This window comes from Pantoea sp. Ae19-2 (assembly GCF_059801205.1).
This window is the reverse complement of sequence record NZ_JBCHWE010000005.1, coordinates 1-54,759: the sequence shown is the minus strand read 5'-3', so window position 1 is coordinate 54,759 and position 54,759 is coordinate 1. Positions and strand designations below refer to the sequence as shown.

Here is a 54,759-nt window from a genome sequence, read left to right as displayed (position 1 = left end):
TCTCGACGCAAACGCCTTCAACCTGCAGAACGCTTTGATCCTCCCAAAAACGATCTACTGAAATAACGTTGTCACCAATCGTTTTTTGATTTTTGAGCTCAAGCATGGCGACGACAGCGTGCCGGCGATCTTTTTCATTTCCTTCAGGCTCGGCCTTAATGATTGCAGCCCTCGGGGTCGACCTGTCAAAAATGATAAGGAAATGCTGACCTGCAAACGTCAGTTCTTCAATCACCTCGAACGAGCGTTTTATCGACGTCGTGCTATAGGAAAAAGGCATCACAACCATATTCGAATCTCCTGGTATCAATACCGGCATAAACTTTAACTCCCTTAAAGTCATTCAGTCATGCATAAATTAACACCAGGGCGTTCGTTTTTTAAACGCTAACCGCGTTGCGATATGAAAACCAGGAGCCGGCTCGAGAAAACTATTTCTCGCTGTTTTCTAACGCATATTTGTACAAGGCATTCTTTTTCACCCCGTGAATTTCAGCGGCAAGCGCTGCAGCCTTTTTCAGCGGTAACTCCGTCTGCAGCAACGCCAGCGTACGCAGCGCTTCGGCGGGGAGTTCATCATCGCTTTGGACTTTAAAGCCCTCAACAATCAGCACCATTTCGCCTTTGCGGCGGTTTTCATCTTCCTTCACCCATGCCAGCAGCTCGCCTACGGGCGCGCCATGAATCGACTCCCAGGTTTTGGTCAACTCGCGCGCCAGCACTACGTAGCGGGATTCGCCCAGCACCGTGCAGATATCATCGAGACTGTCGAGCAGGCGGTGGGTGGATTCATAGAAAATCAGCGTTCTCGGTTCCTGTTCAATCGCCTTCAGCGCGTCGCGACGGCCTTTGGATTTTGCAGGCAGAAAACCTTCATAGCAAAAGCGGTCAGACGGCAAGCCAGCTGCGCTGAGTGCAGCAATAGCGGCGCAAGGGCCAGGCAACGGCACGACGCGAATCCCCGCTTCGCGGCAGGTGCGCACGAGGTGGTAGCCAGGGTCGTTAATCAGCGGCGTACCGGCATCGGACACCAGCGCAATGCTTTGGCCTTCCTGCAGCTTCGCCAATAGCGTTTCAGATTTTTGTTGCTCATTGTGATCGTGAAGTGCGAAGAGTCGCGCATTAATCGCAAAATGCTGCAGCAAAAGTCCGGTATGACGGGTATCTTCTGCGGCAATCAGATCAACGCTTTGCAACACTGAGAGGGCCCGTTGGGTGATATCCCCGAGGTTGCCGATAGGCGTCGGAACGATGTAAAGCGTACTGGCTGAAATCGCCGCCGTTTCGTGTTGTTTCATTGTTTCATCCGTATTGCCGATTTAATATTGTACATTGGGAAATAAAACCACTGGATACAGAATGCTACCCTCAACCTTGAATCGTTCAAAAGCCGGGCGCTGCCTGCCTGTGTTGCTCGCGGCGCTGATTTTTGCCGGCTGTTCAACCCAGGCGCCAGATCAGTCCGCCACGCTGCTGCAGGGCGACACCACCGCCGGGTCCGCTTATTATCTGCAGCAAATGCAGCAAAGTGCAGATGATAGCAAGACCAACTGGCAATTACTCGCCATTCGTTCCCTGCTAAAGGAAGGCAAACCTCAGCAGGCTGTGGCGTTGTATAACCAACTGCCGCAGCAGCTCAACGATGCTCAAGTGCGTGAACAACAGCTGCTGGTGCCGGAAGTGAAGATTGCGCAGAAAGATTTCAGCGCCGCCTCTGCCCTGCTGGAAAAGATTGACCCGAGCGCACTCGACAAGGGCCAACAGAGCCGTTATTACCAGGCTGTGATTGACGCTTCTCAGGGACGCCCGTCTTTAGCGCTGCTGCGCGCGTACATTGCTCAGGAACCGCTGCTGAAAGGCGATGCACATCAAAAGAATATTGATGGCACCTGGCAGGTTCTGTCGCAGTTCTCCCCAGAGCAAATGAACAGCCTGGTGATTAACGCCGACGAAAATACCCTGCAGGGTTGGCTGGACCTGCAGCACGTCTGGAGCGATAACCGTAACGATCCTAACATGCTGAAAGCCGGGATTCAGGACTGGCAAACGCGCTACCCGAATAATCCGGGTTCAAAAACGCTGCCGACTCAGTTGGCGAATGTTCAAAACTTCAAACCGGCCTCAACCGGTAAAATCGCTCTCCTGCTGCCGCTCAACGGCCAGGCTGCGGTGTTTGGCCGCGCGATTGAGCAAGGGTTTGAAGCGGCGAAAAACAACGGCGTCGCGCCGGTTGCAGCCGTTCAGCCTGCCGCCCAGCCCGGAGATCCTAATGCGCAACCACAGGCTGCGCCGCCTCAAGAAGTGCCTCAGCCGCAAGCGTCCCAGGCCCCTGCAGATCCTAATGCTGCAGTGAGCCCGGCAAGTGCGTCCGTCAGCGATTTAACAGACCAGAAGGCACAGGCCGCAACGCCGCAAACCGCAGCCCCAGCAACGCCGTCTGCCCAGCCAGACGCACAAACCGCGCCATCTGTTGCCGCGAACCCTTCGGCAGACATTAAGATTTACGACACCAGCAGCCAGCCGCTCTCTCAGGTTCTGGCTCAGGCGCAGCAGGACGGCGCCACGCTTGTCGTTGGTCCGCTGCTAAAAAACAATGTTGACCAGTTGGCCAATACCAACAGCCCGTTAAATATTCTGGCGCTTAACCAGCCTGAAAACGTGCAGAATCGCCCTAACATCTGCTATTTCGCACTTTCTCCAGAAGACGAAGCCCGTGACGCCGCGGATCACATCTGGCAGCAAAGCCACCGCAATCCGCTGATGCTGATCCCTTCTAACGCCTTAGGCGACCGAGTGGCGAAAGCCTTTGCCACCGAATGGCAGAAACTCGGCGGCGGTCTGGTACTGCAGCAGAAATTTGGTTCAGTGAGCGACCTGAAACGCGGGATTAACAGCGGCTCCGGCATCGCCCTGACCGGCACCCCGGTAAGTACGCCGTCCAATACGCCGCCAGGCGTCACCATTGGCGGACTGACTATTCCGGCAGCACCTACGGATGCGCAAATTACCGCAGGCAGCAGCGGCAACGTAGACGCGGTCTACATCATTGCGACCTCCGAAGAAGTGGCGCTGATCAAACCGATGATTGCGATGCGCACCGGCAGCCGCGGCAGCGCTCAGCTGTATGCCAGCTCGCGCAGCTCGCAGGGCGTGAACGGCCCGGACTACCGACTGGAAATGGAAGGCCTGCAGTTTAGCGAAATCCCGATGCTTTCCGGCGGTAATCCACAGCTGATGCAGCAGGCCTTAAGCAGCGTCAATAATGACTACTCGCTGGCGCGTCTGTATGCCATGGGCGTTGATGCCTGGACGCTGGCAAGCCACTTCTCGCAGATACGCCAGGTGCCGGGTTATCAGGTAAACGGCAACACCGGGCAGCTGACCGCCAGCCAGGACTGCGTCATTAACAGGAAGTTAAATTGGCTGCAATTCAGTCAGGGCCAGATCGTTCCGGTATCCTGAACCGCAAGCAACGCGGCGCGCGCTATGAACAGCAGGCGCGTCGTTATCTTGAGCGCGAGGGAATGCGCTTCGTAGCCGCGAACGTGCATGTTCGCGGCGGCGAAATCGACCTTATTATGCAACAGCAGCAGGTTATCGTTTTTGTGGAAGTGCGTTTTCGGCGTAACGATAAGTTCGGCGGAGCCGCCGCCAGCGTGACGCGCAGCAAGCAGCTGCGCCTGCTGCATGCCGCTCAGGTTTGGCTTAGCGGCAAAGGTCAAAGTTTTGATACTGTAGATTGCCGTTTCGATGTGTTAGCTTTCACCGGCAATGAAATAGCGTGGCTGACCAACGCGTTTGCCGCCGATATCTAAAAAACTCCAGGTAGAATCAACGTGCTCGAAAGAATCAAAGTCTGCTTCACGGAAAGTATTCAAACTCAGATTGCCGCAGCGGAAGCCCTGCCGGACGCCATCTCCCGTGCAGCGATGACGCTGGTTCAGTCTTTACTGAACGGCAACAAAATCCTCTGTTGTGGCAACGGCACCTCCGCCGCCAACGCACAGCATTTTGCTGCCAGCATGATCAACCGTTTTGAAACAGAGCGCCCTAGTTTACCGGCCATTGCACTTAATGCAGATAATGTGGTCTTAACCGCGATCGCTAACGACCGTCTGCATGAAGAAGTTTATGCCAAACAGGTTCGTGCGCTGGGCCACGCCGGGGACGTTTTGCTGGCGATTTCCACCCGAGGCAATAGCCGTGATATTGTCAAAGCGGTTGAGGCCGCTGTCACCCGCGACATGACCATCGTCGCGCTGACGGGCTATGACGGCGGCGAACTGGCAGGACTGTTGGGGCCACAGGATGTTGAAATCCGAATCCCTTCTCATCGCAGCGCCCGCATCCAGGAGATGCATATGCTGACGGTGAACTGTTTATGCGATCTGATCGACAATACGCTATTTCCCCACCAGGATGGCTAATAGCTAATTTTGAGAAAGGAGAAGGAATGAACATGAAGGCCATTACGCCAGTCGCAGTTCTTATTTCCGCGCTGTTGCTGCAGGGCTGCGTCGGTGCCGTTGTTGTGGGAAGCGCCGCCGTAGCGACAAAAACTGCGACAGACCCACGCACAGTCGGGACGCAGGTTGATGACGGCACGCTTGAATTACGCGTGAACAGCGCGCTCAACAAGGATGAGCAGATCAAGAAAGAAGCGCGTATTAACGTGACGGCTTACCAGGGCAAAGTGCTGCTGGCTGGTCAGTCTCCTAACCCAGACCTCGCCTCTCGTGCGAAGCAAATTGCGTTGGGCGTAGACGGCGCAACCGAAGTCTATAACGAGATTCGAATTATGGCTCCGGTCGGCCTGGGTGTCGCATCGAGCGATACGTGGATCACCACAAAAGTTCGATCTCAGTTGCTCACCAGCGACCAGGTAAAATCGTCTAACGTGAAAGTCACCACCGAGAATGGCGAGGTATTTCTGCTCGGCCTGGTAACCGAACGTGAAGGTAAAGCCGCGGCGGATATTGCCAGCCGGGTTAGCGGCGTGAAGCACGTCACCACCGCGTTCACGATCCTGAAATAACGGCCCCTCACCCTAACCCTCTCCCCACAAGGGAGAGGGGATAACACCAGCCAGTCGATTGAATTTCCGCCAGTTTTCATTCTGGCGAAGTAAACGTTGCCCACAGAATTCTCCCTCTCCCTTCCTGGATGAGGGTCAACTGTGATTACAGCTTACTCAGGCACTCCATCGCCACGGCTTTAAAACTGTCAAAATCCTTACTCTCGCGCAGCCGAACCATCGCTCGCTCACGCAGGAAGGTCACAAACAGGTCGTAAATCGCCATCGCCTCTTCGTATTCGCTTTTGCTAATCGCCAACAGGAAGATCACGTACGCCGTCTCATCCCCCCAGCTAATACCGTGCGGCGCCAGCACGGTGTAAACCACCGTTTTTTTCGCCAGCAGGCCCAGCGAGTGCGGCAGCGCAATGCCTTCGCCCAGCATGGTGCTGACAATGGCCTCACGCTCCACCACCGACGGGTGAAAGTCTGCATCAACCACGCCTTCCCGCTCCAGCTGCTCGCAGAGCGTCAGGAACAACTGCTGCTGAGTCATAGGTTGATCGATAATGCGGAAATGGCTGGCATCGAAGAATTTCTCCAGCATGTAAGGCCTTGTTCTGTCCACCAGCACCAGCTTACCAAGCTGCTCGAGCTGATAATCCGTCGGGAACGGCGCCATCACCACCACCGGCTTTTCTTTCTCATTTATGCGCGCCGTGCTGATTACAAAGTCCTCATCCACGGTTTCAAGCTGCTCATAATCGCGCAGAGAGATAATGTTGGTCACTTCCACCTGCGGATATTTACGCAGCAGCATGGCCTGCAGCATACGCACCGTCGAATTCCCTGTATCGCAAACCAGCAGCACGCGAGGATGGCGCTGGTAGCCAATGTTGTAATGGCGCTCCAGACCCACACCGATGTGCAACACCAGAAAACCAATTTCGTTTTCGCTGATAGCGTAAGGGGTATATTTTCCCCAGCTTGAGACCGCTGCCAGCGTCATGTCGTAAGCCAACGGGTAATGCTGTTTGATGTTAGCCAGCAGAGGATTCGGGATGTTTATCTGGTAGCGCACCCGGGTGATCATTGTCTTGATATGGGTCAGCAGGTCGGCGTGCAGCTGCTCGTCGCTGAGAAGATTGTAGTTATAGTGGGTGTTGATGTAGCGCAGAATGTAGTTAACCAGCGCCTCATCATCGTCGGCGCTGATCGCGCTCGGCGCCACTTCCTGCACCTGCCGCGAGGCGATGTGCACCTGCAGCCACTGCTCTTCAGCTTCGGAAAGCGGCTTCCCCGCCAGTTGCTGAAGAAGAGCGGCAATCTGTCTGGCTGCCTCTTTCACCTGGACATCAACGCTATCCGCCGTAAATTCCGGTAGCGGATAGCCTTCGCTGATGCGACGAACCGCCACCGAACAATAGAGGCGAATAAACTGCTCGCCTTCATCGGTCAGGCGGATGTGGCAACGGGTAAAACAATCGTGCAGCGAACCGGCGAGCAACTCCGGGACACCCGCGTTCAGCGCTTCTTCCGTCAATAACGGATTTTCGCTGTCCTCTAAGGTTAACTGCCACAGCAGGTCAGTCAGGCAGGCGCGTATAGCCGTTTCGCTGCCGAACAGCTTCATGCCGTGGCGCGGGCGTGTCTCAATGGTCAGATGATAGCGGTTAAACCACTCCCGTACTTCGGCCATATCGCTTTGCAGCGTGGCCCGGCTGACAAACCACTCTTCGGCCAGATCTTCCAGCTTCAGTGAAAACGCCGCCGTCAAAAAACGCACCACAAGGTAATGCACGCGTTCTGGCGAAGTACGAGGAATACGAAGCTGACGCGGACGATGCTGCACCAGCTCGCCGTAACGCTCAGTATCCTCGATATTCAGTTGATATCCCGCACCGCGGGTAAGCGTAAATTGAGCCCCGAAGCCTGACATCAGCGCATTAAGCGCCGTGATATCGGCCCGAACCGTACGAGTAGAAACGGACAAACGCCGCGCCAGTTCATCCTGGGGCAGCGTTTCGTTTTGCAGCATCTCAAAAAGCTGAGCCAGCCGTTGATTGGGGAATCTCACTACCGCTTCCTTTGGTTATCGGGGCGTTTAAGCGCCCCGTCCTGCTTTACTTAAACGGGGTGAAGACCATCTGTGACGGACTTCCCACCGCCGTATAATCCTCGATAAAAGTTAATTTACCGCTGCCCGGGGCCACGCTAAAACGAGTAATGTTGTCGCTGCGCTGGTTCAGGGCATAAAGATGTTTGCCGGTATTATCCAGCGTCAGGCCTCGTGGATAGTCGCCTCTGGTCCAGATGTCGTCCTGATGCGTAAGCTCGCCGTTAGCGCCCACGCTAAAATGCGCGATGCTGTTATGCAGGCGGTTGGCCACATACAGTTGCTTGCCGTCGTGGCTGAGCACCAGGCCCGCGGCAAAGCTTGTGCCCTTATAGCCTTTTGGCAGGGAAGAAATCGTCTTTCCTTCGGTCAGCGTGCCTTTCTCACGGTCGAGCTTGTAATGGGTAAGCGTAGAAGCTTCTTCGTTAATCAACCACAGGCTCGCGCCGTCTGCGGCAAAGACAAAATGGCGTGGCCCCGCGCCTTTTGAGGAGGCGGCGATAAACGGCGGATCGTTTGGCTCCAGCACGCCTTTGCTTTGATCGAAGCGATACTGGTAGATCCGATCCAGGCCAAGATCGGTGGAGAAGACAAACTTGCCGCTCGGATCGGCGGCAATCATATGGGCATGCGGGCCGTTATGGTCGCTGGCGGCAAAGCTACCTTCTACCGCAGCTTCTGGTTTTGCCGCGCCCGGCTCACCGCTGTCCTGATGCTTGTCGCTGGCTTCCTGCAGGCTACCGTCTGCATTAATCGGCAATACGGCGATTGAACCGCTCACATAGTTAGCCACCAGCAGGTGCTTACCCTGTGGCGTCAGGGACAGATAGACCGGGCCAGCGCCCCCGGAAGAGACCTGATTCAGTTCGGTCACACTTCCGTTATCACCCACACGCAATGCCGATACCACGCCTTTCTCGGCTTCGCTGGCTACGTATAGCGTTTTTCCATCCGGCGACGCGGTGAGCTGTGCGGCATTCGGCAGCGAGCTGACCAGCGTTTTCTCGCTAAGCGCGCCGGTTTTGGCGTCAACCTGGAAGCGGTAAAGCCCTTCGCCGTTGGGGTTGTAGGTGCCAACCCAGGCATAGTGGCTTTGCGCCGCGCTGTTGCCGGCGGCGAGTAAGGCAAATGAAGCAACAAGCAGAGTGCGTGCAGACATGCGTTTGTCCTCGAAGTGTGGTTGATGAGGATTATACCCTCACCCTAACCCTCTCCCTAAAAGGGAGAGGGGATCTTTCTTTTTCACATCAGTCCTTCTCTCTCCCTAAAAGGGAATTTTTACATCAGTCTTTCTCCCTGGAAGGCAGAGGGGACTTTTCTTTTTCGCATCAATGTTTCTCTCTCCCTCGAAGAAGAACCGGCCTTTCTTTTCCCCCTCTCCCCTTTGGGGAGAGGGCCGGGGTGAGGTGAAACAGCGAGCACTTTACCCCACCAGCTTCTTCGTCATCGCCAACAGAGTGGCAACATCCGCCGGGTGCGTATTGCCACTGGCCTTGTCGATAATTGAGCTGTAAATATGCGGAATCACTTTGCTGACGCCGGCATCCAGCGCAATCTTCAGGATCTCCTCGTAGTTCTCAAGATCGATACCGCCTGTCGGCTCCAGCCAGAAGTCATGCTTCGCACAGGCTTCCGCTACCGCCTGGTACTCTTCACGGCAGTCCAGCCCGCCCATCGGGAAATATTTGATTGAGCTGCCGCCCATATCCTTCAGCAGCGCAATGGCCGTTTCGACAGGTACGATGCCGTCCGGCGCGCCAGAGCTTAACGGGCCAGTGGAGATTTTTACCCTCCCGACGGTGCCGGTCGGCGAAACCAGGCCGTTAACTACGCTGTCAGTCTGGCCCAGCAGCGCGCGGCTGGTGCCCACGCCGGTAAACACCTGATTGACGTGCTGGGGCTGAATCTGGCCGGAGATTTCGCTCACCATGGCAGATTGATTGGGATCGCCTGCACCAAGGCCAACGGACAGCGCGTTGTCGATCAGCGCCGCGTAATCACGCATGTCGGCGACCGCGCTTGCTACATCCGGGTAGTTTTTGGATAACACACCGACCAGCACGTGACCTTCCGCCGCCTGGTAAATCTCTTTGGCGTTTTCTTTGGAGCCAGCCAGGACGTTCAGGCACACGCGATCGCGGTAAAAATTCGGGGTCAGTTTCATGCTTATTTCTCCTTGCTTACCAGCGCTTTGATGCAGCGGTAAATAATCTCCAGCTGTGCCGCGCTTACGCTGCGCACATCCGCTTCAATAATGCCTTCGTTGGCCTTGTAGCCACGGAAGTAGATGGCGTATTCGCCCTGCTTCAGCTTACCGACCAGCTCTCCGGTGCTGATGCCAACGGTCGCTTCATCGAACTTGATTTCGCTGCGGGCGATATCGCGGCCAGCGGCGTCCCACACCACGCGCGCGGTAACGCCATTCAGCGTGTTCAGGCTGTCGATAAACGGCGTCATTTTGGCGACCATTTCGGCCCCACTCTCTTTGGCTGCGCTCAGGTAATGTTCAATCGCGCAGGTCAGACCGAGAATGCCTTCTTTGCCAACTTTCATCGCACGTCCGATACCGCCAGTTTGCAGCTTAACCCACTCGACGTACTGCTCTTTGCCGATCACCAGCCCGCTGGTTGGGCCTTCAATAGCTTTCGCCCCGCTGTAAATCACCAGGTCTGCCCCGGCGCGGTAGTAGCACTGCAAATCTTCTTCCGCCGCAGCGTCAACAATCAGCGGCAGATTGTGCTTACGCGCCACGACAACGGCCTGCTCAACGCTGAGCATGCTTTTTTGCACCGAATGGTGGGATTTGATGTACAGAATGGCCGCCGTGCGCGGAGAAATAGCTGCGGCCAACTGGTCCGCCGAACATTCGTTGGCGTAGCCCGCTTCAACGATTTTGCCGCCGCCCAGGTTCACCATCGTGCCGACCGGCGCGCCGAAGTTAACGTTGTGGCCCTTCGGCAGCACGATCTCGTTGTTCTCCAGTGGGGCCGCATGTAGGTTCTCGATCAGCCATTGATTGTCTTTAACCAGCACCGCAGCTACGGACTGGGCAATACCGGCAGAAGCGCAGGACACCACGGTCGCCGCTTCAACATCGAGCAGTCCGGCAATGTAGGCGCCGGTCTTGTTGACCAGATCCTTCATTTCGAAGTAGTGATTCATGCCGGTGGTGACCGCATCCACCACTTCCGGGCGAGGCGTAGACACACCAAGAGCGGTCATGCGGCCAGATGCGTTAATCACCTGTTTTAAATTGTATTTTTCATAGATCGAAGACATGTTCAGCTTTCCCTTGTTCGGTAGTAAACCATTTCCCGGCGCGCACTGCGGCCAGCGCCACCAGCGCCTGGTCACCCGTCAGCGTTTGCTGCTCTGCGTCGGTAAATACCGTTGGCTGGCGGCGCAGTTCAAAGACGGTCAGATCGCCATCCAGCCCCACGGCCAGGCGGCCTTTATTTTTCAGACGTAATCCATCCGCAGCGTGCGCGGTTACACAGTCGATCACCTGAGGCAATGACAGGCCAATGGAGAGGAATTTCGACATCACTGCGCCGAGTGAATGCACCGGGCCGCTGATGCGGTTGCGGCAGTAGATGTCCGAGCTGATGCTGTGCGGCAGAATGCCCTGCTGGATAGCGACACGCGCCACGTCAAAACTAAAGCTGGCGGTGCCGTGCCCGACATCCAGGCGCACCCCACGTTGGATAGCCTGCGCCACGGAGGCTCGCAGTTGCCCGGCCGGATTGAGAATGCGGTTCGGCTTGCCGTTGTAGCAGTGGGTGATGATATCGCCGCTGGTCAGCAGCTCAGCCACTTCATCGAGATCCGGCGGGTTATTGCCGATATGCACCATCAGCGGCAAATCACCGTTTTCTTTCTGGATAGCCTTGGCGCGCACCAGCGGCGTAATGCCGTTGTCACCTACCACGCTGCTGCTCATGCGCGCTTTTAAGCCCACGATAAAGTCCGGGTGGCGCTTCACCGCGCCGCGCACGGCGTCAGCGTCAATATTCGCCATATTGGACAGTTCGTTTTGGGCAATCAGGCCCACGCGGGAGATGTTCAGCAGCGCATAAACTTCGGTCGCTGCGCTGCGGGTGATTTGATAGAAATCGTCGACGTCATCGGCCCCGGTGCTTCCGGCATCAACGACGGTTGTCACGCCGGTATGAATCCCTACGCTGTCAGGTTCGTCATGGTAAATAGGGGACTTGGGGTAACAGTGAACGTGGGAGTCAATCCAGCCGGCGCTGACGTAGTATTCGCCGTTCAGCTGGCGCTCTTCAGTTGCCTCGCCGGTTATTTTGCCTAAGGCGGCAATTTTGCCGTCCTTCAGGGCGATATCGATTACGGTATCGTCCACCAGCCGCGCCTGGCGCAGGATCAGGTCAAACATATCTTTCTCCTTAACTGGCGGGCGAGCCACAGCCCGTCCGCCCTGGAAATACTGCTTACAACGCTACCGGGAAAATGGAACCTAAAATCATTGCGCCCAGGATCGCCCCGCCGGTAATCGGTTTGCCCCAGAGGTAAAACAGCAGAGAGCCGATCAACGAGCCGATGCCGATGGGAATCGAAGCCGTCATGGCGCTGAGGATAATCAACGGCCCAAGGAAGCGGCCGGAGGCGTTACCCGCGCCCATCATGACGTCCGCCCCGTAGGTCGAGTCGCTCTGATTGATGGTGAACTTACGTGCCAGGATGATGATGTAGCCAATGGCGAGACCAATCACCAGGCCAGTCACCAGCGATGCGGCAAAGTTTGCCACCGGGAAGACAAAGCCCGCGCCCAGCAGCAGCGCCGGAACGCCGAGGCCTACGCCGGTTTGAATCGCCCCACCGATATCCAGGATCCCGACCAGAGAGCCTTCGATGATGCGGGCAAACAGGAAGCTGGCGCCAAACGCCGCCACCGCGCCGTAAACGCCGGTATCAATCCCGGACTTCAGCATCGCCACGAAGGCGACTTCGTTAAACGCGCCGATGCCGTACAGGTAGTACATGTGTGTCCCGGCAAACACGCCGGAGGAGAGCAGGCCGACAAAGATCGGGAATGACCAGTCCGCGTACCAAAAGCCTTTATTCTGTTCCATGCGTTATCCCCTTATTTGCCGCTCAGCGAGTTATGCAGCAGATCCAGCCAGTTCGGCACGGTCATGTGGAAAGACTCAATCATCTTCATGTCGAACCCGCGGAAGAAGGCGCTCAGCACAAACAGGGCCACGATAGCCGTCATCATCACTTTGGTGACACGGTGCCAGCCGCTTTCTTCAACGCCTTTACCGATCAGGATACCCAGCACCAGTCCCGGCACGGCGTTGCCCATGATCAGCTGCGCTGCGCCGCCGAAAATGGTTGCCCAGAAGCCGGATTTTTTGCCCGCGTCGATAGCCGCCAGCCAGAAAATGACCGGCATCACGGTGTTCACCAGCAGGTTAGCCGCAGGGACCAGCACTTTGACTGCCGTGACCTGAAGTGCCGCCGGCACCGCAGAGGCCGTAGAGTTCAGGAACGCCACCACGATCATGCCGATGATGCCGCAGGCGATAGCCATTTTTTTCGGGTCGTGGAGGGTTTCCGCCACGTTACGGTTCTTCACCATCAGAGCAGCCGCGCCCCAGTTAGGGATGATGCGGTGGTCAACGTCCTGGGTGAATGCCCCCGCCGCGACGGAAGATGCCCAGGCGTTAAAGAAGAAGCCAAGCCCAAAGGAGAAGTGAGAAGCCGGGTCCCCTTCACAGGAGTTCAGCTCGCCGAGTGTACGAAATGCGCCCATGCCCTGGGAGGTCGGCGCATGGAACATACGCGCGGCCCCGGCACCAACGCCCACACCGACGAGGCCGCCGATAATGAGTGATTTGAATAATATGATTAAGAACATGAGTCTGCCCTTGTTAGTGTTATTTTATTGTGCGACGAAATCCACCTCATCGAGGTTAAGAGCCGTCACGTTGACGGAAACATCCAGCTCCACGCTGTAGCTCCGCCTTTCCCGGCGCAGGAAGAAGAACAGAAAAGCTTCTTTGCGCACCCTGACCTGCGCCTGAACAACCTGCACGTCCTGTGGCTCAATGCGCAGAAGAATGTGGTTGGTGGATTTAAGCACCGTGCCCTGAACGTGATTCAGGGCGTCGGAAAAGGCTTTGGCTTTGGTATCGCCGCGCCCGCTAACTCGCACCGTGGTAGCGAATTTTTCTTTCATACTTAACTGCCGTACTTCTTGTTCCACGCCTGTACCAGGCGCTCACCCAGCTCTTCTTTGTCCATAAAGCCAAAGCCAAGCACGTTGTTGCCTTCGTTAATCGCCGTCACGCCTTCATCAACGGAGCGCATGCCGTACTTAGCTTTGTAGCCGTGTTTGGTTTGTGCGGTGATAGCACCTGCGCCGCCGCTGCCGCAGAAGGAGATACCAAAGGTGGCATTCTCCGCTTTCATCACGTCGCCCAGCTTCATGTCGGCGGCGACGCCTGGAATAACCACGGCGCGACCGCCCGCTTTTTCGATCCCTGCTGCAACTTTCTGGCCTTTGCCCAGACGGTCACCAATGACTACGGTAATTTGTTCCATTGTTTTCTCCTGATTATTCAAAGATTGTCTTTCGCCACTTCGAAATGCACTGACAGCAACCACGCTTCTTCTACCGGCAGATTTCCGAACTGATCGACCACCGCCTGCGCCATTTCCATCGACTCCGCAGAGATCTCCTCGAACAAGCTCTCTTCCACTTCTGGTAACGGCTCTCCGGTCAGAGAGCGATGAATCATCGCCTTCACGTGAGAGGCCAGCATTTGTTCCTGTACCCCGTTAGGCGTGATGTGCTTACTTTTGAACAGCGCGTCAATAAAACCCTGAATACGCGCCGTTAACTCCTCGGCTTCATTAACCATTACCGCTCCGTTATTCACCTTGGGTACCTCGTTAACTAATCTGTTTTTTAAGCTACCTGGCGGGGGGAAAGGTTTGTAGCGAGTTGTTTTCCACTTCGAAGTGGAAATCGCGGCGGCAATAGTGATCTGTTCCACATAAAGAGCCGGAATAGCGCTTTTCCGCTGGCTTACCGTGAATTGGCTCACATAACCGAGTGATAAAAGGCCGTTTTTCCAGCGGCGCTTTTTGTTTGAAAGTGTGATGAAAGGACCGTTTTAGCGCCATCATTGGCGTTGCTTATGATGGATACGTTCGTGGCGCAACGGTAAATCCTGCTGCTTATTGCGGCTCATCAGTGCCGTCTGGTCTCGTTTGCTATACCTTAATGGCATAATTTTTCCGACTGGGGTTATCGCCGGGTAATGAAAATCGACGCTGAAATCACTTTCCGCAAGCTTGAGATATTCATGGAGTTTATGGAGAAAGGGAACATTGCGCGCACCGCCGAAGCGCTGGGTATTAGCGGGGTTAGCGTGCACCGCGCGTTGCATACCCTGGAGGAAGGTGTGCGCTGCCCGCTGTTTATTCATAAAGGGCGCAACCTGGTACCGCTCGAATCGGCATTTACCCTGCTGGAGCACAGCAAAGAAGTGGTTGCGCTGATGGCGCGCGGCATCGATGAAACCCGCCAGACGGCAGGCGTAGGCCAGGGGCGACTGCGTATCGGCACCCTCTATTCCCTGACGCTCGAAACCGTTCCGAAACTTATCATGGGCATGAAGCTCAGGCGGCCGGAGCTGGAAATGGATCTCACCATGGGCTCAAACCAGGTGCTGCTAAATATGCTGGAAGACGGCGTACTGGACGCTATTTTGATTTCCATTTCTGAAGGTGAAGTGGATCGCTTGAGGCTGGAAGTCCTGCCCATGTTTAGAGACGATATTTTCCTGGCAGCACCGGCCAGCTTCCCGCTGGACACCTCACACCCGGCAGATCTGCGTGAGTTCCACGCGGAGAAATTCGTTTCTCTGGCGGAAGGCTTTGCCACCTATGCGGGATTTCAGGAAGCCTTTAACGTCGCCGGTTTCGAGCCGGAAATCGTTACTCGGGTAAACGACATTTTCTCAATGGTCAGCCTGGTACAGGCGGGTGTAGGGCTAACCTTGATGCCCGGAAGAATGAAGAAGGTGTATGAAAATTCAGTGCAGCTGCTGAGGCTGGCCGAGCAATATCAGATGAAACAAACCATCGCTATCGTCTTTGCCCGCAACCGTGAACATGACCCGAACCTACTGGCGCTGGCCGCCGAGGGGCGAATGTACGCCCGCACGTTCATCGATACGCCTAACGCGCCGCCCTAGTTTTTTCCACAAGGTGGACAATGGCCGCCACGCTGTTTTGTTCGCGACAAACGGTGATCCCCTCACGAAACGCCTGCCGCGTCAGACCTGAAAGCACGCTACCCGGCGGCATTTCAATCGCCAGCCGCACGTCTCGCTCGTTGGCAGCAATCATCGCCTCTCGCCACCGCACCGTGCGGGCCATATTCAGCGCCAGATCTTCCGCAATTAGCTCTGGTAGCCAAAGTACCCGGCCCGTGCTGCCGCTGAGATAAGCGCAGTTGGGACGACTTAGCGCCACATCAGCAAATGCTTGTTTTAACTTCTGCGCAGGCGCATTCAGCAAGGCACAGTGAGAGGGCACGCTAACCGCCAGCTGCCGGGCTTTTTGAGCCCCCTGCTCAAGCGCCCTACCCGCAACCTTCGCCATAGCCTCCTCGCTACCGGCGATGACGATTTGCTGTTCAGCATTAATATTCGCGATGTAAGTGCCGCTGCCCGCCACCAGGAGTTCCACCTGTTCCAGACGCAGCCCGACGATAGCCGTTAAGCCGTAGCCTTCAGGATAAGCCTGCTCCATCAGATCGCCGCGAAGCGCCACCAGCCGCAGCGCATCTGAAAAGGGAATAACGCCGGCGACTACGGCTGCCGGAAACGCGCCGATAGACAGTCCGCTGACCATGTCTGGTTTTACGCCGCTACGCTCAAGCTCCTGCGCCCAGGCGACACCTGCGATTAGCAGGCAAAGCTGTACGGCACGAGTATGCCTCAGCGCAGCAGCACTATCTAACTGGCCTGCTTCGTCCCCTAAGACCGCCCTGACCTGCGTCAGGATGGCGTCGCGCTCGGGTAGATCCTGTAGCATGCCCACACGCTGGGTTCCCTGCCCGGGAAAAGTAAAAAGTATTTTCATCCGTTTTTCTCCGGCAACCAGGGGTCGATCACAAGCAGCGGCCCCTGATTCGTTTTCAGCAACACGCGTTTTTCTCTTAGCCATTCCGCCAGCGCAAAAGCGCCGTAAGGCGTTTCGATTTGCGTATCAACCCTGCACAGCAGTCGCCCGGTCAGGCTCTGCCACTCTGTCAGCGCCTCTTTTGATATCGGCTGTGGGCTGCGAATCAGCACATCCAGATCGCTCTCGGCATGCATCACCGGCATTTCTGTTGCCAGCGCGTAACCTACGCTCCCGGTAATACCCCAGCACCATGCCCACGGGCGGCTCGCCAGCTGAATAGCGCCCTGCACCGGCGGCATGGAAACAAACGGGGAATTGAGCAGCAGCTCACGGCTGGATAACGCTTCAGGGCTAACAACGCGTTTAACGCTCGCCGTACTTACCCAGCCCGCCGCTCGCTGGTCGCGTCGCATCCCCCGCACGCCTACCGGCACACGTCCGTCACGTTCGACATCACGCCGTACCACTACCGGCAGCGCAGGACGCCACTGGCTGGCTATCCACTCCTCGCGAACCCTCTCCAGTGCTTCGCGGTCGGTGAGCCAAAGGAGATCGTGGGGGCGCAATGTCGGCATAGGTTAAATTCCTGAAGTCAGCGTAATAAACAGCGGTAGCGACAGGATAGAGAGTACCGAGCTCAGCAACAACACGGCTTCCGCATCCGGCGATTGCACACCAAACCGGTTGCCAAAAACTACGCCAAAGAAGCCGGCGGCCAGGGCAATCATCAGAATGGAGGTAATGGCCACCGGGCCAGTCAGGCCGAGCGCCAGCACGATGCCCCAGGCGATAAACGGCTGGATAAGCAGTTTGGTAACGGTCGCGGTGATAACCATAGTGTTGATCTGCAGCTTACGCGCAGACAGGATCACGCCGGTCAGGAACAATGCGGCTGCGGTAGCGGCCAGGCCCAGCGGTTTAATAGAAGCCAGCAGCAAGTCAGGCATCCGGACACCGACAGCCGACAGTACAACCCCCAGCAACGGTCCCCACACGATAGGTTTTTTCACCGAACGCCACATCAGTACAGGCAACATTGTCAGCGTTGAGCCAGTGTTTTCCCCTGCCGCACGTGCTTTTTCACGTTCAAGAATCAGCAGGCAGAACGGCGTCATCAGGACGGAGCCGCAGGCAATCGACACCGCGACGGAAAGCGAAGTCGAGGAGCCTTCCCCGAGCACGCTGCCTAAAATCGGCAGGCCAAGCGCGGCATAGTTAGGCAGCGCCACGGTAAGCGTCAACACGGCGGCATCCTGCGGCGACTTTTTAAATACGCTGGTCGCCAGGAAGTAAATCGCCGCATAGGTAATCCACATCGAAAGCACCAGTACCACGATTAGCGGTGACTGCTGAACAATGCCAAGCCACGGCGTTTGTACTGTCGCGCTAAACAGCGCGGCGGGTAGAGCAAAGTCCATGACAAAAATATTAAGCAGCGAGACATTTTTGTTATCGACCATTTTCGCTTTGCCGGCGAAAAATCCCAGCAGCATGATGACAAAAATAGGGGCCAGAGCATGAACGATCACGTAAGTCATAACTTCACCTTGAGTCAATAAAGAGAGTTAGCACGGTCGCGATATTTATTATTTTTTTCGGACGTCTTTTTATTCAGACACGGCGCGCCGTGTCTGGTTATAGCATCCGGCAGGTCTGTCTTTTTTCTTACCAGCTGGCGCGCATGCGTTCACGAACCAGCGCCGAACTGTGGCGATTTTTCGCCAACAGACGACATTTCAGCGAAGTATCGCTCCGAGCCTCTTTCACTGCCGAACTCAGGGCAGCCTGTACTTTTGTCACATCGTCACTCTTCGGCTCATCCGGATTATGGATATCCAGCAGCATCGAGAGCAGACCCAGGGTTTCGTAATTGCTGATGTCATAGGCCATTGGAGGAATGGTCGCGGCCAGTTTTTCCAGCGCCTCGACGGTGCGTAAGGTGATCCGCGCGGCGGACTCTTTCCCCATCGCGTGAATCATTACTCCCTGGTCGTTAAAAGCGATCAGTCGGTTAGCCTGGTAGCCGTGAGCGAGAAATGCCCCGGACATCGCCTTGCCGACAATCAGGCCCACAACAGGGTGCCCGGCCAGACGAGCGTTGGCGTAAGCGCCTGCGGCACCTGCCAGCGCCTGGTGAATACCGAATGCCTCTTCGCGGCGACCATAGGCCTGACTAGGGACATCAATAACGGCGATGATGGCTCGCTTTTCAGCCTTGTCGGCATCTTCAGCGATGGTTTCGCTGACCACTTTTGCCAGCGTCCAGCCTTCTAACAGCCCGACTTCGCCGCCAGCAGCCCGGGGGTAGTGGTTATTGGCATCGGGCACCACAGCGATAAAGCGTGCAGGTGTCCCGTCAACGTTACCGTCGGCGACCTGTACGGAGGCGCACAGCCCCGCCATACGTGGTGCATCCGGGACCAGAGTGTCCAGCCAAACGGCGGCACGATTCAGTTTCTGGCTCATTAGCGTTTCTCCCCAAAAAGCTGTTTGATTTGTTCGGCATCAGCCTGTTGACTGGTGTCGAAATGGGTCAGGCGATCCAGATACCACGCGTAGTTATCGGTGCGATGCAGTGCCGGAACGCCTTTGGCGATGGCTTTGTTGACCGCCTGCTTGACTGCGTGAACGCCGTCCCCAACCAGCGCGTCCACCAGCCCGCTCTGGTAGCGAACTTCGCCACCGGTCATGCTCCAGATAAACGGCCGATCCCGGGAATCATATTCCTCAATGCCCGCTTCTTGCTCGATAACCTGAGGACCATTGAGGCCCAGGCGCGCTTCGCGAGTTACAATCAGATAGCTGCAAAGTGCAGCGGCAATCGACATCCCCCCAAAGCAACCCACGGTTCCAGCGACAACGCCAATCACCGGGGTATAGCGACGCAGATCGACAATCGCCGCGTGAATATCGGCAATCGCCGCCAGGCCGAGGTTAGCCTCCTGCAGGCGCACGCCGCCGGTTTCCAGGCAAAGCACCGCCTGCGTCGGAATACCGTTGCGGTTGTCTTCCGCCGCCAGCTCAAGCGCGGCGGCCATTTTCGCCCCGGAGACTTCACCCATACTGCCGCCCTGGAATGCGCCTTCGATGGCAATCACCACAGCCGGACCACCGTTGATCGTACCTTTGGCCACGACCATACCGTCGTCGGACTGAGGCACAATGCCCTGAGGCCCCAGCCATGGCGAAATAATGCCCTCAAAAGGATCGAGCAGTTCGCGGTAGCTGCCTTCATCAAGCAGCAGACGGGCACGCTCGCGTGCTCTTAATTCAATAAAACTGCTGTCGTCACGCATGAGCCACCTCCTCAAAAACCTGTTCAATGCGGATACGCGCCACGCCCGGCGTCGCGCCAAAATCATGAATGTGCATTTGCCCGGCAGGCAGTTGACTCAGCGCGGCCAGGCGCTCGAAAAGCGCTTTCCAGCGTTTTTCGCTGTTATCGACGGAGGTGGTAATGTCGATGGTCAGAATCTGCCCCTGTGCGGCAGTAAACAGGACTTCCATATCGCCGGAGCCCACCACGCCAGCCAGAGCTTTGCCTGTGGCCGTGCGGGTTGCCGGAAATGACAACGTAATGTGTTCCATAACGCCCTCGTTAATTAAGTGAGTGAAGCGGAGTGGCATCGTTATCGATGCGGTCCAGCAGGAGCGTGGCGGCGAGCAAATCAGCCGCGCCGCCCGGAGAGGCATTCAGCGCCAGCATATTGCGGTCGAGCAAATCCAGTGCATCACGGCCTTCTTTGCGCGAAATCCCCCCGTTCATCAGCACGCTGCGGGCACCGTTCTGCATTGTTTCCAGGCCAGGTAAACCGGCACGAGAAAGTACACAGGTATCTGAAAGTGAAGTCATAATCGCCATCAAAGCGTCAATCCTGGCCTCGCCTTCCGTTGCCCCGGACTGGCGGCTACGGCGAAGCTGGGGCAGCGCAAGGCGCATCACGTGAGGGAAACCCTGCTGGGCCTCTTCTCGTGCACCCGGCACGCGATAGCGTCTTGTGGCTCTTAACCCTTTGCTGAAGCTTTTTGGCGCGGCTTCATCAGGAAGTGCTGCAAGTCGCGCTGCCGTAGCGGCGATCTCCACGCTGCTGCCATTCATACCGTGCATAGCGGCGGCGGAAATCAGCAGGCCGAGCGCCCAGATGGCTCCCCGGTGGGTATTCACTCCCCCGGTCGCCGCCATCATCTGTTGCTCACCTTCGCGACCCAGGCGCCCTATCAGCTGGCGCAGCGCGATGTCTGCCGGACGTTCCCAGCTTTGTAATGCCAGAGCATGAAATGTCGGGGTCAGGCTGAGGGCCGATCGCTCCATCAGCGCCAGGCTGAGGTCGTGATGGGCGCCATTCCCCCGGCTGTCCACCAGACCGGGTTTCGGGCTCAGGCGGGCTTCTTCGATCAGGCTTTGGGTCGCAGCCCTTGCCAGCCAGCCCGCTTCGGCCTCGACGCCTTTCTGTGGATGTAATTTCATTACCAGCTCCGGAATTTCGCTGGCGGGTTGTAAAGACCGCCGGACCATTCGACGAGATCGGCCACGCTGCTTGCCGCCAGGAGAGAACGGGTCGCCTCGCTGCGGCGGATCCCCATATCTTCCGGGTAAGCCACTTTGCCGCTCTGGCGAAGTGCGGCGACACGTTTAGCGTCCACGCCCAGGCCGATGTCGGTGATGCCGGCGACCGCCGCTACCATCGCACGGCGTTCTTCCAGACTCTCCGCACGGTAGAGATACGCAATGCCTTCCTCGGTGAGCACGTGGGTGACGTCGTCGCCATAAATCATTACCGGGGCCAGCGGCATCCCGGAGGTTTTGGCCACCTCTACAGCATCCAGGGTTTCCACAAAGGTGGGCTTCACGCCCGCCTGGAAGGTTTCGACCATCTGCACCACCAGCTTTTTACCGCGCTGCATCGGATCGGGCTCGGTGATCATATTCAGCCAAGCCGGCGTGGCGTGGCGACGACCGTGCGGATCGTGCCCCATATTTGGCGCGCCGCCGAAGCCCGATAAGCGGCCACGCGTCACGGTTGAAGAGTTAGCCAGGCCATCAACCTGCAGGGTGGAACCAATAAACATATCCACAGCGTATTGCCCGGCCAGTTGGCACATCGCTCGGTTGGAGCGCATAGAGCCGTCGGCACCGGTAAAGAAGATATCCGGGCGGGCGCGAATGTACTCTTCCATGCCCAGCTCGCCGCCGAAGCAGTGCACGCTCTCGACCCAGCCGCTTTCAATCGCCGGGATCAGCGTCGGGTGCGGGTTCAGGGTCCAGTGTTTGCAGATTTTACCTTTCAGACCAAGCTGTTCGCCGTAAGTCGGCAGCAGCAGCTCAATGGCGGCGGTGTTAAAGCCGATCCCATGGTTCAGCGACTGAACCTGGTGTTCGGCGTAAATGCCTTTGATGGCCATCATCGCCATCAGGATGTGTTCCTGCTTGATCAGGCGCGGGTCACGGGTAAACAGCGGTTCGATAAAGAAGGGTTTGTCGGCAACCACCACGTAGTCAATCCAGGATCCGGGAATGTCCACGCGCGGCAAATCGCAGTCATCGTCCACCAGTTCATTAACCTGGGCGATAACAATCCCGTCATGGAAGGTGGCAGCTTCAACCAATGCAGGCGTATCTTCAGTGCTCGGCCCGGTGTACAGGTTTCCTTTGCGGTCGGCTTTATAACCGGCGATGAGCGCGACGTTAGGCGCAAGATCGACGTACAAGCGCGCATAAAGCTCGATGTAGGTGTGAATCGAGCCAATTTCTAACAGCCCGTCTTCAAGCAGTTGAGAAATACGCAGGCTTTGGGTGCCGGAGAAAGAGAAGTCAAGCTTGCGGGCGATACCTTTTTCAAAAATATCAAGGTGTTCACTGCGGCCGACGCTCGGCATGATCATATGCAGATCGTGTACTTTTTGCGGGCTGACTTCTGCCAGCATGCGGGAGAGAAAATCGGCCTGTTTTTGGTTATTTCCTTCCAGCACTACCCGGTCGCCCGGTGCAATCAGCTTTTCCATCACTTCGACGAGGTCCCCGGTCGGGATCACCTTGCCCTGTACGTTACTGGACGCCATACGTCGCTGCTTCTCGGTGCGACGCGTGTTCCAGACGCGGGCAGGCGTTTGGCTAGCACTCATTATTAACCTCCTGATTCAGCTCATCATTTTGATTGGCTTTAGTCTGGTTAAAAGTGTGCGCCACGCGGGGTTGGCTATCAATTAAGCTCAGGCGTTAATCATTAGCCTTAGAGTAATAATGGATTTATCGTTTTGTGATCGGCGTAGAAGGCGAAGATGGCCAGGGTGCGCTACGCGGATGAAGGAGGAAAAAGGTGTACTTCGCTGCCCCCGATGTTAAGGTTGGCGAGTCTTAAATACAGGTTTTAACGTCATGCTGATCGTCGCCGTACTCAACAATCCTCTGCTAAAACAGCCGCGCATCGCTTAGCGCGCTCACACATTCCCGTCTGCAATTTGAAACGGAACCTTGTTCCGTGGGCACACTTTTGTTGTGAGAAAAAACATGTCAAAGACTGAAAAGCACTGGTCTCAGGTCGAGCACCTGCACGAAACGGTGACCAACCCCAATATTCATATTAAAGGCCAGCACAGTTATTACAGCGACTGCTGGGATAGCGGTTTTGAGCGAAGCGTGGTGCGCTACCTGCAGGGTGACGCGGTTAGCCGGGAGTGGGAGCCCATTGGCGAGCTTGACCAGCTGTGGATAGGGGATTACGTCTGTATCGCCGCCGAGGCGGTGATCCTGATGGGCGGCAACCACACGCACCGAGGCAATTGGTTCTCTCTTTACCCCTTTATCGAAACCATCAAAGACGCCTACCGCGCCAAAGGCGACACGACGCTCGGAGACGGATGCTGGATAGGCATGAGGGCAATCATCATGCCCGGCGTAACCATCGGTGAAGGCGCAATTATTGCCGCTGGCAGCGTGGTGACGAAAGACGTCGCGCCTTACAGCGTCGTCGGCGGTAACCCGGCCAAACCAATCGCCCTGCGTTTCGAACCCGAGGTGATTGAGCGGCTGCTGAAGCTGCACATTTACCAGCTAAGCGACGAGCACTTTCAGGCTATTCGGCCCCTGTTGAGCAATAACGATATTGCTGCGCTGGAGCAGGCGGTGGGAGCACTGCGGTAAAGAAAGCGGGCGGGAATATCCCGCCCGTTGTTAAATCTTAGCGAAACTTCTTGTGGTAGGTATCGCGAGTGGTTTTGAAGTCTGCGGCAGCAGCCTGAGCTTCTGTCACTTTGCCTTCGTTGGCCAGCTTCAGCGCACCGTCAATCTGGCCCACGAGAATATCAAACCCGTGGCGGTACTCTTTCATGTTGGCGCTGTCGGCAGCCTCATTTTCCAGCTTAGGCGGGGTGCCTTTCTGCGCATCCAGAGCCGCTTCACGCATATTACCCAGTGAGGTTTTCAGCTCGGCGGCATCTTTGGTGCTCAGCACAGTCTTGTAGTTTTTTGCGATAATGTCCATGTCGTCACCGACATCTTTGGCAAACGCAGCGCCGGACAGTAACACGGATGATACGGCTAACATTGCAATCAGTTGCTTACGCATTTACTCACCTTATCTTTTTTATATGAGAAACGGGCGCGGCAGGACGCGCCACATTGCTTTACTGACCGGCTATCTTCATCTCCGGAAGTAAGACTGAACCACACTGAATGTTGCTACGTGTTTCTATATCGTTGCCAATAGTAACTATCTCGCGCCACATGTCTTTCAGGTTGCCGGCGATGGTGATTTCGCTCACCGGATACTGGATCTCGCCATTTTCAACCCAGAAGCCCGCCGCACCGCGAGAATAGTCGCCGGTAATGCCGCTCACGCCCTGCCCCATCAGCTCGGTCACCACCAGTCCGGTGCCCATCTGTTTCAGCATTTCCTCAAAGCCCAGGCCCTGGCCAGCAATGCGCCAGTTGTGGATCCCGCCCGCGTGGCCGGTGCTTTTCAGCCCCAGCTTACGTGCGGAATAGTTGGTCAGCAGCCACTGCTGTAGCACACCGTCCTTGATGATATCGCGGCGTTCGGTACGCACGCCTTCGCTGTCAAACGGCGTGGAAGCCAGGCCTTTCAGCAGGTGCGGATGCTCTTCAATGGTCAGCCAGTCCGGCAGAATTTGCTTGCCGAGGGAATCCAGCAGGAAAGTTGATTTGCGGTACACCGCGCCGCCCGCGATCGCGCCGACCAGGTGACCAAACAGCCCGGTCGCCACTTCATTAGCGAAAATCACCGGGGCTTTCATGGTGGAGAGTTTACGCGGAGACAGGCGAGACAGCGTGCGGCGCGCGCAGTCGGCCCCGACCCATTCAGGTGATTTCAGGTCTTCCATCGCGCGACCGATGGTGTAGGCATAATCCCGCTCCATATCACCGTTTTCTTCGGCAATGACGCAGCTCGAAAGAGAATGGCGGGTGGAGCAGTAGCTCTGCAGCATACCGTGGCTGTTGCCGAAAACTTTGATGCCGTAATGGCTGTTAAAGCTGCCGCCTTCGGTATTGGTAATGCGTTTGTCCACGTTCAGGGACGCGTTTTCCGCTCGCGCGGCAAGCTCAATGGCGCGCTCCGGGTCAATTTCCGTTGGGTGGAAGAGATCCAGATCGGGGGCATCAAAGGCCAGCAATTCTTTATCCGCCACGCCAGCATAAGGGTCCGGTGAGGTATAGCGAGCGATGTCCAGCGCGGCCTGTACGGTACGGGCAATGGCGTCCGGGCTCAGATCCGTGGACGAAGCGCTGCCTTTGCGGTTTTGGTGATAAACGGTGATGCCCAACGCACCATCGCTGTTGAATTCGACGTTCTCCACCTCACCGTAGCGGGTGCTGACGCTGATACCGGTGGTTTTACTGACCGCCACTTCCGCGCCGTCTGACTTGCCCTTTGCCAGCTCCAGCGCCTGTGAAACCGCCTGCTCCAGAACCTGACGTTGTTGTGCTACTTGCGTGTTTACTTTCATCGCTACTGCCATAATGTAAGGTGAGTCGTTCAAGTCTAACAGGATCAGAACAATTTCGCAGTGCAGGCCCATTGCTGGTAATATCCGCGTCAACTTTTTAAGGAGCCTAATATGACCAAGCAGCCCGAAGACTGGCTCGACGACGTGCCCGATGATGAAAATGAAGACGAAGATGATGAAATTATCTGGGTCAGTAAAAGTGAGATTAAGCGCGACGCCGAAGAGCTAAAACGCCTGGGCGTTGAGCTGATGGAACTGGGCAAAAATGCCCTGGAAAAAATCCCGCTCGACGATGATTTACGTGCCGCCATTGAGCTGGCGCAGCGCATCAAGAAAGAAGGCCGCCGCCGCCAGGTGCAGCTGATCGGCAAGATGATGCGTTCCCGCGACATGGATCCAATCCGTCAGGCGCTCGACAAGCTGAAGAACCGCCACAACCAGCAGGTTTCGCTGTTCCACAAGCTGGAAGCCCTGCGCGACCGCTTGGTTGAAGAAGGCGATGACGCGATGAGCGAAGTCCTGAGACTTTATCCGCAGGCGGACCGCCAGCAGCTGCGCGTGTTGATCCGTAACGCGCAAAAAGAAAAAGCGGCCAATAAGCCGCCTAAGTCATACCGTCAGATCTTCTCTTACCTTCGCGAACTCGCCGAAGAGCAGGAAAGCTAAGACGTTAGCGCTGGCCTGTTTTCCCCCCGGCCAGCGCTCAATTTCCTCTGACCTTTCTCAGGTCAAATTACTGCGTCGATACAGCGCCACGCCCACCGCCAGCACGGCGAGCATACCCGCACAGCTGCGGTTCACCCAGCGCATCACGTTGGCGGAGAATTTACGCATCGCGTGGCGGCCACCCCAGGCGTAAATCGTCATCATGATGCAGTCAATAATCGCGCTGACCAGCGCCAGAATCATGTACTGCATCGCCACCGGCTCCTGCGGGCGGATGAACTGCGGTAAAAATGCCGAGAAGAACAGCAGCCCTTTGGGGTTGGATAAGCCGACCATCAGCGATCGCAGAAACGCCGTTTTGCCCGTGGCCACTGCCGCCGAAGCGCTCACGCTTAGCGCCTTAGCAGGTGCGCGCCACAGCACGTAAGCCAGATAGACCAGGTAAAGCGCGCCGCCCCATTTCACCACTGCAAACAGCTGTTCAGAAGCCTGCAACAACGCGCCCAGGCCGCAGCCCACCGCGCCAATAAGCAGCAGGTCCGCCAGCACCGCACCGAGGAAGCCGTAGCCCGCAATGCGCATTCCGTAGGTGGCTCCGTTATTAAGCGCTAAAAGCATCGACGGGCCTGGCGTCACCATAACCGCGCTAACGGCGATGACGTAAAGAAACAGCGTGGTGATATCCATCTATTAAGTCCTGGTAAAAAATAGATTAGCGCCCAGCGGCGACTGCCTGCCGGGTACTTTAAAAACGTTTAGATTAAAGCGGGCGTTCCATCACGATGTGGCAGAGATCGTCAAAAAAGCGGCCATACTGAGCGTCACCGATGGGCTGCGGATAACTCAGCACAATCAGCTGATGATCGGGGGTATCCGCATGGTAAGTCGGATGGTGATGCACATAGTCGTTTTCGCAGAAGCCGAGGCTTTGGTAAAAACGCAGCCGCTTATGAGCGATCTCAGTGGTGAGCGGATCGATTTCGAGGATAGTTTGCGGGTAAAGCCGCAAAAACTGGCTCAGCATTCGCTTGCCGTAGCCCTGCGCACGCAGCTGGCCGTTCACGGCGAGGTGCTCAATATAGGCATAATCGCCAAAATCCCACGCGCCGATCATGCCGACAAACTGCTCGCCGTCGAACCAGGCCTGCAGGCTGTAATTCGGGTGAGAAAGCGCGCTAATTTTTGCGGCGGGCTGGCGTTTCTCATGGCGCGGAAAGGCGCTTTCATACAGCTCGTCCACGCATTCAAAATACGGGGAGCTGCGGTCGGTAATTCGTTTTATCGTTAGCATGAGCGCAGTTTACCAAATGTATACACTTTACGATCGCCATTTCGGGTAGCTTATTCACATTGCGCTAATGCCCTACGTTCCCCTTTGACTTAACCCGTCCAGATAGAGGTTCTCTGCTTTGATGCCAGATATCGATGCCCAACGACGCGCTCTTAAGCTTGCCTGTAAAACCGAGCTGAGAGGATTTAAAGAAATGACACCTGCGGAGCAATTCCAGGAGATGGCCGACTGGGCCAGGGAAAATGAAGTCGCCCATGACAGCTACGGCGTGGGGGATTTTATCGCGGGTTTTGAGACCAAAATCGCTCAGCTACTGGGTAAACCAGCGGCAATATTTATTCCTACCGGAGTGATGGCGCAGCTGATAGCGGTCATTATCTGGAGCGAACGTAACCGCCTGCCTCGCTTTGGCGCGCACGCGACATCGCACCTGCTGATTCATGAACAGCAAACTTTTCAGGCCCTGGTGAAGATGCATGGCGTCGTCGTAGGTCATAAACTACGGCCTATCCTTGCCAGTGATTTTACCGCCATAGCGGAGCCTTTAAGCTGCCTTGTGGTTGAACTTCCCGCGCGTGAGATTGGCGGACAACTCCCGGAGTGGGACGAGCTGGAAGCCCTGAAAGCCGCAGCCGCAGAAGCTGGCACGCCGCTGCATATGGACGGGGCTCGCCTCTGGGAGAGCCGGGCGTATTACCAGCGCACCTGGGCTGAAATTGCTGAGGGGTTTTTCTTCAGTCTATGTTTCCGTCTACAAGGGCCTCGGGGGTATTTCAGGTTCGTTACTCGCTGGCGATGAAGACTTTATCCGCCAGGCTCGCGTCTGGCTCAGACGATTAGGCGGTAACGTGGTGACGCAAAATCCCGCGGTGGTTTCCACGGCAATGCGCTTAGAAAAACGGCTGGCCATCCTTGAGAGCTGCTATCAGCGCACCCTCAGTCTCGCCGCCAGCCTGGAGGCCGTGCCGGGCATTCGTATCCTGCCCCGCAGACCTCAGGTCAACATGCTGCATGTTTATTTCGATGCGGATAAAGAAACATTACTCAGCGCCAGGGATGAAATAGCCAGGCAGGAGGGATACTGGCTGTTCAATGCGCTGGAAGAGGCCGAAGTACCGGGCTGGTGTAAAACGGAATGGTATGTAGGTGACAACATGCTGCCGATAGGCAACGAGACCGTTTTAAACTTGTTCCACCAACTGATGGCTAAAGCGAGCCGCTAACCGTTCGCCAGCAGATAAAAAAATGGCCCCGCATAGGGGCCAGTTTTCTTCGGGCGTTAAGCGCGGTCCACCGTAAAGGCTAAGACCTCGGCAAGGCTTTCCGCCCCCAGCGCCAGCATAATCAGGCGGTCAACGCCCAGCGCTACGCCGGAGCTGTCCGGCATGCCCGCTTCCAGCGCCGCCAGCAGGTTCATGTCCACCGGCTGCTGCGGCAGGCCAAGCGCCGCGCGTTTGCGGTTATCCTGCTCGAAACGCTGCTGCTGTTCGCGGGCATCTGTCAGCTCATGGAAGCCATTCGCCAGCTCGATACCTTTGAAGTAAACCTCAAAGCGCTCCGCCACGCGGTGATCTTCGGTGCTGATCTGCGCCAGAGAGGCCTGGCTTGCCGGGAAGTGATACACGAAGGTCGGCTTGTCTTTACCAATCTGTGGCTCGACGCCCATCGCGAACAACAGCTGCAACAGCGTGTCCCGGTCTTCTTCTTTGTCGGCAATGTTGCTCAGGTCGAGCTTCGCCGCCGCTTCACGCAGCTGCGCTTTGTCTGCAGACAGTGGGTCGATATCCAGATGGCGCTGGAAGGCCTGCTGGTAAGACAAACTTTCTGCGGCGCCGCATTCCAACACCTGCTGCAGGAGATCGTCCACCTCATTCATCAGGCGGTACATGTCGTAATGCGGGCGATACCACTCCAGCATGGTGAATTCCGGGTTGTGGTGGCGCCCCATCTCTTCATTACGGAAACTGCGACACAGCTGGAACACCGGGCCACAGCCAGCCGCCAGCAGGCGTTTCATGTGGTATTCCGGGCTGGTCATCAGGTACAAATTCATGCCCTGAGAGTGACCTGGGCCGACGAAACGGGTTTCAAACGGCACCAGATGAATATCGGTTACCGTCGCCTGGCTCATGCAGGGTGTTTCCACCTCCAGAACGCCTCGGTCGGCGAAGAAGCGCCGAATCTCCGCCATAATGGCGGCGCGTTTTAACAAATTGGGGATGGATGCGCTCGGCTGCCAGGTGGCCGTTTCGCTCATGAGAAAGTCTCCGTATTTATGCAAGGCCGAGAAGTCTACCCGCATCACAGAAAGGAGACAAATTTTGTGCAGAGAATTTTGTTCTGAGCGTTTTATGGCCCGCGTTACGCAAACTTTTTCTCGTGCTCAAGCAGCCATTTTTTTCGTGCAATGCCGCCACCGTATCCCGTCATAGTCCCGTTTTTACCGATGATTCTGTGGCACGGAATGACGATGGCAACCCGGTTCGCGCCGTTGGCTCCGGCCACCGCACGCACGGCATCTGGATTCTCCATTTTTATCGCCAGCGCCTGATAGTGGGACGTTTCGCCATAAGGCACGGTCCCAAGCTGCTGCCAGACTTTTTGCTGAAACGCGCTGCCCGGCGTCTGCAGTGCAAGGGTGAACTGCTGCCTTTTTCCAGCAAAGTATTCCCCGATCTCTTTTTCCGCCTGCCGCGTATGATCATTTTCCCCGGCGATGATACGGGCATTGAGCCGCGACTGCAGATCGTCAAATTCCCGCTCCAGCGCACGTCGGTCAACAAATTCCAGCAGGCAGACGCCCATCTCGGTGGCGCACACAAACATCGGCCCGATGGGCGTGGTAAAACGGTGAATAACGATGATATCTGCCGCCCGACTGGGGACATCGCCAGTGAGCTTTTTGCAGGTATAGCCAAACCCACTCAGCGAGTCGTAGCCGCTGCTAAACGCCGCATCCGTCGCACTTTTCCCACGCCTGAGCTCCTGCAACGCCACATTCACACGCAGCATTCTCTGCCAGGCCTGAAAAGTCATCCCGTGGTGTTGCACAAACCAGCGCCGGAGACGTTCAGGGCTGATGTTGTGCTCACGCAGCTCACCATCGCTGACCCGGTTCTCACTGCTCGTCCTGAAAAGGGCAATGGCCTGCTCGACTATGGGCGGCGCAGAGAAGGCATTTTCAGTGGGGCGGCAGATCTTGCAGGGACGAAAGCCCGCGTGAAGCGCGGATTTGAAGTCGTCATAAAACTCAACGTTGCCCCGCTTAGGCTTACGGGCGCGGCAGTTGGAAATGCAGAACACGCCGGTGGTTTTCACGCCCACGAAAAAAACGCCGACATGCTCGGAAGAGCGCGCCACCAGCGCCTCGTACCAGGTATTGCACTGCTCGATATCAAGGATTTTCATCGGCAAAGATCTCGTCAAATGCGCCCCGTTGGCGGAGGCTAAACAACAGATGCTGTAACTTACGGTTCAGCGCGGCGTGCACGAAATTCCCCATTGAAATACGTTTCACCCCCAGCGCCGCCAGTTGATCAAAATCGGGCAGACCCGGCATGCACATCACATTCAGCGGCAGATCAACTGCGCCGGCAATCGCCTGAATATCTTCAGGTGAGATCACGCAGGGCACAAAGAAGCCGTCAGCCCCCGCCTGTTGATACAGCCTGCCGCGGGCGATCGTTTGATTCAGCGCATCCAACTCACCAAGCAAGAAGCCATCGGTTCTGGCATTGATAAAGAGCGGCGTTTTCGCGGCATCCAGCCCTGCTTTGATCGCGTTCAGGCGGACAGCGAAGTGTGTTGCATCCAGTAAACGACGCGTTCCCTGTTCAACTTTGCTGTCTTCAAGGTTAATGCCGACAACGCCCAGCTGTGCCAGCTGAATGGCCTGGCTCACAACCATTTCGGTCTCAGCCCCATATCCGGCTTCCATATCGACGGAAAGCGGCAAGCTGACGCGCTCACGTATGCGGGCCACCAGGGCAAGAAGTACAGAAAATGGCAGCGCTTCGCCATCCTTGTAGCCCAACATATCGGCGATTGCCGCGCTTGAGGTGCCCAGCGCCTGATAACCCGCGTCCTGTGCCGCCTGAGCGCTGCTGACATCCCAAACGTTAGCCAGCAGCAATGGCGTGCTCTGATAATGCATCTGACTGAAGCTCATTTTTATCCCCTGCTTTTATAGAATGGAAAAGATTCTGAGCTCCAGCTGGGGCGGCAACAACCGAAAAACAGACGACTATTTTTCGCCGCTTTTTGTTCGCATTACACCATTTAAACATTCATTTTTGTGACGCAATTCATTAAGAGCGGTAATTAATCGCCCTGTAGAACAGCAAAAAAATCGAACAAATCAAATTTCCCTAAAATCCCTCCGGTTATACTTTCCCTACCTAAAAAGGAGCAGGGATACACCTTTCACAGCCACCGCCTTTCAGGCAGTGAATACCCTTTGGTCGTATAGCTTTGCGAATTACTAAAATCTGGAGGAATGTCGTGCAAACCTTTCAAGCCGATCTCGCCATTATAGGCGCCGGCGGAGCAGGCCTACGAGCAGCCATTGCGGCGGCCCAGGCTAATCCACAGGCAAAAATCGCTCTGATTTCCAAAGTCTACCCGATGCGCAGCCACACGGTTGCTGCCGAAGGGGGTTCCGCAGCCGTCGCGCAGGATCACGACAGCTTCGACTACCATTTTCACGACACCGTTGCCGGAGGCGACTGGCTGTGTGAGCAGGATGTGGTTGACTACTTCGTTCACCATTGCCCTACCGAAATGACCCAGCTTGAGCAGTGGGGCTGCCCGTGGAGCCGCCGCCCGGACGGCAGCGTCAACGTCAGGCGCTTCGGCGGGATGAAGATCGAACGGACCTGGTTCGCCGCCGACAAAACCGGCTTCCATATGCTCCACACACTCTTCCAGACCTCCCTTCAGTTCCCGCAAATTCAACGCTTCGACGAGCATTTCGTGCTCGATATTCTGGTCGATGACGGCCAGGCGCGCGGCGTCGTCGCTATGAATATGATGGAAGGCGAGCTGGTGCAGATCCGTGCCAATGCGGTGGTGATGGCCACCGGCGGTGCAGGGCGAGTCTATCGCTACAATACCAACGGCGGCATCGTCACCGGGGACGGCATGGGCATGGCGCTGAGCCACGGCGTGCCGCTGCGCGACATGGAGTTTGTGCAATACCATCCAACCGGGCTGCCGGGTTCCGGCATCCTGATGACCGAAGGCTGCCGCGGTGAAGGCGGCATTCTGGTGAACAAAAACGGCTATCGCTACCTGCAGGATTACGGCATGGGGCCGGAAACCCCGCTCGGCGAGCCGAAGAACAAATACATGGAACTCGGCCCGCGCGACAAAGTCTCTCAGGCCTTCTGGCACGAATGGCGCAAAGGCAACACGATCTCCACCCCACGCGGCGACGTGGTGTACCTCGACCTGCGCCACCTCGGCGAGAAAAAACTGCTCGAGCGCCTGCCGTTCATCTGCGAACTGGCCAAAGCCTACGTGGGCGTTGACCCGGTCAAAGAGCCGATCCCGGTTCGCCCAACGGCGCACTACACCATGGGCGGCATCGAGACCGATACCCAATGCGAAACCCGCATCAAAGGGCTGTTCGCAGTGGGCGAATGCTCCTCCGTTGGCCTGCACGGTGCCAACCGGCTGGGCTCTAACTCGCTGGCAGAACTGGTGGTCTTTGGCCGCCTGGCGGGCGAGCAGGCAATGGAGCGCGCCGCACAAGCGCAACCGGCTAACGATGCCGCGCTGAACGCCCAGGCCGCCGATGTTGAAGGCCGCCTGAAGCAGCTAGTCAACCAGGAAGGCAACGAAAACTGGTCAAAAATCCGCGACGAAATGGGGCTTTCTATGGAGGAAGGCTGCGGGATTTACCGTACCCCGGAATTGATGCAGAAAACCGTCGACAAGCTGGCAGAGCTGCAGGAGCGCTTCAAGCGCGTGCGCATCACCGATACCTCCAGCGTCTTCAATACCGACCTGCTGTACACCATTGAACTGGGCCACGGCCTGAACGTTGCCGAATGTATGGCGCACTCCGCCCTTGCACGTAAAGAATCCCGCGGCGCCCACCAGCGTCTGGATGAAGGCTGCACCGAACGCGATGACGTCAACTTCCTGAAGCACACTCTGGCCTTCCGCGACGCCGACGGCACAACTCGCCTCGACTACAGCGATGTGAAGATCACCACGCTGCCGCCAGCAAAACGCGTATACGGCGCTGAAGCGGAAGATGCTGAGAAGAAAAAGGAGAAGGCAAATGGCTGAGATGCAAACCCTGAAGATTGAGATTGTGCGCTACAACCCGGAAACGGACAGCCAGCCGCATAGCGCAATCTACGAGGTGCCGTTTGACGAGCAAACCTCGCTGCTGGACGGGCTGGGTTATATCAAAGATAACCTCGCACCGGACCTCAGCTACCGCTGGTCATGCCGCATGGCGATTTGCGGCTCCTGCGGCATGATGGTCAACAAAGTGCCGAAGCTGGCCTGTAAAACGTTCCTGCGCGAATACACCAACGGCATCAAGGTCGAAGCGCTGGCAAACTTCCCGATTGAGCGCGATTTGGTGGTCGACATGACCCACTTTATCGAAAGCCTGGAGTCGATTAAGCCTTATATCATCGGCAACCCGCGCACGCCGGATCAGGGGCCAAACACGCAGACGCCCGCGCAGATGGCGAAATACCATCAGTTCTCCGGCTGCATCAACTGTGGGCTGTGCTATGCCGCCTGCCCGCAGTTTGGCCTGAACCCTGAGTTTATCGGCCCGGCGGCGATTACCCTCGCCCATCGTTACAACCTGGACAGCCGTGACCACGGCAAGAAACAGCGTATGCCGCAGCTCAACGGGCAAAACGGCGTGTGGAGCTGCACCTTTGTTGGCTACTGCTCCGAAGTTTGTCCAAAACACGTCGATCCGGCCGCGGCCATCCAGCAGGGCAAAGTCGAAAGTTCGAAAGACTTTTTGATTGCCACCCTGAAACCACGCTAAGGAGTGCACCATGACCACGAAACGTAAGCCTTATGTCCGTCCCATGGCGCCAACCTGGTGGCGGCAGCTGGGCTTCTACCGTTTTTATATGCTGCGTGAAGGCACCTCGGTTCCGACAGTCTGGTTCAGCATCGTGCTGATTTATGGTCTTTTCTCGCTGAAACACGGCGTAGAAGGCTGGGCGGGCTTTGTCGGTTTCCTGCAAAACCCGGTGGTTGTCATCCTCAATCTCATTACGCTTGCCGCCGCCGTGCTGCACACCAAAACCTGGTTTGAGCTGGCGCCAAAGGCCGCTAACGTCATCGTTAAGGGCGAGAAAATGGGGCCGGAGCCGGTCATCAAGGGATTGTGGGTTGTCACTGCACTGGTGACTGTCGTTGTGCTGCTTGTAGCACTGTTCTGGTAAGGAGGCTGAGGTGATTAACCAAAATCCAAAACGTTCCGACGAGCCGGTATTCTGGGGCCTGTTTGGCGCAGGTGGCATGTGGGGGGCGATTTTCGCGCCGGTTATCGTGCTGCTGGTTGGTATTATGCTGCCGCTCGGCCTGTTCCCCGGCGATGCGCTGAGCTTTGACCGCGTGTATGCCTTCGCCCACAGCTGGATTGGCCGCCTGTTCCTGCTGCTGATGATTGTGCTGCCGCTGTGGTGTGGCCTGCACCGTATCCACCATGCGATGCATGACCTGAAGATCCACGTGCCGGCCGGAAAATGGGTGTTCTACGGTCTGGCCGCTATTCTGACGGTGGTGACCATTATTGGCCTACTGACGCTCTAAGTACTCAGCACACACCAAGGCTCGCCATCGCGCGGGCCTTTTTTATTCCATGGCCAACGCCTTCACCCGCTTTCTGTATTCCCCAGGCGAACAGCCAAACTCCCGCATAAAAGCCTTATGGAATGACGATTCGCTGGCGTAGCCCACGGCATCAGCGATAGTGATAATCGAACTTGCTTCACGCGAGAGTTGCTGTGCGGCAATTTGCAGCCTGATTCGGGTCAGCACCGCCAGCGGGGTGGTGCCGCTCACCTCGCGGAACAGCAACGCAAAACTGGCGCGAGACATATGCACTTGTTCAGCCAGCGAGGCGACGGTCCACGGCGTATGCGGTGCATTCAGCATGCTTTGGATTGCCACGCCCAGTCGTGGATGCAGCAGCAGGTTCAACTGACTTTTATCCTGAATATTCACCCGTAGCCACTGCCGCAAGCCCAGGGCAATCATCGTGGCACATTGCTGGCTACATACCGCCGCCATACCAGGCTGTGGCACTTCCGCTTCCTGTTGCAGCAGCGCAACGGCCGCCAGCAGCCATGTATGTTCGGGGCTGTCTTGTTCGGGCGCCATCAGCAGGGCCTCCGGCAGCGCCGTCAAAAAATGACGGGAAGCCGAAGATAAATGCAGGCTCCCACAAACGATCCAGGTCTCTTCCTGCCCCTTCTGCCGCAGTCGGTGCGCAGAGTTTTGCGTCAGCACAACCACCTGCCCAGGCAGTAGCGTCAGCTTTTCGCCGGCAGGCAGCTCCAGCCATGCGGCACCTTGCGTAACGGTGTGCCAGCGAATGGTCGCCAGCGATCCCGCCGCATGGGGCAGGCTCCAGCCCGAGCTGAGCAGGCAATTTTTATCAATCGAACCCTGCGGGGCGCTGAACGCCATCAACTGGCTGAGGGGATCCATCGCTCACTCCAAAAAAATCAGACGATAAGACAGGATTTAAAGATACCTGAAGAAATCACATTGACGCCATGCATACACAATGATTGCCATTAACTTAACGGCTGGCTCACTGACGGAGAACCTCCATGCAGACCTATCAGGCAATCATTATTGGCTTTGGTAAAGCAGGTAAAACCCTGGCGGCAACCCTGGCAAAACAAAACTGGAAAGTCGCCATTATCGAGCAATCCGCCGAAATGTACGGCGGTACCTGCATTAACATTGGCTGCATTCCCACCAAAGCGCTGGTCCACGATGCAGAACAGCATCAGGACTTTACGACAGCCATCGCACGTAAGTCTTCAATTGTCAGTTTCCTGCGGGACAAGAATTACCACTTGCTGGCCGACCTGAATAATGTGGACGTTATCAACGGCCATGCAGAGTTTATCGACCGGCATACTGTTCGCGTGATGCAGAACGGTGAAACTATTGAACTGCAGGGGGAGAAAATCCTTATCAACACCGGTGCGCAGTCCGTTCTGCCGCCGATTGACGGGCTGACGGCTACGCCTGGGGTGTATGACAGCACCGGGCTGCTTAATCTGACCACGCTCCCAACGCACCTCGGTATTTTGGGCGGCGGCTACATCGGGGTTGAGTTTGCCTCAATGTTTGTCGGTTTCGGCAGCAAGGTCACCATTTTTGAAGCCGCCGAAGATTTTTTGCCGCGTGAGGACCGTGACGTAGCCGCAGCGGTCGCCAACATACTTCAGCAGCAGGGCGTGGAGCTGATCCTAAACGCTAAAGTTCAGCACGTTGAATCCCATGACAACAGGGTGCATTTGCAGACGAACGATAGTGTCTACACGGTTGACGCGCTGCTTGTTGCCTCAGGGCGAAAACCCGCTACGGATACCCTGAACCTGAAAAACGCCGGGATTGATGTCGATGCTCGTGGGGCCATCATGGTGAATAAATACCTGCGTACCTCTGCAGACAACATCTGGGCAATGGGAGATGTAACCGGCGGGCTACAGTTTACCTATATCTCGCTCGATGACTTCCGTATCGTGCGTGACAGCCTGTTGGGCGAAGGTAAACGCCATACCGGGGACAGAAAAAATGTGCCTTATTCCGTGTTTATGACCCCTCCGCTGTCTCGCATTGGCATGACTGAAGAACAGGCCCAGGCCAGCGGTAAACCCATTCAGATCGTTACGCTTCCCGTGGCGGCAATTCCAAGGGCCAGAGTCATGGGCGACACGCGCGGCTTGCTCAAAGCTATCGTGGATACATCAACGCAGGAGGTCCTCGGCGCATCGCTGCTCTGCCCTGACTCCCATGAGATCATTAACCTGGTTAAAACCGTCATGGATGCCGGGCTGCCCTACACCACGCTGCGCGACCAAATTTTCACGCACCCTACCATGAGCGAAGCGCTTAATGACCTGTTTGGGCTGGTAAAATAACCCGCCCTGGTTCTGGCAATCAGGCCCTACGCTTTCTCACACTCTCCGGCTAACCAGCCGGAGAAGTCTCGCATGGCGGGCGTTTCCGTCCTGGACTGGAGCTTTGTCAGCCAGTAACTGCCGAGACTGATTTCAGCCTCAAACGGGCGAACAATCCGCTCGCTGTTCAGCAAGTGGGTAAACATATTCACCGGGGCAAGGGCAACACCCGCGCCAGCCTGTGCGGCTTCAAGCATCGTTACCGAAGAATCAAAAACCATCACCAGATGCGTTGGCGACGGTGGCGCCTCGCCCGCCGCCTGCAGCCATGCCGCCCATTCGTCACGCCGGTAGGAACGCAGTAGCGTATGATTCAGCACGTCCTGCGGGCGCTGGAGTTCAGAAGCCAGCGCAGGAGAACAAAGCGGTGACAGCGGGGCATCACACAGATAAATCGCGTCTGTTCCGTGCCAGGCTCCGCTACCAAATCGCACCGTATAGTCCAACCCCTCCGCCGCCGGATCCACCCGGTTGTTGTGCGTCGAAAGCTGAAGATCGATATGCGGATAGCGACGCCGAAACGCCTCAAGGCGCGGCAGCAGAAAGCCTGTTGCAAAAGTGCCCACCACACCTAGCTTAAGTTTTTCTCTCGCTTGCGCGCCGGAAAACCGATCCAGTACCCCGGCAATGCGGTCAAAGGAATCGTTTAGCACAGGTAACAGGTTTTCACCTTCCGTGGTCAACATCAATCCACGAGAAACGCGCACAAACAGCTGGCAACGCAGATGTTCTTCCAGGGCTTTCACCTGCTGGCTGATGGCAGAATGAGTGACATTCAGCTCGATGGCAGCATGGGTAAAGCTAAGATGCCTGGCTGCGGCTTCAAAAGCGCGCAGGGAGTTGAGCGGGATATAGCTGCGGGTCATGACATTACCTGTTAGAAAATCTTAAGCCTAATGCCAAATTTAATCGTTTGTCATCGGGTGTCAAATCCAACAAACTTGCCTCGTCTGACGGGCCCGGACTGCTATCATCTCTCTAAGGAAGGTTATCCATCATGAAAAAAACCCTTTGCCTGACGCTGCTGCTTGCCGCCTCATGCTCCAGCTTTGCTGCACAAAAAGAACTGACTGCACCGCAGATTGAAAAGCTGGTGAACCGCACCGTTGCCCCGCTAATGAAAGAGCAGGCGATCCCCGGCATGGCGGTGGCCGTTATCTACAAAGGCTACCCGCTGTATTTCACCTGGGGAAAAGCCGATGTGCAGCGCAACGTGCCGGTAACGCAGCAAACGTTATTTGAACTGGGCTCGGTCAGTAAAACCTTTACCGGCGTGCTGGGCGGCGATGCTTTGGCTCGCGGCGAAGTTAGCCTTAGCGACCCGGCGCAGAAATACTGGCCTGAGCTGAACGGCAAGCAGTGGAAAGGGATCACCCTGCTGCAGCTTGCCACCTATACCGCCGGTGGCCTGCCGCTGCAGGTGCCGGACGAGGTAACCAACAGCGATGCCCTGCTGAAGTTTTACCAGAACTGGCAGCCGAAGTGGGCACCTGGCACACAGCGCCTCTACGCCAACGCAAGTATTGGACTATTCGGAGCCTTGATGGTGAAACCGTCAGGCATGAGCTTTGAACAGGCGATGTTAAAACGCGTCTTTGAGCCACTGAATCTTCAACACACCTGGATTAACGTGCCGGCGACGGAAGACAGCCACTACGCCTGGGGCTACCGGGACGGCAAAGCCGTGCGCGTCTCGCCGGGCATGCTGGATGCAGAAGCCTACGGCGTGAAATCCAGCATCGAAGATATGGCCCATTGGGTGCAGGCTAATATGGCCCCCGATCGTCTGGGAGACAAAACGTTAGCTCAGGGTATCCAGCTCGCGCAGTCACGTTACTGGCGCGTGGGTAGCATGTATCAGGGGCTTGGCTGGGAAATGCTGAACTGGCCGGTGAAGGGGAAAACGATTATTGATGGCAGTGACAACAAGATCGCCCTTGCGCCGCACCCGGCAACGCTGATTGAGCCTCCAGCACCTGCGGTGAAAGCCTCATGGGTACATAAAACCGGGTCGACAGGCGGCTTTGGCAGCTACGTGGCCTTTATCCCAGAAAAACAGCTGGGTATCGTGATGCTGGCCAACAAAAGCTACCCAAACACCGAGCGAGTAAAAGCCGCTTACGCCATTCTTGAAGCACTGCAATAAAAATGACCACGGCCTGTTGAACACAGGCCGTATTATTTCCGGCTTCGCTCACACTTTATTTCCTGTCGCCATCTACACTTAGCTAAAAAACCTCGGAAGGAATCTGCTATGCGCATTTGGCCCGCTTTCACCGCGCTTGCGGTCGCATTATTCGTTGTCTCCTGTAGCTCACCAACTCCTCCCCCCAGCGTCACGGTCGTGCAAAACTTCGAGGCAAAACGCTTTATCGGCACCTGGTATGAAATTGCGCGAATGGACCACAGCTTTGAAAGCGGCCTGAATCAGGTCACGGCCACCTACAGTTTTATGGATGACGGCGGCCTGCGCGTGATAAACCGGGGATTCAACCCGGACAGGCAGATGTGGCAGCAGGCAGAAGGGAAGGCTTATTTCACCGGAGACCCGAGCGTCGCTGCGCTGAAAGTCTCCTTTTTTGGCCCGTTTTACGGCGGCTATAACGTGATTGCGCTGGATAAAGACTATCGCCATGCGCTGGTATGCGGGCCGGACCTCAGCTATCTGTGGATCCTGTCCCGCACACCAACCATCAGCCACGATCTCAAGCAACAGCTATTGGCTATCGCCGCTCGCCAGGGCTTTGCGGTGGATAAATTGATTTGGGTGAAACAACCAGGCAGTTAATGCGTGGAAATTTTCAAGCCAATGATCCCGACCACAATCAGAGCCAGGCTAGCCAGACGCATCGGGTTAGCCGACTCTCCCAGCAGCAGAATGCCGGTAATCGCCGCGCCGACGGCACCGATCCCGGTCCACACAGCGTAGGCCGTGCCGGTGGGCAGGGTTTTCATCGCCCAGGCGAGCAAAGCCATGCTGACAACCATCGCGACGATGGTGATAACGCTAGGCCACAGGCGGCTAAAGCCGTGGGTATATTTCAGTCCTACCGCCCAAACAACTTCCAGTAATCCGGCAATTAACAGTACGATCCAGGCCATAACAGCTCCAGTAGAAATGGGGCCGTCCCCGGTGTGAGATGCGCTTGCGGGTCGTCCCGTAAGGCTTAGGTGAGAAGCTGATTTTAGCACCCAAACGGCTGCCTGAAAATCCGTATCCAAATGCTACGCAATGAAATAATCGTTTCACTCGCTGGGCCTTGCTAAGCCTGGAATTGACAGCGAATTCGCGCGTATTTCCGTGATTCATTTTGGCAAATTTATTCATATGATAAAACGTGGTTTGCCAGCCTGCAAACGCCGCAGTAATGATTAACGTGAAGCGTGAAAATGTATAAAATATTATTGGTTGATAGGTGTTACTTCAGCCGTCAGGGACTGACGCACTTGCTCAATCAGAAAAATAATCTGGCTACGGCAGTGAGTATTTCAGAGACAGACAGTTTACTTCTCGCCCGGGAAAAAATTATTAAATGGCAGCCGAATATGGTGATCGCCGACTTCAACAGTTTCTCAACCGCATTGCATAATATCCAACAGCTTTCGACTATTTATTCTGCCTGTGGCGATACGACGCGCCTGCTGCTGCTGCAAAGCGGGCAACACCCCACCATTGCTGAGTACTGCGCGGCGCAAGGCACTAACGATATTTGGGATAAGTCAGTATCATTGTCGGCATTAACGGCATTGATTCAGCAGACTATTGCGACCCGCCCGCCATTCCGTGAAGTGAAACGACATATTACGCCATTACTGACCTTACGCGAAGAGAGAATATTAAAACTCTGGAAGGAAGAGGCGAATAACGAATATATTGCCAGAGTGATGGAAATAAGCGTAAAAACGGTTTACACCTATAAGCGAAACATTCGATTAAAGCTGGGAGCCGACAATAGATTATCGCTTTTTTTAAATAATCCGGAGGCTGTTTTAGAATAACGGTACGGCACTAGCACCGTACCGAACAGTATTATTCCTGCGCTTTTGTTGCCGCACCAGAAATAGCCTTACCGCCGCTTTGTATATCCTCGCCCACGCCGCGGGTGGTGTTACAGGCGGTCAACAAGGATGAAAGAACGACGAGAGAGAAAAACGCAGCAATGGTTTTCTTAATCATGAGCTTTTCCTTATAACTATGTTGTTTGTGTATAGCTTGTTAAGCATAGCTAAAAAAATGAACAACGAAGGAAAAGCGAGGCGATTTCGGATAACTGGCAGGGACTATTTATTGGCTACGCGCTCAATGGCGCCGCCGAGATGTTGCAAGTCTTCGCCAAACCCACGCGTGGTATTACAACCCGACAGCGCAGCGGCCAGCAGCGAGATAAAAAGAATCTGTTTCAACAAACGGTTCATCTTCCCTGCCCTGACAAAGCGGCGGCGCGAGCCTCAGGCACCGCGCCGCGAACCTTCACGAGAATTACTTCACGCGAGAAACGTATTCACCAGAACGGGTGTCAACTTTGATGACTTCGCCGATCTGGACGAACAGCGGAACTTTAACCACAGCGCCGGTGCTCAGGGTTGCTGGCTTGCCGCCGGTCCCTGCAGTGTCACCTTTCAGACCTGGATCGGTTTCAACGATTTCCAGCTCAACAAAGTTCGGTGGGGTAACGGAGATTGGCTGACCGTTCCACAGGGTCACGATGCACTCAGCCTGGTCCAGCAGCCATTTAGCGTTTTCGCCAACGGCTTTTTCGTCTGCAGCCAGCTGCTCGAAGGTTTGGTTGTTCATGAAGTGATAGAACTCACCGTCGTTGTACAGGTAAGTCAGGTTCATATCGACAACGTCAGCGCCTTCTGCAGAGTCAGTAGACTTGAAGGTTTTCTCAACGCGGGTACCGGTCAGCAGACGACGCAGCTTAACGCGCGCGAATGCCTGGCCCTTGCCCGGTTTTACGAATTCGCTGGCTTCAACCGCGTACGGTTCGCCATCCATCATGATTTTAAGACCGGCACGGAAATCGTTGCTAGAATAAGTCGCCATAAGGCCCTCTGAATTTGTTAACTGGTAGCTTAGCCAAAAAAATGGCACACATTGTAACCCTAAATCCCCCTCACAGAGAAGATTGGTTAACGCAACTTGCCGATGTTATAACCGATCCTGATGAACTGCTGCACATTTTAAATGTAGCTGACGATGAAGAACTGCTTGCCGGGCGTGAAGCAAGGCGTCTTTTTGCCCTGCGCGTCCCTCGCGCTTTCGTCGCGCGCATGGAAAAAGGTAACCCCAACGACCCGTTACTGCGTCAGGTTTTGACGGCAAAACAGGAGTTCGTTGCCGCGCCCGGTTTCACCACCGATCCGCTGGAAGAGCAACACAGCGTTGTCCCAGGGCTGCTGCATAAGTACCGCAACCGCGCCTTGCTGCTGGTGAAAGGTGGCTGCGCCGTAAACTGCCGCTACTGTTTCCGCCGCCACTTCCCGTATGCCGACAACCAGGGCAACAAACGCAACTGGCAAACGGCGCTGGCGTATATCAGCGAACATCCTGAGCTGGACGAAATTATTTTCTCCGGCGGCGACCCGCTGATGGCCAAAGATCATGAACTGGACTGGCTGATGAGCGAGCTGGAGGCCATTCCTCATATCAAACGCCTGCGTATTCACAGCCGCCTGCCGATTGTCATCCCGGCGCGTATTACCGATGGGCTGGCAGCAAGAATCGCCCGCTCATCGCTTCAGGTGCTGCTGGTTAATCATATTAACCACGCCCAGGAAATTGGCGACGATTTCCGCTCGGCGATGGCAAAGCTACGCCTGGCGGGCGTCACGCTGCTGAATCAAAGCGTGCTACTGCGCGGCGTGAACGACAACGCACAAACCCTGGCCGACCTTAGTAATGCGTTGTTTAATGCGGGCGTGATGCCGTATTACCTGCACGTGCTCGACAGAGTGCAAGGTGCGGCGCACTTTATGGTAGAAGACGAAGAGGCCCGGGCGATTATGCGTGAGCTGCTGACGCTGGTTTCTGGCTATATGGTGCCGAAGCTGGCGAGAGAAATAGGCGGGGAGCCAAGTAAGACGCCGCTGGATTTGCAGCTACGGCAAAAGTGAGAGCTTAACGCCCTCATCCTAACCCTCTCCCCCAGGAGAGGGAACCGCTTAGTGCCGCCTTCGACTGTAGAAAAAGCCCCACGACTTTATCCCTTACCAGTGACAGGGAACCGCAAGTCCTTCCTCGATCTATCAGTAAAAGCACGTCCATTTTTCTCCCTCTCCCTGAAGGAGAGGGCCGGGGTGAGGGTAATACTTACCGAATCAGTTCGGGCACTTATAAACCTGACCCGTCATTTGGCTGGCCGTTGGCGCAAAGCTCGAGAGCAGCGTCTGGGTTGGGCTGCTCACGCCGTACAGCACGTTGCCGCCCATTTCGGCCGCATTGTTACGCAGTGCGTTTGCCGCGCCGCGCATAGACCCGCCTTCATCGCCGTGCTGGCCAGACAGCCAGTTGCTCTGTTCCCCGGTCGCGGTGCCTAATAGACGGCATTCGCTTCCTGGTTTGTCTTCAACAAAACGAACGCTCTGGCCGCTGGAGCTAAGCTGATTGCCCGTGCTACATCCTGCCAGCAGCAGCGCTGCCAGAACCACTCCTGATGAGACTTTCATGCGCATGTTATTCCCCGTAATCAAGGTATTGAGCCGTTATTGCCCGGTAAGCACTTATACCAGAGTGTGAACAAAAGAAAAAACCCCCAGACATTTCTGACTGAGGGTTTCTTTAACACAAGGTGCTAAGGCGAATTACATCATGCCGCCCATGCCACCCATGCCGCCCATACCACCAGCAGCGCCTAAGTCAGGAGCATCGCCTTTAGGCAGGTCGGTGACCATGCACTCGGTAGTGATCATCAGGCCCGCCACGGAAGCCGCGTACTGCAGAGCAGAACGGGTAACTTTGGTTGGGTCCAGGATACCGAAATCGATCATGTTGCCGTATTCTTCGGTCGCGGCGTTGTAACCGTAGTTACCTTCGCCCGCTTTCACCGCGTTGGTGACAACGGATGGCTCTTCACCGGCGTTAGAAACGATCTGACGCAGAGGAGCTTCCATCGCGCGCAGCGCAACTTTGATACCCACGTTCTGGTCTTCGTTCTGAGCGGTCAGGCCAGCCAGTTTAGCGGCAACGCGAACCAGCGCTACACCACCACCAGCAACCACGCCTTCTTCAACCGCAGCACGGGTAGCGTGCAGGGCATCGTCGACGCGAGCTTTTTTCTCTTTCATTTCAACTTCGGTAGCAGCACCAACTTTGATTACCGCTACGCCGCCTGCCAGTTTCGCTACGCGCTCCTGCAGTTTTTCGCGGTCATAGTCAGAAGTTGCTTCTTCGATCTGCTTACGGATCTGACCAACGCGGCCCTGAATAGCGGCTTCTTCACCCACGCCATCGATGATGGTGGTGGTGTCTTTGTTGATCACAACGCGTTTAGCCTGGCCGAGGTCTTCCAGGGTCGCTTTTTCCAGCTCCATACCGATCTCTTCAGAGATAACGGTACCGCCGGTCAGGGTAGCGATGTCCTGCAGCATAGCTTTACGGCGGTCGCCGAAGCCAGGTGCTTTAACCGCAGCCACTTTCACGATGCCACGCATGGTGTTAACCACCAGGGTAGCCAGCGCTTCGCCTTCAACATCTTCAGCGATGATAACCAGCGGTTTGCCTGCTTTCGCAACGGCTTCCAGCACTGGCAGCATTTCACGGATGTTGGAGATTTTTTTGTCAGCCAGCAGGATGAACGGGCTTTCCAGCTCAACAGCGCCAGTTTCTGGCTTGTTGATGAAGTATGGGGACAGGTAGCCGCGGTCGAACTGCATACCTTCAACCACGTCCAGTTCGTCTTCCAGACCGGTACCGTCTTCAACGGTGATCACGCCTTCTTTACCAACTTTATCCATCGCTTCAGCGATCAGTTTACCTACGGTTTCGTCGGAGTTAGCGGAGATAGTACCAACCTGAGCAATCGCTTTAGAGTCAGAGCACGGCACGGACAGCGCTTTCAGCTCTTCAACAGCGGCAACAACGGCTTTATCGATACCGCGTTTCAGGTCCATTGGGTTCATGCCCGCAGCAACGGCTTTCAGACCTTCGGTGATGATAGCCTGAGCCAGTACGGTTGCGGTGGTGGTACCGTCGCCTGCAGCGTCGTTCGCTTTAGAGGCAACTTCTTTCACCATCTGTGCGCCCATGTTTTCGAACTTGTCTTCCAGCTCGATTTCACGCGCTACGGAAACGCCATCTTTGGTGATGGTCGGTGCACCGAAAGATTTATCCAGAACCACGTTACGGCCTTTAGGACCGAGGGTAACTTTCACTGCATCTGCCAGTACGTTAACGCCGCGCAGCATTTTTACACGAGCGTCGTTACCGAATTTTACGTCTTTAGCTGCCATTTCTTCTATTCCTCAAATTCGTTCAGGTTCGTGCGTCAAATTACGCTTCAACAATTGCCAGGATGTCGCTTTCGGACATGATCAGCACTTCTTCGTTGTCGATTTTCTCGGACTTCACGCCGTAGCCATCGTTGAAGATAACGATGTCACCCACTTTCACGTCCAGCGGCTGCACGCTACCGTTTTCCAGGATGCGGCCTTTACCGACAGCGATGATCTCGCCACGAGTTGATTTGCCCGCTGCGGAGCCAGTCAGAACGATGCCGCCCGCAGATTTGGACTCAACTTCTTTACGCTTGACGATGACACGATCATGTAATGGACGAATGCTCATTGATAGCTCTCCTTTGAGAAAGTCAGTATCAGATAGTTAGGTAACGCCGTCCCACAGGGGTAATCGGCTGGTGACCTGATTAATGGGGATGCGCTTTCCCCCCTTCAAGGGGGGAAAACAAAAAAAACTAAAATTTAACGATCATCCCGGTGCTGGTCGTCGAGGCGCTTTGGCGCGTCGTCTTTACGCTGGAACTCACCGTCGAATGTATTGCCCCCTTCACTACCGGCGCTAAAACCGCCGCCAGGCATGCGGGAGAAGCGCAAATGCGGCATCAGCTTGAGCGTGAGGTGCTTTTGCACCGGCGGCAACAGCAGCAGCAGACCGAGGAAGTCGGTAAAAAAGCCCGGCAACAGCAGCAAAATACCGGCCATGATCAGCGAGACGCTTTTGATCATCTCCGCCGCAGGGCTTTCGCCTGCCGCCATCTTCTGCTGCATCAGCATCAGGTTTTTAAAGCCCTGGTTACGCACCAGAGAAAGGCCAATCACCGAAGTGAAAATGACCAGAATCAGGGTCATAAAGACCCCCAAAACGTGTGCCACCTGTATGAACAGCGAAATTTCGATGTAAACATAAAGGAAAACGGCAATAAACGGGATCCAGCGCACTATACGCTCCTGTCATCGGGCGAGCCCGTTAATGGTCTCGCGAAAAATAGATTAGCAATTACGCGTAGGAGGGAGATGGCGACGCTGTAGACAAAGATCAATGTTTATTGCGTGAATTTTTTCTGGAAATTTTCAACTGTTGACCTATATCACATATTAATAATTGTTATGCGTGGCGGCTTTTAATAAGTGATCCAGGTTACTGCTTTTCGCTATCATCAGCATATCATCACGTCAACGCGGTCGAATATGGACATAATCGTCGGCCTATTAAGCTCACAACCACATTTCGTGTGTGTGAATAAAACAGTGCATTTATCTGCAGCTTTACTAAGAAGGTTCACATGTTAAATAACATTCGTATCGAAGAAGATTTGTTGGGTACCAGGGAAGTGCCAGCGGATGCCTACTACGGCGTTCATACTCTGAGAGCGATTGAAAACTTCTACATTAGCAACAGTAAAATCAGTGACATACCGGAATTTGTACGCGGTATGGTGATGGTAAAAAAAGCGGCGGCAATGGCGAACAAGGAACTGCAAACCATTCCTAAGAGCATCGCGAACACCATCATTCAGGCCTGTGATGAAGTCCTGAACAACGGCAAATGCATGGATCAATTCCCGGTAGACGTCTACCAGGGCGGCGCCGGTACTTCCGTCAACATGAACACCAACGAAGTCCTCGCTAACATCGGTCTGGAACTGATGGGCCACCAGAAAGGTGAATACCAGTTCCTGAACCCGAACGACCACGTCAACAAATGCCAGTCCACTAACGACGCCTACCCAACCGGCTTCCGCATCGCAGTTTACGCTTCCATCGTGAAACTGATCGATGCCATTAATCAGCTGGGCGAAGGCTTCCAGCGTAAAGCGGTTGAGTTTTCTGAGATCCTGAAAATGGGCCGCACCCAGCTTCAGGACGCTGTTCCGATGACCCTCGGTCAGGAGTTCCACGCGTTCAACGTGCTGCTGACTGAAGAGACTAAAAACCTGCTGCGCACCGCTGAACTGCTGTTGGAAGTGAACCTTGGCGCAACCGCCATCGGTACCCGCCTCAACACGCCAGATGGCTACCAGCAGCTGGCCGTACAGAAACTGGCAGAAGTCAGCGGCCTGGCCTGCGTACCAGCAGAAGACCTGATTGAAGCCACTTCCGACTGCGGCGCATACGTAATGGTGCACAGCTCCCTGAAGCGCCTGGCCGTGAAAATGTCCAAAATCTGTAACGACCTGCGCCTGCTCTCTTCCGGCCCGCGCGCTGGCCTGAACGAAATCAACCTGCCAGAACTGCAGGCGGGTTCTTCTATTATGCCGGCCAAAGTGAACCCGGTTGTCCCGGAAGTGGTGAATCAGGTTTGCTTCAAAGTCATCGGCAACGACACCACGGTGACCATGGCATCCGAAGCAGGTCAGCTGCAGCTGAACGTGATGGAGCCGGTGATTGGCCAGGCAATGTTCGAATCCATTCATATCCTGACCAACGCCTGCTACAACCTGCTGGAAAAATGCATTAACGGCATCACCGCGAATAAAGAAGTGTGTGAGAGCTACGTGTACAACTCCATCGGTATCGTGACCTACCTGAACCCGTTCATTGGCCACCACAACGGCGACATCGTCGGCAAGATCTGCGCAGAAACCGGCAAGAGCGTGCGCGAGGTCGTGCTAGAGCGCGGCCTGCTGACCGAAGCCGAGCTGGACGATATCTTCTCCGTCCACAACCTGATGCACCCGGTCTACAAAGCTAAGCGCTATACCGATGAAAGCGAACAATAACTCATCCACATAAACGCCAAAAGGCACGTCCAGTCGGACGTGCCTTTTTCATTTTAACGGTATACGAAAACATAACATTTCATTTTCATCTCATTTAAATCTCAAGGATGCAATTATGTTTGGTGCTGAACTCGTGGTCGTCCTGCTGGCGATCTATCTCGGGGCAAGGCTGGGAGGGATCGGTATTGGTTTTGCCGGTGGTCTCGGCGTGCTGGTGCTTACCCTTATCTTCCAGATCAAACCGGGGGCAATCCCCTTTGACGTGATTGAAATTATCATGGCGGTGATCGCCGCGATTGCGGCCATGCAGGTCGCGGGCGGCATGGACTACCTGGTCAGCCTTGCGGAACGCATGCTGCGCCGCCATCCGAAATACATCACCTTCCTTGCGCCGCTGGTCACCTGGTTTATGACCATTCTGGCCGGGACCGGCCACACGGCCTTTTCCACGCTGCCGGTGATTACCGAAGTGGCAAAAGAGCAGGGCATTCGCCCTTCTCGCCCGCTTTCTATCGCCGTTGTCGCCTCACAAATTGCCATTACGGCATCGCCGATTTCCGCTGCAGTGGTGTTTTTTGCCGGCATTCTGGAGCCGATGGGCGTGAGCTACCTGACGCTGCTAGGTATCTGTATCCCGGTCACGCTGATTGCCGTGATGCTAACCGCGGTGGTGTGTAACTTCCTCGGCTGCGAGCTGAAAGACGATCCGGTTTACCAGGAACGTCTTGCCAAAGGCGAAGTGAAGCTGCGCGGTAGCCAGGTCTTCGAACTGAAGCCGCACGCCAAGCGTTCGGTGCTGCTATTCCTGATCGGTATTGTCGCCGTGATGTTCTATGCCACCGCGATCAGCGACACCGTCGGCCTGATTCAGAACCCGGTTCTGCCGCGTAACGAAGCGATTGTTGTGTTTATGCTCACCATCGCCACGCTGATTAGCATCACCTGTAAAATCGACACTGGCGAAGTGCTGAACGCCAGCACCTTTAAGTCCGGCATGAGCGCCTGTATTTGCGTACTCGGCGTTGCATGGCTGGGCGATACCTTCGTTAAGTCCCATATCAGCGACATTCAGGCGGTTGCCGGTGACCTGCTGAACGGTTACCCGTGGCTGCTGGCTGTGGTGCTGTTCTTCGCGGCCACGTTGCTCTATTCCCAGGCAGCCACAACGAAAGCGCTGATGCCTGCGGCCCTGCTGCTCGGCGTCACGCCATTAACCGCCGTCGCCTCTTTTGCAGCGGTATCTGCGCTGTTCGTCCTGCCAACCTACCCGACGCTGCTGGCAGCGGTCGAAATGGACGACACCGGCTCAACCCGTATCGGCAAATATGTGTTCAACCACGCCTTCCTGATCCCCGGCGTCATTGCCATTACTTTGTGCGTTATCCTCGGCTTTATCATCGGCGGGATCGTACTGTAAATCTCCGCCAGACGCGGGCTGCAATGCAGCCCGTTTTCTTCTGCTCATGTTATAGTCATCGCACTTTCTTCTCAGATGAGGTTTGCGATGTCGATGACCCAGGCTGTCGTTGTACTCTGTACCGCCCCGGATGAAGCCACCGCGCAGGATCTGGCCGCGAAAGTGCTGGCGGAGAAACTTGCCGCCTGCGTGACGCTGCTGCCGGGCGCAACTTCGCTCTATTACTGGGAAGGAAAGCTGGAGCAGGAGTACGAAGTCCAAATGCTGCTCAAGAGCGACGTGGAACACCAGGAGGCACTGCTTGCCTGCCTGAAAACCCATCACCCTTATCAAACGCCAGAACTACTGGTTCTGCCAGTTGCACACGGAAACAGTGAATATCTCTCATGGCTCTACGCATCATTACGCTAGTCCTGCTGTTATGCAGTTCGCAGGCCTTCGCCGGGCTGTTTGACGCCCAGAATAAAACGCAGTTTGTCCCGGTCGACCAGGCTTTTGCCTTTGACTTTCAGCAGGCCGAGCACAAGCTGACGCTCAGCTGGCAGATAAAACCCGGCTATTATCTCTATCGCCAGCAGATCAAAGTGGTGCCCACCAGCGCGGACATTACGCCCCTGGTTATGCCTAAAGGCACCTGGCACGAAGATGAGTTCTACGGCAAAACGGAGATCTTCACCCAGCAGCTAACTCTGCCCATTACGGTAAATGCCGCCAATAAAGGTTCGTCCGTCAGCGTCACTTACCAGGGCTGCGCCGAAGCCGGATTCTGCTATCCGCCGGAAACGCGCGTTGTGCCGTTGAGTGCTATTGCTGCGTCGGCTAATGATGCCAATGTGTCTTCCTCCCTCTCCCCATCAAGAGACGAGGCCAATATTTCTTCCTCCCTCTCCCCTTCTGGGGAGAGGGCCGGGGTGAGGGGAACAGACAGCTCCGCACCCGCATCGCTCCCCTTCTCCGCGCTGTGGGCCTTCCTGATCGGCATCGGCATCGCCTTCACGCCCTGCGTGCTGCCGATGTACCCGCTCATTTCCGGCATCGTACTAGGTGGTAAACAACGCCTGTCCACTGCCCGGGCGCTGCTGCTGGCTTTTGTATACGTCCAGGGCATGGCGCTGACCTACACCGCACTCGGTCTTGTCGTTGCCGCCGCAGGACTCCAGTTCCAGGCTGCACTCCAGCACCCATACGTGCTGATTGGCCTGTCGGCGCTCTTTATCCTGCTCGCCGCCTCGATGTTCGGTCTGTTCACGCTGCAGCTGCCCTCGTCGCTGCAAACGCGCCTGGCGCTGATGAGCAACCGCCAGCAGGGCGGCTCGGCGGGCGGCGTCTTTGCTATGGGCGCGCTGGCCGGGCTTATCTGCTCGCCGTGCACCACCGCGCCGCTTAGCGCTATCCTGCTGTACATCGCGCAAAGCGGAAATATGTGGCTCGGCGGCGGCACGCTTTACCTTTACGCGCTGGGCATGGGCCTGCCGCTAATCCTGATTACCGTCTTCGGTAATCGCCTGCTGCCGAAAAGCGGGCCGTGGATGGAAAGCGTCAAAACCGCCTTTGGTTTTGTGATTCTGGCGCTGCCGGTCTTCCTGCTGGAACGCGTGCTGGGCGACATCTGGGGGCTGAGGCTGTGGGGCCTGCTGGGCGTCGCCTTCTTCGGCTGGGCATTTATCACCAGCCTTGGAGCGAAGAAGTCCTGGCTACGCGTGTTGCAAATTATTCTTCTGGGTGCCGCGCTGGTGTCCGCTCGTCCGCTGCAGGACTGGGCTTTTGGCTCTCCGGCATCCGTTCAATCCGTCCCTCACCTCAGCTTTAACAAAATAGCCAACGTTGAGCAGCTCGACGCCGCGCTAGCCGGGGCGAAAGGCAAACCGGTGATGTTAGATTTGTACGCCGACTGGTGCGTGGCGTGTAAAGAGTTTGAGAAATACACCTTTAGCGATCCGCAGGTGCAAAAAGCGCTGTCTGGCACCGTTTTACTGCAGGCCGATGTCACGGCAAATAACGCCGACGACAAAGCCCTGCTGAAGCATTTACAGGTGCTTGGCCTGCCAACCATTTTATTCTTTGATGCTAACGGCGTTGAACAACCGGCAGACCGCGTAACAGGCTTTATGGACGCCTCCGCGTTCAGCGAGCATTTGCGCAATCGCAGCCAGTAAACAACACTTGATCCGTTGGGAAACGTAAGGAGAAAACCGTGCAACGCGAAGAAGTTTTAGAGCACGCCCTGCATGTCCTTGAACGTAAAGGCATTGCCAGCACGACGCTGGAGATGGTGGCGAAAGAAGCCGATTATCCGCTCGCTGAGATTCGCCAGTTCTGGCCCGACAGCGAAGCCCTGCTGTACGACGCCCTGCGCTACTTAAGTTCGCAGGTGGATGCCTGGCGGCGTCAGCTGATGCTGGACGAAGAGTTAACGCCGGAGCAAAAGCTGCTTAAGCGCTACCACGCCCTGACCGAATGCGTGAGCAACCAGCGTTATCCCGGCTGCCTGTTTATTGCCGCCTGCACCTTCTACCCTGATGCCGCGCACCCGATTCATCAACTGGCGGACCAGCAGAAAAAAGCGGCCTGGGAATACACGCACGAGCTGCTCACACAAATGGAAGTGGACGACCCAACCATGGTCGCGCACCAAATGGAATTGGTGCTGGAAGGCTGCCTGAGCAAGCTATTGGTGAAGCGTAGCCAGGCTGATATCGACACGGCCAGAACCCTTGCGGAAGATATTCTGCGCTTTGCGCTGTGCCGCACCGGCGGGGCATTAACCTGAAGCACGTCTTTTTGCTGTCTTTGACTGAAAAGCAGGCAATCAGCATAGTTTTAGGTAATTTTTATGACAAAGCCGTTGACGCCTGGCGGCCTTTACGGTTTAATGCGGCCCGTTGCCCGGATAGCTCAGTCGGTAGAGCAGGGGATTGAAAATCCCCGTGTCCTTGGTTCGATTCCGAGTCCGGGCACCACTATTTAAAGAAACCAGCCTACGGGCTGGTTTTTTGCTTTCTGGGGTTCCGGTAGATTTCTGGTCGTCTTAGCCACAGTTACCATCACTCGGCCTCTTCCATCCAGCCTAAGCATTTCCCTTTAGCTACTCCCAGCCCTTCCGGTCACGGTGCTGTTGTCTGTTAGGCTTCAAATTGCCAACAAACGCTATACCCACCATGAACAACCTTCGACTGGTTCCATCACCACAAGTGACATCCGGTCTTTGTCCGGTCTGAAGAAACAGTACATCAATCCTTTTTGACATGCCCCTAATACCAAGCAATGCTGACGTACTCGCTAATTACCAAGGAAATCAGCGATACCGCATGACCAGATTCAATGGCTCACTGCATATCAAGCCTGCTAGCTGGGCTCTTTACCTGCATTATCCTCTTTGAAATCTCTAGCTAATTTACCCGTTTCACGGTCGTAGATGGTTTTAACCACGGCTCTTTTACTGACCTTTACCTTCTTTTCCTTGGCATGACGATCGGCGGCTTTGTCTAACTCAATTTGCTTGTTTAAGTTAGCAATTGACTCTGAGTCATCTTGGGATACATACCCATACTCTTCGTTAAGAATATCTACTAACTGGTCTTGTGGTATCCCTGTCTCTTGTTCGATTTCTGAGATAGTTTTAGCCAAGCTGACCTGCTCCCCGTTGATTAATACACACCGATGTTAGTAATGTCTTCATAAGCCACATGAGGACATCCCCATGAAGAAGCGTTTTTCCGACGAACAGATCATCAGTATCCTCCGCGAGGCTGAAGCCGGGGTTTCTGCCCGTGAGCTCTGCCGTAAGCACGCCATTTCCGACGCCACCTTTTACACCTGGCGTAAGAAGTATGGCGGTATGGAGGTGCCCGAGGTTAAGCGCCTGAAGTCGCTTGAGGAAGAGAACGCCAGGCTCAAGAAGCTGCTTGCCGAAGCCATGCTGGATAAGGAGGCGCTTCAGGTGGCTCTGGGGCGACAGTACTGACGACAGGCCAGAAGCGGGAAGCCGTGGTGTTGATGTGTGATGCGACCGGTCTGTCGCAACGTCGTGCCTGCCGGCTTACAGGTTTGTCCCTGTCGACCTGCCGTTATGATGCTCAGCGTCCGGCTGCTGATGCACATTTATCTGGGCGTATTACCGAGCTGGCGCTTGAACGCAGACGTTTTGGTTATCGGCGCATCTGGCAGTTGCTGCGTAGGGAGGGCCTTCACGTCAATCACAAGCGGGTATACCGTATTTACTACCTTAATGGACTGAGCGTAAAACGCAGACGACGCCGTAGAGGGCTGGCGACCGAACGGTTTCCGCTTCTGCGCCCGGATGCACCGAATCTTACATGGTCGATGGATTTCGTTATGGATGCACTGGCCAACGGTCGAAGGATCAAGTGCCTGACCTGTGTGGATGATTTCACGAAGGAGTGTCTGACGATCACCGCTGCTTTCGGTATTTCAGGCGTTCAGGTCACGCGTATTCTGGACAGCATCGCGTTGTTTCGGGGGTATCCGACGACAATAAGAACCGATCAGGGCCCGGAATTTACCTGCCGCGCGCTCGATCAATGGGCCTTTGAGCATAGTGTGGAACTCCGGCTTATCCAGGCAGGTAAGCCAACGCAGAACGGATTTATTGAGAGTTTTAACGGACGCTTTCGCGATGAGTGTCTGAATGAACACTGGTTCAGCGATATTCTTCATGCCCGGAAAACGATTAATGACTGGCGGCAGGATTATAACGAGTGCCGTCCCCATTCATCGCTGGATTACCAGACACCAGCTGAATTCG

General features: G+C 55.7%; 62 protein-coding genes and 1 tRNA gene (1 of these 63 only partly in view). 25 read left to right on the top strand and 38 right to left on the bottom strand.

Annotated features, from left to right (window positions below):
* A protein-coding gene (locus AAIE03_RS23970; RefSeq protein WP_498563284.1) for a hypothetical protein crosses the window boundary here: on the bottom strand, positions 1 to 289 show its beginning. The gene continues 329 nt to the left of window position 1, outside the view; only the first 289 of its 618 coding nucleotides appear in the window; its start codon is at positions 287 to 289; its stop codon lies beyond the left edge, outside the window.
* A gap of 142 nt (positions 290 to 431) precedes the next feature.
* Positions 432 to 1,298, bottom strand: coding sequence for a 16S rRNA (cytidine(1402)-2'-O)-methyltransferase (gene rsmI, locus AAIE03_RS23965; protein WP_008453669.1), 867 nt, complete (start codon positions 1,296 to 1,298; stop codon positions 432 to 434).
* Positions 1,299 to 1,359: 61 nt separating this feature from the next.
* Between rsmI and AAIE03_RS23960 the strand changes: the two genes are divergently transcribed.
* From AAIE03_RS23960 to dolP, 4 genes are read left to right on the top strand one after another with little or no spacing between them, the layout of a single operon-like run.
* Positions 1,360 to 3,462: a penicillin-binding protein activator gene (locus tag AAIE03_RS23960; RefSeq protein ID WP_498563283.1), complete on the top strand. Its 2,103-nt coding sequence runs from the start codon at positions 1,360 to 1,362 to the stop codon at positions 3,460 to 3,462.
* On the top strand, positions 3,420 to 3,815 hold the full coding sequence (locus AAIE03_RS23955; RefSeq protein ID WP_008453674.1) for a YraN family protein: 396 nt from the start codon (positions 3,420 to 3,422) through the stop codon (positions 3,813 to 3,815). The genes AAIE03_RS23960 and AAIE03_RS23955 overlap by 43 nt, the downstream gene beginning before the upstream one ends.
* Before the next feature lie 21 nt (positions 3,816 to 3,836).
* Entirely contained in the window at positions 3,837 to 4,427 is a 591-nt protein-coding gene (gene diaA, locus AAIE03_RS23950; protein WP_008453676.1) for a DnaA initiator-associating protein DiaA, read from the top strand.
* Between the two features lie 32 nt (positions 4,428 to 4,459).
* Positions 4,460 to 5,035 (top strand): division/outer membrane stress-associated lipid-binding lipoprotein, encoded by a 576-nt coding sequence (dolP, locus tag AAIE03_RS23945; protein ID WP_008453679.1) that lies wholly within the window; start codon positions 4,460 to 4,462, stop codon positions 5,033 to 5,035.
* Between the two features lie 145 nt (positions 5,036 to 5,180).
* Here dolP and AAIE03_RS23940 read toward each other — a convergent pair whose 3' ends face one another.
* From AAIE03_RS23940 to AAIE03_RS23895, 10 genes are all read right to left on the bottom strand, one after another.
* Positions 5,181 to 7,091, bottom strand: a complete 1,911-nt coding sequence (locus AAIE03_RS23940; protein WP_166993241.1) for a PRD domain-containing protein — start codon at positions 7,089 to 7,091, stop codon at positions 5,181 to 5,183.
* A gap of 46 nt (positions 7,092 to 7,137) precedes the next feature.
* Positions 7,138 to 8,289 carry a lactonase family protein gene (locus AAIE03_RS23935; protein ID WP_008453683.1) on the bottom strand — a complete coding sequence of 384 codons (1,152 nt, stop codon included), beginning with the start codon at positions 8,287 to 8,289 and terminating at the stop codon, positions 7,138 to 7,140.
* Between the two features lie 264 nt (positions 8,290 to 8,553).
* The gene (dagF, locus tag AAIE03_RS23930) at positions 8,554 to 9,294 is read right to left on the bottom strand and encodes a 2-dehydro-3-deoxy-phosphogluconate aldolase (RefSeq protein WP_498563282.1); all 741 of its coding nucleotides are present in this window, start codon (positions 9,292 to 9,294) and stop codon (positions 8,554 to 8,556) included.
* A 2-nt stretch (positions 9,295 to 9,296) separates the two neighbouring features.
* Positions 9,297 to 10,409 (bottom strand): DgaE family pyridoxal phosphate-dependent ammonia lyase, encoded by a 1,113-nt coding sequence (locus tag AAIE03_RS23925; RefSeq protein ID WP_166877349.1) that lies wholly within the window; start codon positions 10,407 to 10,409, stop codon positions 9,297 to 9,299.
* Positions 10,393 to 11,526, bottom strand: a complete 1,134-nt coding sequence (locus tag AAIE03_RS23920; protein ID WP_039299706.1) for an amidohydrolase/deacetylase family metallohydrolase — start codon at positions 11,524 to 11,526, stop codon at positions 10,393 to 10,395. The genes AAIE03_RS23925 and AAIE03_RS23920 overlap by 17 nt, the downstream gene beginning before the upstream one ends.
* 55 nt (positions 11,527 to 11,581) lie before the next feature.
* A complete protein-coding gene (locus AAIE03_RS23915) occupies positions 11,582 to 12,223 on the bottom strand; it encodes a DUF4310 family protein (protein ID WP_008453690.1) in 642 nt (213 codons plus the stop codon).
* A gap of 11 nt (positions 12,224 to 12,234) precedes the next feature.
* Positions 12,235 to 13,011, bottom strand: coding sequence for a DUF4311 domain-containing protein (locus AAIE03_RS23910; RefSeq protein ID WP_008453692.1), 777 nt, complete (start codon positions 13,009 to 13,011; stop codon positions 12,235 to 12,237).
* 24 nt (positions 13,012 to 13,035) lie between these two features.
* Complete coding sequence (locus AAIE03_RS23905) at positions 13,036 to 13,332, bottom strand: DUF4312 family protein (RefSeq protein WP_008453694.1); 297 nt, start codon at positions 13,330 to 13,332, stop codon at positions 13,036 to 13,038.
* A 2-nt stretch (positions 13,333 to 13,334) separates the two neighbouring features.
* Positions 13,335 to 13,697: an SFCGS family glycine-rich protein gene (locus AAIE03_RS23900; protein ID WP_008453696.1), complete on the bottom strand. Its 363-nt coding sequence runs from the start codon at positions 13,695 to 13,697 to the stop codon at positions 13,335 to 13,337.
* Positions 13,698 to 13,714: 17 nt separating this feature from the next.
* On the bottom strand, positions 13,715 to 14,017 hold the full coding sequence (locus tag AAIE03_RS23895) for a glycine dehydrogenase (RefSeq protein WP_166877355.1): 303 nt from the start codon (positions 14,015 to 14,017) through the stop codon (positions 13,715 to 13,717).
* Between the two features lie 402 nt (positions 14,018 to 14,419).
* Here AAIE03_RS23895 and AAIE03_RS23890 point away from each other — a divergent pair, with 402 nt between their 5' ends.
* Positions 14,420 to 15,358 carry a LysR family transcriptional regulator gene (locus AAIE03_RS23890; protein WP_498563281.1) on the top strand — a complete coding sequence of 313 codons (939 nt, stop codon included), beginning with the start codon at positions 14,420 to 14,422 and terminating at the stop codon, positions 15,356 to 15,358.
* Here the strand turns inward: AAIE03_RS23890 and mdcH are convergent.
* The 8 genes from mdcH to mdcA form a co-directional block, all read right to left on the bottom strand.
* Positions 15,342 to 16,250, bottom strand: a complete 909-nt coding sequence (mdcH, locus tag AAIE03_RS23885) for a malonate decarboxylase subunit epsilon (RefSeq protein WP_008453702.1) — start codon at positions 16,248 to 16,250, stop codon at positions 15,342 to 15,344. The genes AAIE03_RS23890 and mdcH overlap by 17 nt on opposite strands.
* Positions 16,247 to 16,867 carry a malonate decarboxylase holo-ACP synthase gene (locus AAIE03_RS23880; RefSeq protein WP_498563280.1) on the bottom strand — a complete coding sequence of 207 codons (621 nt, stop codon included), beginning with the start codon at positions 16,865 to 16,867 and terminating at the stop codon, positions 16,247 to 16,249. The genes mdcH and AAIE03_RS23880 overlap by 4 nt, the downstream gene beginning before the upstream one ends.
* A gap of 3 nt (positions 16,868 to 16,870) precedes the next feature.
* On the bottom strand, positions 16,871 to 17,830 hold the full coding sequence (locus tag AAIE03_RS23875) for an AEC family transporter (protein ID WP_166877368.1): 960 nt from the start codon (positions 17,828 to 17,830) through the stop codon (positions 16,871 to 16,873).
* Between the two features lie 127 nt (positions 17,831 to 17,957).
* A complete protein-coding gene (mdcE, locus tag AAIE03_RS23870) occupies positions 17,958 to 18,758 on the bottom strand; it encodes a biotin-independent malonate decarboxylase subunit gamma (protein ID WP_498563279.1) in 801 nt (266 codons plus the stop codon).
* Complete coding sequence (locus AAIE03_RS23865; protein WP_336708777.1) at positions 18,758 to 19,588, bottom strand: biotin-independent malonate decarboxylase subunit beta; 831 nt, start codon at positions 19,586 to 19,588, stop codon at positions 18,758 to 18,760. Before AAIE03_RS23865 ends, mdcE begins: the two co-directional genes overlap by 1 nt.
* Positions 19,581 to 19,880 (bottom strand): malonate decarboxylase acyl carrier protein, encoded by a 300-nt coding sequence (gene mdcC, locus AAIE03_RS23860; protein ID WP_008453713.1) that lies wholly within the window; start codon positions 19,878 to 19,880, stop codon positions 19,581 to 19,583. Before mdcC ends, AAIE03_RS23865 begins: the two co-directional genes overlap by 8 nt.
* A gap of 10 nt (positions 19,881 to 19,890) precedes the next feature.
* A complete protein-coding gene (locus tag AAIE03_RS23855) occupies positions 19,891 to 20,760 on the bottom strand; it encodes a triphosphoribosyl-dephospho-CoA synthase (protein WP_166993218.1) in 870 nt (289 codons plus the stop codon).
* Positions 20,760 to 22,415: a malonate decarboxylase subunit alpha gene (gene mdcA, locus AAIE03_RS23850; RefSeq protein WP_498563278.1), complete on the bottom strand. Its 1,656-nt coding sequence runs from the start codon at positions 22,413 to 22,415 to the stop codon at positions 20,760 to 20,762. Before mdcA ends, AAIE03_RS23855 begins: the two co-directional genes overlap by 1 nt.
* Positions 22,416 to 22,800: 385 nt before the next feature.
* On the opposite strand from mdcA, the gene AAIE03_RS23845 reads away from it, so the two are divergent.
* A complete protein-coding gene (locus AAIE03_RS23845; protein ID WP_498563277.1) occupies positions 22,801 to 23,433 on the top strand; it encodes a CatB-related O-acetyltransferase in 633 nt (210 codons plus the stop codon).
* Between the two features lie 37 nt (positions 23,434 to 23,470).
* Here the strand turns inward: AAIE03_RS23845 and cybC are convergent, their stop codons facing one another.
* Together cybC and pmbA are read right to left on the bottom strand one after the other, a co-directional pair.
* Positions 23,471 to 23,857: a cytochrome b562 gene (gene cybC, locus AAIE03_RS23840; RefSeq protein WP_008453720.1), complete on the bottom strand. Its 387-nt coding sequence runs from the start codon at positions 23,855 to 23,857 to the stop codon at positions 23,471 to 23,473.
* Positions 23,858 to 23,915: 58 nt separating this feature from the next.
* Entirely contained in the window at positions 23,916 to 25,268 is a 1,353-nt protein-coding gene (pmbA, locus tag AAIE03_RS23835) for a metalloprotease PmbA (RefSeq protein ID WP_039296438.1), read from the bottom strand.
* A gap of 99 nt (positions 25,269 to 25,367) precedes the next feature.
* On the opposite strand from pmbA, the gene yjgA reads away from it, so the two are divergent.
* Positions 25,368 to 25,922 (top strand): ribosome biogenesis factor YjgA, encoded by a 555-nt coding sequence (gene yjgA, locus AAIE03_RS23830; protein WP_008453724.1) that lies wholly within the window; start codon positions 25,368 to 25,370, stop codon positions 25,920 to 25,922.
* 57 nt (positions 25,923 to 25,979) lie between these two features.
* Here yjgA and AAIE03_RS23825 read toward each other — a convergent pair whose 3' ends face one another.
* Complete coding sequence (locus AAIE03_RS23825; RefSeq protein ID WP_008453726.1) at positions 25,980 to 26,609, bottom strand: LysE family translocator; 630 nt, start codon at positions 26,607 to 26,609, stop codon at positions 25,980 to 25,982.
* A gap of 73 nt (positions 26,610 to 26,682) precedes the next feature.
* Positions 26,683 to 27,213 carry a GNAT family N-acetyltransferase gene (locus AAIE03_RS23820; protein ID WP_498563276.1) on the bottom strand — a complete coding sequence of 177 codons (531 nt, stop codon included), beginning with the start codon at positions 27,211 to 27,213 and terminating at the stop codon, positions 26,683 to 26,685.
* A 193-nt stretch (positions 27,214 to 27,406) separates the two neighbouring features.
* On the opposite strand from AAIE03_RS23820, the gene AAIE03_RS23815 reads away from it, so the two are divergent.
* Together AAIE03_RS23815 and AAIE03_RS23810 are read left to right on the top strand one after the other, a co-directional pair.
* On the top strand, positions 27,407 to 28,012 hold the full coding sequence (locus AAIE03_RS23815) for a beta-eliminating lyase-related protein (RefSeq protein WP_498563275.1): 606 nt from the start codon (positions 27,407 to 27,409) through the stop codon (positions 28,010 to 28,012).
* Entirely contained in the window at positions 27,930 to 28,436 is a 507-nt protein-coding gene (locus AAIE03_RS23810; protein WP_498563274.1) for a beta-eliminating lyase-related protein, read from the top strand. Before AAIE03_RS23815 ends, AAIE03_RS23810 begins: the two co-directional genes overlap by 83 nt.
* 56 nt (positions 28,437 to 28,492) lie before the next feature.
* Here the strand turns inward: AAIE03_RS23810 and epmA are convergent, their stop codons facing one another.
* From epmA to AAIE03_RS23795, 3 genes are all read right to left on the bottom strand, one after another.
* The gene (epmA, locus tag AAIE03_RS23805) at positions 28,493 to 29,470 is read right to left on the bottom strand and encodes an elongation factor P--(R)-beta-lysine ligase (RefSeq protein WP_045781084.1); all 978 of its coding nucleotides are present in this window, start codon (positions 29,468 to 29,470) and stop codon (positions 28,493 to 28,495) included.
* 104 nt (positions 29,471 to 29,574) lie between these two features.
* Positions 29,575 to 30,621: a bifunctional transcriptional activator/DNA repair enzyme AdaA gene (locus tag AAIE03_RS23800; RefSeq protein ID WP_498563273.1), complete on the bottom strand. Its 1,047-nt coding sequence runs from the start codon at positions 30,619 to 30,621 to the stop codon at positions 29,575 to 29,577.
* On the bottom strand, positions 30,608 to 31,381 hold the full coding sequence (locus tag AAIE03_RS23795; protein WP_498563272.1) for an isocitrate lyase/PEP mutase family protein: 774 nt from the start codon (positions 31,379 to 31,381) through the stop codon (positions 30,608 to 30,610). The genes AAIE03_RS23800 and AAIE03_RS23795 overlap by 14 nt, the downstream gene beginning before the upstream one ends.
* Positions 31,382 to 31,713: 332 nt before the next feature.
* Here AAIE03_RS23795 and frdA point away from each other — a divergent pair, with 332 nt between their 5' ends.
* From frdA to frdD, 4 genes are read left to right on the top strand one after another with little or no spacing between them, the layout of a single operon-like run.
* Positions 31,714 to 33,507 carry a fumarate reductase (quinol) flavoprotein subunit gene (frdA, locus tag AAIE03_RS23790; RefSeq protein ID WP_273970217.1) on the top strand — a complete coding sequence of 598 codons (1,794 nt, stop codon included), beginning with the start codon at positions 31,714 to 31,716 and terminating at the stop codon, positions 33,505 to 33,507.
* Positions 33,500 to 34,234: a succinate dehydrogenase/fumarate reductase iron-sulfur subunit gene (locus tag AAIE03_RS23785; protein ID WP_008453741.1), complete on the top strand. Its 735-nt coding sequence runs from the start codon at positions 33,500 to 33,502 to the stop codon at positions 34,232 to 34,234. The genes frdA and AAIE03_RS23785 overlap by 8 nt, the downstream gene beginning before the upstream one ends.
* 10 nt (positions 34,235 to 34,244) lie before the next feature.
* Positions 34,245 to 34,640, top strand: a complete 396-nt coding sequence (gene frdC / locus AAIE03_RS23780; RefSeq protein ID WP_008453742.1) for a fumarate reductase subunit FrdC — start codon at positions 34,245 to 34,247, stop codon at positions 34,638 to 34,640.
* Between the two features lie 10 nt (positions 34,641 to 34,650).
* Entirely contained in the window at positions 34,651 to 35,010 is a 360-nt protein-coding gene (gene frdD / locus AAIE03_RS23775) for a fumarate reductase subunit FrdD (RefSeq protein ID WP_008453743.1), read from the top strand.
* Between the two features lie 42 nt (positions 35,011 to 35,052).
* Here the strand turns inward: frdD and rclR are convergent, their stop codons facing one another.
* Positions 35,053 to 35,910, bottom strand: coding sequence for a reactive chlorine-specific transcriptional regulator RclR (gene rclR / locus AAIE03_RS23770; RefSeq protein WP_008453745.1), 858 nt, complete (start codon positions 35,908 to 35,910; stop codon positions 35,053 to 35,055).
* Between the two features lie 125 nt (positions 35,911 to 36,035).
* Between rclR and rclA the strand changes: the two genes are divergently transcribed.
* Positions 36,036 to 37,361 carry a reactive chlorine resistance oxidoreductase RclA gene (rclA, locus tag AAIE03_RS23765; protein WP_498563271.1) on the top strand — a complete coding sequence of 442 codons (1,326 nt, stop codon included), beginning with the start codon at positions 36,036 to 36,038 and terminating at the stop codon, positions 37,359 to 37,361.
* Between the two features lie 26 nt (positions 37,362 to 37,387).
* On the opposite strand, the gene ampR is transcribed toward rclA, so the two are convergent.
* Positions 37,388 to 38,266 (bottom strand): LysR family transcriptional regulator AmpR, encoded by an 879-nt coding sequence (gene ampR / locus AAIE03_RS23760; protein WP_498563270.1) that lies wholly within the window; start codon positions 38,264 to 38,266, stop codon positions 37,388 to 37,390.
* A 128-nt stretch (positions 38,267 to 38,394) separates the two neighbouring features.
* Between ampR and ampC the strand changes: the two genes are divergently transcribed.
* Positions 38,395 to 39,546, top strand: a complete 1,152-nt coding sequence (ampC, locus tag AAIE03_RS23755; protein WP_083845834.1) for a CMY2/MIR/ACT/EC family class C beta-lactamase — start codon at positions 38,395 to 38,397, stop codon at positions 39,544 to 39,546.
* Positions 39,547 to 39,654: 108 nt separating this feature from the next.
* The gene (gene blc / locus AAIE03_RS23750; protein WP_166993193.1) at positions 39,655 to 40,188 is read left to right on the top strand and encodes an outer membrane lipoprotein Blc; all 534 of its coding nucleotides are present in this window, start codon (positions 39,655 to 39,657) and stop codon (positions 40,186 to 40,188) included.
* Here the strand turns inward: blc and sugE are convergent.
* Positions 40,185 to 40,502, bottom strand: coding sequence for a quaternary ammonium compound efflux SMR transporter SugE (sugE, locus tag AAIE03_RS23745; protein WP_498563269.1), 318 nt, complete (start codon positions 40,500 to 40,502; stop codon positions 40,185 to 40,187). The two genes, blc and sugE, sit on opposite strands and share 4 nt — an antisense overlap.
* Positions 40,503 to 40,790: 288 nt before the next feature.
* On the opposite strand from sugE, the gene AAIE03_RS23740 reads away from it, so the two are divergent.
* Entirely contained in the window at positions 40,791 to 41,399 is a 609-nt protein-coding gene (locus AAIE03_RS23740) for a LuxR C-terminal-related transcriptional regulator (protein WP_498563268.1), read from the top strand.
* Positions 41,400 to 41,430: 31 nt separating this feature from the next.
* On the opposite strand, the gene ecnB is transcribed toward AAIE03_RS23740, so the two are convergent.
* From ecnB to efp, 3 genes are all read right to left on the bottom strand, one after another.
* Positions 41,431 to 41,577, bottom strand: a complete 147-nt coding sequence (gene ecnB / locus AAIE03_RS23735; protein WP_008453759.1) for a lipoprotein toxin entericidin B — start codon at positions 41,575 to 41,577, stop codon at positions 41,431 to 41,433.
* A gap of 104 nt (positions 41,578 to 41,681) precedes the next feature.
* Positions 41,682 to 41,816, bottom strand: a complete 135-nt coding sequence (locus AAIE03_RS23730) for an entericidin A/B family lipoprotein (protein ID WP_039289517.1) — start codon at positions 41,814 to 41,816, stop codon at positions 41,682 to 41,684.
* 64 nt (positions 41,817 to 41,880) lie between these two features.
* Complete coding sequence (gene efp, locus AAIE03_RS23725) at positions 41,881 to 42,447, bottom strand: elongation factor P (RefSeq protein WP_008453764.1); 567 nt, start codon at positions 42,445 to 42,447, stop codon at positions 41,881 to 41,883.
* A gap of 41 nt (positions 42,448 to 42,488) precedes the next feature.
* Between efp and epmB the strand changes: the two genes are divergently transcribed.
* On the top strand, positions 42,489 to 43,517 hold the full coding sequence (gene epmB, locus AAIE03_RS23720; protein ID WP_166877414.1) for an EF-P beta-lysylation protein EpmB: 1,029 nt from the start codon (positions 42,489 to 42,491) through the stop codon (positions 43,515 to 43,517).
* Between the two features lie 204 nt (positions 43,518 to 43,721).
* Here the strand turns inward: epmB and AAIE03_RS23715 are convergent, their stop codons facing one another.
* The 4 genes from AAIE03_RS23715 to AAIE03_RS23700 form a co-directional block, all read right to left on the bottom strand.
* Positions 43,722 to 44,075 (bottom strand): DUF4156 domain-containing protein, encoded by a 354-nt coding sequence (locus tag AAIE03_RS23715; protein ID WP_008453768.1) that lies wholly within the window; start codon positions 44,073 to 44,075, stop codon positions 43,722 to 43,724.
* Positions 44,076 to 44,204: 129 nt separating this feature from the next.
* A complete protein-coding gene (groL, locus tag AAIE03_RS23710) occupies positions 44,205 to 45,851 on the bottom strand; it encodes a chaperonin GroEL (RefSeq protein WP_008453770.1) in 1,647 nt (548 codons plus the stop codon).
* 40 nt (positions 45,852 to 45,891) lie between these two features.
* Entirely contained in the window at positions 45,892 to 46,185 is a 294-nt protein-coding gene (locus AAIE03_RS23705; protein WP_008453772.1) for a co-chaperone GroES, read from the bottom strand.
* Between the two features lie 134 nt (positions 46,186 to 46,319).
* Positions 46,320 to 46,796, bottom strand: coding sequence for an FxsA family protein (locus AAIE03_RS23700; RefSeq protein WP_166993188.1), 477 nt, complete (start codon positions 46,794 to 46,796; stop codon positions 46,320 to 46,322).
* A 344-nt stretch (positions 46,797 to 47,140) separates the two neighbouring features.
* Here AAIE03_RS23700 and aspA point away from each other — a divergent pair, with 344 nt between their 5' ends.
* From aspA to AAIE03_RS23670, 6 genes are all read left to right on the top strand, one after another.
* Positions 47,141 to 48,577 (top strand): aspartate ammonia-lyase, encoded by a 1,437-nt coding sequence (gene aspA, locus AAIE03_RS23695; RefSeq protein WP_008453774.1) that lies wholly within the window; start codon positions 47,141 to 47,143, stop codon positions 48,575 to 48,577.
* Between the two features lie 115 nt (positions 48,578 to 48,692).
* Entirely contained in the window at positions 48,693 to 49,994 is a 1,302-nt protein-coding gene (locus tag AAIE03_RS23690; protein WP_008453775.1) for an anaerobic C4-dicarboxylate transporter, read from the top strand.
* Between the two features lie 87 nt (positions 49,995 to 50,081).
* Positions 50,082 to 50,405: a divalent cation tolerance protein CutA gene (gene cutA / locus AAIE03_RS23685; RefSeq protein WP_008453776.1), complete on the top strand. Its 324-nt coding sequence runs from the start codon at positions 50,082 to 50,084 to the stop codon at positions 50,403 to 50,405.
* The gene (locus tag AAIE03_RS23680; RefSeq protein WP_498563267.1) at positions 50,381 to 52,150 is read left to right on the top strand and encodes a protein-disulfide reductase DsbD; all 1,770 of its coding nucleotides are present in this window, start codon (positions 50,381 to 50,383) and stop codon (positions 52,148 to 52,150) included. Before cutA ends, AAIE03_RS23680 begins: the two co-directional genes overlap by 25 nt.
* A 38-nt stretch (positions 52,151 to 52,188) precedes the next feature.
* Positions 52,189 to 52,764: a transcriptional regulator gene (locus AAIE03_RS23675; RefSeq protein WP_498563266.1), complete on the top strand. Its 576-nt coding sequence runs from the start codon at positions 52,189 to 52,191 to the stop codon at positions 52,762 to 52,764.
* A gap of 114 nt (positions 52,765 to 52,878) precedes the next feature.
* Positions 52,879 to 52,954, top strand: a tRNA-Phe gene (locus AAIE03_RS23670).
* Between the two features lie 385 nt (positions 52,955 to 53,339).
* Here AAIE03_RS23670 and AAIE03_RS23665 read toward each other — a convergent pair.
* The gene (locus tag AAIE03_RS23665) at positions 53,340 to 53,621 is read right to left on the bottom strand and encodes a hypothetical protein (RefSeq protein ID WP_498563265.1); all 282 of its coding nucleotides are present in this window, start codon (positions 53,619 to 53,621) and stop codon (positions 53,340 to 53,342) included.
* A 73-nt stretch (positions 53,622 to 53,694) separates the two neighbouring features.
* Between AAIE03_RS23665 and AAIE03_RS23660 the strand changes: the two genes are divergently transcribed.
* Positions 53,695 to 54,759, top strand: a protein-coding gene (locus tag AAIE03_RS23660; protein ID WP_498563264.1) for an IS3 family transposase whose coding sequence is annotated in 2 segments (ribosomal slippage) — positions 53,695 to 53,950 and positions 53,950 to 54,759 — 1,066 coding nt annotated over the 2 segments. Because the reading frame shifts where the segments join, the coding sequence is not laid out codon by codon here. This gene is flagged as partial in the annotation.

Excerpts from the sequence above, each read along its gene's own strand:
- AAIE03_RS23915 (WP_008453690.1), bottom strand. The coding sequence starts at position 12,223 with ATGGAACAGAATAAAGGCTTTTGGTACGCGGACTGGTCATTCCCGATC.
- AAIE03_RS23920 (WP_039299706.1), bottom strand. The coding sequence starts at position 11,526 with ATGTTTGACCTGATCCTGCGCCAGGCGCGGCTGGTGGACGATACCGTA.
- cutA (WP_008453776.1), top strand. The coding sequence starts at position 50,082 with ATGTCGATGACCCAGGCTGTCGTTGTACTCTGTACCGCCCCGGATGAA.
- AAIE03_RS23680 (WP_498563267.1), top strand. The coding sequence starts at position 50,381 with ATGGCTCTACGCATCATTACGCTAGTCCTGCTGTTATGCAGTTCGCAG.
- dagF (WP_498563282.1), bottom strand. The coding sequence starts at position 9,294 with ATGAAACTGACCCCGAATTTTTACCGCGATCGCGTGTGCCTGAACGTC.
- AAIE03_RS23800 (WP_498563273.1), bottom strand. The coding sequence starts at position 30,621 with ATGAAAATCCTTGATATCGAGCAGTGCAATACCTGGTACGAGGCGCTG.
- AAIE03_RS23910 (WP_008453692.1), bottom strand. The coding sequence starts at position 13,011 with ATGTTCTTAATCATATTATTCAAATCACTCATTATCGGCGGCCTCGTC.
- AAIE03_RS23895 (WP_166877355.1), bottom strand. The coding sequence starts at position 14,017 with ATGGTTAATGAAGCCGAGGAGTTAACGGCGCGTATTCAGGGTTTTATT.
- AAIE03_RS23715 (WP_008453768.1), bottom strand. The coding sequence starts at position 44,075 with ATGCGCATGAAAGTCTCATCAGGAGTGGTTCTGGCAGCGCTGCTGCTG.
- efp (WP_008453764.1), bottom strand. The coding sequence starts at position 42,447 with ATGGCGACTTATTCTAGCAACGATTTCCGTGCCGGTCTTAAAATCATG.
- AAIE03_RS23820 (WP_498563276.1), bottom strand. The coding sequence starts at position 27,213 with ATGCTAACGATAAAACGAATTACCGACCGCAGCTCCCCGTATTTTGAA.
- AAIE03_RS23935 (WP_008453683.1), bottom strand. The coding sequence starts at position 8,289 with ATGTCTGCACGCACTCTGCTTGTTGCTTCATTTGCCTTACTCGCCGCC.
- rclR (WP_008453745.1), bottom strand. The coding sequence starts at position 35,910 with ATGGATCCCCTCAGCCAGTTGATGGCGTTCAGCGCCCCGCAGGGTTCG.
- mdcA (WP_498563278.1), bottom strand. The coding sequence starts at position 22,415 with ATGAGTGCTAGCCAAACGCCTGCCCGCGTCTGGAACACGCGTCGCACC.
- AAIE03_RS23740 (WP_498563268.1), top strand. The coding sequence starts at position 40,791 with ATGTATAAAATATTATTGGTTGATAGGTGTTACTTCAGCCGTCAGGGA.
- mdcE (WP_498563279.1), bottom strand. The coding sequence starts at position 18,758 with ATGAGCCAGAAACTGAATCGTGCCGCCGTTTGGCTGGACACTCTGGTC.
- AAIE03_RS23865 (WP_336708777.1), bottom strand. The coding sequence starts at position 19,588 with ATGCGTGACGACAGCAGTTTTATTGAATTAAGAGCACGCGAGCGTGCC.
- sugE (WP_498563269.1), bottom strand. The coding sequence starts at position 40,502 with ATGGCCTGGATCGTACTGTTAATTGCCGGATTACTGGAAGTTGTTTGG.
- mdcH (WP_008453702.1), bottom strand. The coding sequence starts at position 16,250 with ATGAAAATACTTTTTACTTTTCCCGGGCAGGGAACCCAGCGTGTGGGC.
- rsmI (WP_008453669.1), bottom strand. The coding sequence starts at position 1,298 with ATGAAACAACACGAAACGGCGGCGATTTCAGCCAGTACGCTTTACATC.
- pmbA (WP_039296438.1), bottom strand. The coding sequence starts at position 25,268 with ATGGCAGTAGCGATGAAAGTAAACACGCAAGTAGCACAACAACGTCAG.
- blc (WP_166993193.1), top strand. The coding sequence starts at position 39,655 with ATGCGCATTTGGCCCGCTTTCACCGCGCTTGCGGTCGCATTATTCGTT.
- aspA (WP_008453774.1), top strand. The coding sequence starts at position 47,141 with ATGTTAAATAACATTCGTATCGAAGAAGATTTGTTGGGTACCAGGGAA.
- AAIE03_RS23960 (WP_498563283.1), top strand. The coding sequence starts at position 1,360 with ATGCTACCCTCAACCTTGAATCGTTCAAAAGCCGGGCGCTGCCTGCCT.
- AAIE03_RS23690 (WP_008453775.1), top strand. The coding sequence starts at position 48,693 with ATGTTTGGTGCTGAACTCGTGGTCGTCCTGCTGGCGATCTATCTCGGG.
- ampR (WP_498563270.1), bottom strand. The coding sequence starts at position 38,266 with ATGACCCGCAGCTATATCCCGCTCAACTCCCTGCGCGCTTTTGAAGCC.
- AAIE03_RS23855 (WP_166993218.1), bottom strand. The coding sequence starts at position 20,760 with ATGAAATTACATCCACAGAAAGGCGTCGAGGCCGAAGCGGGCTGGCTG.
- AAIE03_RS23730 (WP_039289517.1), bottom strand. The coding sequence starts at position 41,816 with ATGAACCGTTTGTTGAAACAGATTCTTTTTATCTCGCTGCTGGCCGCT.
- epmB (WP_166877414.1), top strand. The coding sequence starts at position 42,489 with ATGGCACACATTGTAACCCTAAATCCCCCTCACAGAGAAGATTGGTTA.
- dolP (WP_008453679.1), top strand. The coding sequence starts at position 4,460 with ATGAAGGCCATTACGCCAGTCGCAGTTCTTATTTCCGCGCTGTTGCTG.
- AAIE03_RS23705 (WP_008453772.1), bottom strand. The coding sequence starts at position 46,185 with ATGAGCATTCGTCCATTACATGATCGTGTCATCGTCAAGCGTAAAGAA.
- ecnB (WP_008453759.1), bottom strand. The coding sequence starts at position 41,577 with ATGATTAAGAAAACCATTGCTGCGTTTTTCTCTCTCGTCGTTCTTTCA.
- AAIE03_RS23815 (WP_498563275.1), top strand. The coding sequence starts at position 27,407 with ATGACACCTGCGGAGCAATTCCAGGAGATGGCCGACTGGGCCAGGGAA.
- AAIE03_RS23905 (WP_008453694.1), bottom strand. The coding sequence starts at position 13,332 with ATGAAAGAAAAATTCGCTACCACGGTGCGAGTTAGCGGGCGCGGCGAT.
- AAIE03_RS23795 (WP_498563272.1), bottom strand. The coding sequence starts at position 31,381 with ATGAGCTTCAGTCAGATGCATTATCAGAGCACGCCATTGCTGCTGGCT.
- AAIE03_RS23890 (WP_498563281.1), top strand. The coding sequence starts at position 14,420 with ATGAAAATCGACGCTGAAATCACTTTCCGCAAGCTTGAGATATTCATG.
- AAIE03_RS23925 (WP_166877349.1), bottom strand. The coding sequence starts at position 10,409 with ATGTCTTCGATCTATGAAAAATACAATTTAAAACAGGTGATTAACGCA.
- AAIE03_RS23900 (WP_008453696.1), bottom strand. The coding sequence starts at position 13,697 with ATGGAACAAATTACCGTAGTCATTGGTGACCGTCTGGGCAAAGGCCAG.
- AAIE03_RS23845 (WP_498563277.1), top strand. The coding sequence starts at position 22,801 with ATGTCAAAGACTGAAAAGCACTGGTCTCAGGTCGAGCACCTGCACGAA.
- AAIE03_RS23875 (WP_166877368.1), bottom strand. The coding sequence starts at position 17,830 with ATGACTTACGTGATCGTTCATGCTCTGGCCCCTATTTTTGTCATCATG.
- groL (WP_008453770.1), bottom strand. The coding sequence starts at position 45,851 with ATGGCAGCTAAAGACGTAAAATTCGGTAACGACGCTCGTGTAAAAATG.
- frdC (WP_008453742.1), top strand. The coding sequence starts at position 34,245 with ATGACCACGAAACGTAAGCCTTATGTCCGTCCCATGGCGCCAACCTGG.
- AAIE03_RS23825 (WP_008453726.1), bottom strand. The coding sequence starts at position 26,609 with ATGGATATCACCACGCTGTTTCTTTACGTCATCGCCGTTAGCGCGGTT.
- yjgA (WP_008453724.1), top strand. The coding sequence starts at position 25,368 with ATGACCAAGCAGCCCGAAGACTGGCTCGACGACGTGCCCGATGATGAA.
- epmA (WP_045781084.1), bottom strand. The coding sequence starts at position 29,470 with ATGAGCGAAACGGCCACCTGGCAGCCGAGCGCATCCATCCCCAATTTG.
- mdcC (WP_008453713.1), bottom strand. The coding sequence starts at position 19,880 with ATGGAACACATTACGTTGTCATTTCCGGCAACCCGCACGGCCACAGGC.
- cybC (WP_008453720.1), bottom strand. The coding sequence starts at position 23,857 with ATGCGTAAGCAACTGATTGCAATGTTAGCCGTATCATCCGTGTTACTG.
- rclA (WP_498563271.1), top strand. The coding sequence starts at position 36,036 with ATGCAGACCTATCAGGCAATCATTATTGGCTTTGGTAAAGCAGGTAAA.
- AAIE03_RS23880 (WP_498563280.1), bottom strand. The coding sequence starts at position 16,867 with ATGCCGACATTGCGCCCCCACGATCTCCTTTGGCTCACCGACCGCGAA.
- AAIE03_RS23785 (WP_008453741.1), top strand. The coding sequence starts at position 33,500 with ATGGCTGAGATGCAAACCCTGAAGATTGAGATTGTGCGCTACAACCCG.